We start from the raw sequence: 57,054 nt of genomic DNA on the forward strand, positions 1-57,054 counted from the left end.
TACTTCTTAGAATTAGTTGGACCATCAGGTAGGATTCCGACGCGTTAGCTAGTCCAGTGAATAGCTTCTTGTGCGTTACTTCTTCTGGGGAACCCTTGGGTGAGAATCCTGCTTCTTAGAAAAATGGTGACCCGTAGGGGATTCGAACCCCTGTTACCGCCGTGAAAGGGCGGTGTCTTAACCGCTTGACCAACGGGCATATAATAAACTGGAGCTTCCAACCGGGATTGAACCGATGACCTCTTCCTTACCATGGAAGCGCTCTACCGACTGAGCTATGGAAGCATGGCTCCACAGGTAGGACTCGAACCTACGACCGATCGGTTAACAGCCGATTGCTCTACCGACTGAGCTACTGTGGAATAAATCAATCTTCGTTAACTTACATCGTATATCTTGTCCACAAAGCTATTGACCTGTTCCTGAGGACAAGAATTAGTATACAATGTTTTTTTTTTTGCAACCCATTTTTGACGGTAATTTTTCCCCTCATTATAAACAGCTTATCTTCCATCTAGATAATGTTTATGGCTTGTTATTATAACGTAGAGATCTATAATTCCTTACACATGCTGTGATTTTTTTCTGATATATTTAGATAGCTCTCTTGGAGAAACAAATCGTCCATATAGTTTAAAGATAATTTTATACCGCTCCTCCATGGCACGCCTGACAAGACCATCAATTCTTTCATCAGATAAATCCAATAAAAGCTCCTCTAACTCCTTTTTCAATAAATATTCCAGCTCTAGTGTTTCCTTTTGATTAAGCATCATTCCAATCATCTGCCACACCTCATTTATTGATTTCCCATGTGTCATTGTTATTTCCCAAATTGAGGTATTTTATGACTATCCCCTCTAATTTTTTTAGGATCGAATCATTTTTTCTATGATGAGAGGCGTGACAAAACTTTCAATCATGGCAGCTACAAACAGTGTGCATATCATGATAATTAAGAGGGCTGAAACAGAATGAAGTCGTTCTTTAAAAATCTGTTTTCCCCTTTCCTCCCATAACGTTCTTACCCCAACATTGCGTTTTTCTCCAAAAGCGTGAGCAAAAAACCCTTCGCTGCCCCAAAACCATCTCAATAAGCGCCAGCCCAGAAACATGCCCAGTCCTCCAGCTACAATAATGACAGGAAGCTCTAAAATTCCATGAGGCATTAATCCATACAAAATAACGGCTAATGGTGCTACTCCTGCATTCGCTGACGTGTGTAATACATACCCAATCACCAAGCCATTAGCAAACAGAGTGAAGCCAGGGGCAAAAAAGAAGAAGATACCTAAGATCACCATCATCATGGCTGCTTTCGTATTATTCTGAAAGATATACCACGCCGTATACAGCGGACTGTCCTTTCCTTCAATATGCTCCACGATGTCTTTTAACTGATCCATCATAGCAGCGATGTGTTTATCAAAAACGTGACTGTACTGATACCCAAGCCAAGCACCTGCAAACATTAGTAGTCCCGCTAAAAAAATCGCTGACCAAGACTCTTTTATTAATTTTTTTACATCCCTCATGAAAAGCAACTCCTTTTTTTGGGCATAAATTTCGTTCTTGTACATACTTATTCTAATATAGACTTATTGGACAGGGGGTACCACCCAATGAATGTTTTCTGGGTTTTAAATGGTCAAAAAATAAAAAGATTACTGATCTTAACAATGGCTGCGCTTTTTACAGCGGGCATTATCTACGTAGAGAAAGATTCCATGTCTGTCTTCTCGAAAATGACAGTACAAAATACGGATGGGCCAGAAGCCATTTATAAAGTCGAAACAAACGAAAAAAAGCTTTCTCTCACCTTTGACATCTCTTGGGGAAGTGAACGACCTGGACCCATTCTGGATGTTCTAGAAGCTAAGGGTGTGAAAAAAGCCACTTTCTTTTTATCTGCTCCTTGGGCTGAACATCATCCAGAGATTGTCCAACGAATAAAGGAGATGGGCTTTGAAATTGGTTCCCACGGACACAAGCATATTAATTACAGCCGACTTAAAGACGATGAAATTCGTGAGCAAATTCTTAAAGCAGACAAGACCCTCAAATCCCTAACAGGAATGGACATTAAATTACTTCGTACTCCCAATGGCGACTTTGACAAGCGTGTTCTACGCATTTCACAAGAACTAGGCTACACCGTGATTCAATGGGATACAGATTCGAAGGATTGGATGAACCCAGGAGTCGATAACATTGTTCAAAATGTAGTGAGTCAAGCTCATCCAGGAGATATCATTTTACTTCATGCTAGTGATTCCAGTAAACAAACTCATGAAGCTCTTCCCAAAATCATTGACCAATTGAAGTCCAACGGCTATGATTTTGTCACTGTTTCTGAATTGATCTCTGGAGTCAATAGTAAGGTCAAACAACTAAATTAAACTCTTCCAAGTGCTATGAGTAAGCCTCAGGCACTTTTTTCTTTTGATTCCCCCAACAAACGGTGAAGTAGAAGCAACTGCCAGACATTACAGACAAACATAGGCACTAGCATAAGGATAATCCAATTCCAATCATTTTGAGTCAAAGCAGGCACAATTTCAATGGTTGTAACCACATACAGAAAGAAAACAGCGGGGATAAAGGTAAATTTTTGAGTTTCCTTCGCCTTAAAATACGCACCAAGCAAGGCAGCAAGCAGTAATATGACGGGCATAGCTACATAATGAAAAAATGACTCACCGGGCGTGTGAAAGGCATAGTACCGCAGATAGATGAGATCAAAAAAAGTAAAAGCGATCAAGACAATCTGGACACGATTCCATAACTTGTGAGATTTAAAAAGACCAAGTCCAAAACGATGAATAGTAAGATAAGCAAAAAAGCCCATCTGACTGATTACACTAAATAACAGCCCAACAATAAACAACCAAATCCCTACAGCAACAATATCTCCTAAGGTTTTTCCTTGAGCCCCTTCATACCCTAACGCCAAAGCAGTCGTAATGGCACTAAATCCCCCCAGCAGAGAGGTCGTTATAATGAGGTAAAATAATTTCTTTAGATTCAATGTTCGGTCACCACTTTCTCTCTATGTAAAAAAATATTACATTATTCTTGGATTCTTTAAACACCCTGCTTACGATTGTACCAAAAAGTATAAATTCATTCCACAGATGCATATTAAACATATAGATTTTTGAAAGGAGCTGTGTCATTTTATGAAACATTTTTTTCTAAAGAAGACAATGACCCTCTTACTTGCGTTCGTCTTTATTGTCCTTATGCTTTTCGTTAGTAGCTGTGCTCCTGAAGAACAAACAGCCAAGCCTGATTATAAAGAAACCAAGCAAATGGTCGTCGATATTCTACAAACCGATGAAGGGAAAAAAGCAGTTGAGGAGGTCATGCAGGAAGATAAGGTTAAACAAGAACTGCTGCTAGATGAACCTTTTGTCAAAAAAACCATTGAAACAACCATCCTGAACCCAGAGAATACGGAAAAATTAAAAGAAATTATGAGTGATCCCGAGTTTATGAAGGAATATGCGAAACAATTAGAGGATGAACATAAGAAACTAATTAAAGACCTGATGAAAGATCCGCAATATCGTGCTTCTTTAATCGAGGTCTTGAAGGATCCCGAAATGGAAAAGCAATTCTTAGAGATGGCCAAATCCAATGAGTTCAGACAGCAAACTATGAGCGTCATGAAAGATGCCATCCAAAGTCCTTACTTTCGCCTAGAACTTCTAGAGCTGCTAGGCAAGGTTGCTGAAAGCCCTCCTGAAGATGAGAAGAAAAAGAAAGAAGAAGGCGGCGGAGGAAGTGAAGGGGAAGAAAGCAGTTAATTGATAGAAAAAACGAATAAAACACAGGGCAGGACAGATCTCATGGATAGATCTTCCACAAACCCTGTGTTTTTCTATTTGTAAGCTTGCATTATGATGAAGGAATAACAACCTTCTGCATGACCTTCTTCGCTAATTGGCTATAGATATCTCCAATTAACGTTCCTTCCGTATATAAGGCGGTCGCTGTTTCATCCTGTTCTTTGACAGGCTGTCCTAAAGGAATTTGAGCAATAAGCTCTGTATCAAGTACATCCGCCAGCTTCTCTCCGCCCCCTTGACCAAAGATACAGTCCTTCGTTCCATCCGGCAACTGATAATAGGACATATTTTCAACTACTCCTAGAATCTCATGATTTGTTTTTAACGCCATTGAACCTGCTCTAGCGGCAACAAAGGCTGCTGTTGAATGGGGGGTTGTTACAATAATCTCCTTGCTTTCTGGTAACATTTGATGGACATCCAAGGCGACATCTCCCGTTCCTGGAGGCAGATCTAAAATCATATAATCAAGCTCCCCCCAATGAACTTCACTGAAGAAATTACGCAGCATTTTTCCGAGCATCGGTCCCCTCCAGATCACAGGCGCATTATCTTCCACGAAGAAGCCCATCGACATGACCTTAACTCCTTTTCTTTCCACAGGGTAGATCACTTCACCGACAACCTGAGGACGTGAGTCAATTCCCATCATATCCGGGACACTAAATCCGTAAATATCCGCATCAATGACTCCCACTCGTTTCCCTTGGCGTGCTAATGCAGTTGCGAGATTAACGGTTACTGTGGACTTCCCAACTCCGCCCTTCCCGCTCGTTACAGCAATAAATACCGTTTTCGAGTCCTTAGAAAGCAGGGCATCACCTGTTCCCTTAGCCGGAGACCCCTGTTGTTGATTCTCAGACGTCAATTCGGCAAAACGCAGCCCTACAGTTTCTGCTCCCGCTGCTTTGACAGCTTGAATAATTTGATTTTGCACCCCCACCTGCTCGGGAGTCCCTAGATTTGAAAGCGCTACCTTAAGACTGACATAAGAACCATTAATTTTTATCTCTTTAATCGCACCAACCTCGACAAGACTTTTATGTAGGCTTGGTTCTTGAATCGGACGTAATGCATCGACTATTTGTTGTTCTGATAACATGAATGAACACCTCTTTGGCTCTGTCTTATATTTTCTTCGTATTTTCTGCCCTTAGTATAGCATAGGTTGCGCACGAACCCAATTTTTAGTCCTGAATTGGGCTCGCTTTTTCTCCAGAATAAAAACGTAGAATCCCTTGGTAAATGGAACTGGCTACTTTCTTCTGATACTCTGCTGTTTCTAAAAGAATGGACTCCTCTGCATTGGACAAGAAGCCAACCTCTACTAAAGATCCAGGTATTTCAGCATGCCTGAGGATAAAAATATCTTGATTCTTTTTCGCCTTCCGATTCGTATTTTCTAGGTTTCGTATCAGCTCATCCTGAATAAAAAGGGAAACCTGATGGCTTTCTTCAAATTGAGGATGAAAGAAGCTTTGAGCCCCCCTCCATTTGGGAGAAGGGATGCTATTGAGATGGATACTAATAAATAAATCGGCATTATTTTCATTAATCATCTTTACCCTATTTTTTAGATCCTCTACTTTTCTTCTCCCTGCTCGTTTCGATTCTTCATCTGCCAAATCCGTATCAGTTTCCCGTGTCATTAAGACAAGTGCCCCTGACTGCTGCAATAAATCCCGCAGATAAATCGATATCGCTAAGGTGACTTCTTTTTCTATTAAACCTTGCTTACTGATGGCACCACCATCAGCACCACCATGCCCTGGGTCCAAAATAATCACCTTTCCCGTTAGAGGAAGGCTCCAAGCTGATCTTGAAAAATCGTAGGATTGATCTGTTGTAAAAATATAAATTAGCACAGCAAATGCGAAACCACCCATTATCATTTTTTTAAGATTCCATCTCATGGTCATCCCCCTTGTCCATCATCTATACATGTATACGATGGCTAGGGAAATTCTATGACAACCTCTAAGAAGGTCTGGGTAAAATTCCGAAACTTCTCTCTTGTTCTCTCGTATCTACATTACATAGAAGAAAGTATGGGAGGTAGGTGACGTAGATGAAGAAAGCAAGCATATCTTTATTGTTTTTCCTTGCTGTGCTGATATTATTCCCTAGTCAAGCTTGGGCTGTGGACTATTCTATTACGAATGTTCAAATCAATGCGTACCTGCAAGAAAACGGGAATGTACACGTAGAGGAAATACACACGTACGAATTTAGTGGAGAATTTAATGGGATCACTCGCGAGATCGTTCCAAAATCCGGAACGGAAATCACTCATTTTAGAGCAGCTGAAAAGGGGTATCCCCTACAAATTGAAAGGGAAAATGATCTATATAAAATACATCGTAAAGGTCAGGATGAAAGTGTGACAGTAACCCTTCAATATACCATCAAAAAGGGTATTGAAGTCTATCAGGATGTGGCACAATTCTATTGGCCATTCTTCGATAGCCGCAACCCATCTACCTATGAAAATCTGTCGATTGTCATATATCCACCCGAGTCAACGCATCCTGTCGTTGCCTTTGGTTATGATCAGGCGTTTGCAACAGAAACCATTCAAGTGGACGGCTCCATCCTTTTTCAATTGGGGGAAGTCCCCAGCGGTACAAATGGAGATATCCGTGTAGCCTATGACGCTAATCTGTTCACTGCTGCAAGCCCAACGATCCATCAGCGAATGAAAGACACCCTCATCCAAGAACAACACTCACTGATCGTTCAAGAGCAAGAAAGAGCCGAAAGAAAGGAAACCTTAGTCACAATCGCCAAAATAGGGCTTCCAACCTTTACACTTTTTGTTCTATTGCTTATGTTCAGAGCCTGGTTAGATCGACGAGCAAGATATAGGGCTATCGAGCAGAACGGCTCCTCAATTCAAGGAGTTCCTGAGCAGATCATTAGCTTGCCAGCAACAATCTATTATACGAACTCTAAGTATCTCCCACCTGAAGCGATGGCGGCTGCCTTGCTAGACCTTGTCCGTCAAGGCTATGTGAAGAAGACAGGAGAAGCTTCCTTTCAGGTCATTCATACACAAGGAGCTTTAGCCCATGAGCAAATAGTACTGAAATGGTTATTTGAGATTATCGGTCAGAACGGAGAGTTTAGCTTTGACGATTTAAAAGCCTATACAAAAAACAAAAAAAACCACAGTCAATACCATTCTTTTCTGTCACAATGGCAGCAAGCCATAAAACAAGAGCTACAAGAGCACTCTCTTTATGAGGAGAAAAAAGGCTACCGCCTGCTTGTCGGGTTGTCCAGCCTCCTTGTCTTGCCGTTCCTTATTTTGTTTCCCTTGCACGATCTCTTCGGAGCCTTTTTTGCCGCCCTGGCTCTATTTATAACGGTGACCGTCTATGCCTTCTCCTATCACCCCAAGACAGTGGAAGGGACGCAGCTATCCTATGAGTGGAAGCTATTTAAACAACAATTCACAGACATTTCTATCGCTCAGTGGGAGGCTTGGTCTGATGATGAACGCATGAGAGCTTATATCTATGGACTAGGGATCAATCAGAAGAAGTTGCACAAGAAAAATGAGGAACTCGTGGCTGCCTTCACTCCTCCTACAACTTCCGGAGTGAACCATCCTTATCCTACATCAGATGTCGCTTCCTTCGCCTATATTGGACCACTTGCTTCATCAAGCTTTCATGCAGCTAATCAATCAGCAGCTAGCTCCTCTCATGGAGGAGGATCAGGCGGTGGAACAGGAGGCGGAGGTGGGGGATCAGGTGCTTTTTAATTCAGTGTAATTAGTATAAGGTCGCTTTGAAGCCTAAACCCTTACTCCATCACAATTGCACCTTTCCAGTCAAGCATTCCTCCCTTGACATTGACCAGTTTTGTATAGCCCTGCTCCTGTAGCAATTGAACGGCCTCCATACTTCTTTTTCCACTCCGACAAATAATCACGATTTCTTGATCTTTAGGTAATTGTGCATAGGTTTCGGGTAAACTGCTTAAGGGCATATTGATCATTTCGGCAATATGTCCTTCTCTAAATTCATGCTCTTCACGAACATCCAGATAGAGAACTCCTTGGGAACTACCTTCCGCTGCCAGTCTTTCCTCAAGTTCTAGGGTAGATATTTGTTGGATTCCTGTACTCCCTAGAATTTGATATCCCACGAACCCAACCACAACGCACAGGAACAAGCCCATAATCCAATATTTCTTACTCAATTTAGATACCTCCCTTTTATACTCATTCATTACATACATATGTCTTCTACATTGTTTCTTTCATTATTTCTTTCATTGTTTCTTTCATTGTTTCTTTCATTGTTTAATTACTTTTTTCATTCTTACTTCTTCCATCGCTTCCTACATGGCTATTATAACAATTCGCTAGATGGGCTAATAGATGAGATTCTGTGAACATTCGTCTCAGAGGAGTCAGAGTTTCAAATACATTAAAAACAATAAAGGAACGCTGGGGAGATGAAATTGAATAATCACGAAGATGAATGGATGGTTAGATATCAAAGCGAACAAAGAACCCTTCTGAGAAATTGATAGTAACCTATAATGGCCTGTTGTTACTAAAAATTGCCCCAGTTTCGATCATGTTTATGTTAACTCTTTTACAGCTAATTGTGTTTGGATAGGAACGCCAAAAAAGGCTCTCAAGCAAAATAGCTTGAGAGCCTTTGAAACGTATATAATATTAACGTTTTGAGAACTGAGGTGCACGACGAGCTGCTTTAAGACCGTATTTTTTACGCTCTTTCATTCTTGGGTCACGAGTTAAGAAGCCAGCACGTTTAAGAGTTAAACGATACTCAGGATCTACTTTTAGTAATGCACGAGCAATACCATGACGGATTGCGCCTGCTTGACCAGTATATCCACCACCGCTTACATTAACAAGAACATCGTAGCTACCGATTGTTTCAGTTGCTTTAAGAGGTTGCTTAACGATAAGCTTTAAAGTTTCTAGATCAAAGTATTGATCAATTCCACGTTTGTTGATCACTATATTTCCATCGCCAGGTACTAAACGAACGCGAGCTACTGAGTGCTTACGGCGACCTGTACCATAATAAGTTACTTGTGCCAAAATGAATACCCTCCTATTCCAATTAACCGCGAAGTTCTAAAACTTCTGGTTTTTGTGCTTGATGCTTATGCTCGCTACCTGCATAAACGAATAACTTCATACCTTGCTTACGACCCAAAGTATTCTTTGGTAGCATTCCTTTTACTGCTTTTTCAATGACTTGCTCTGGACGCTTTTGAAGCATTTCGCCAGCTGTCGTCTGCTTTAATCCACCTGGATGTAAAGAGTGACGGTAGTAGATTTTATCTTGTAATTTCTTACCTGTTAAATGGATTTTTTCCGCATTGATTACAATAACGAAATCTCCTGTATCAACATGTGGTGTAAATTCTGGCTTGTTCTTCCCGCGAAGAATAGCAGCTACTTCACTCGCTAAGCGACCAAGTGTCTTTCCTTCTGCGTCAACAAGGTACCATTTACGTTCAACTTCTTGTGGCTTTGCCATATACGTGGTACGCATTTTTTTCCCTCCGTTTTTTGATCCTTCAATCTATATGATCGATATTTTATCATCTTTATTATATTCATTAACCCGGGGCTGTGGGGGCTGAGTTAAGTAAATATACCACTAGCAATCTTACTATAGAACGAGTATATAGTCAAGGTTATTTCCTTCACAGAGATAAAAGTTTTTTATCCTCAGGATAACTCACCTTCCACAAAAATAAGCCGTGTGGAGGCGCTGTTGGTCCTACCAAGGATCGATCTAAGGTTTCTAGCGCTTGCTTTACTTGGGCATAAGATAAACGCTTCCTACCGACCGCTATAAGGGTCCCTGTGATGATACGGACCATATTGAATAGAAAACCATTCCCTTCACAGATCAATACCAGCTTGTCACCGTGCTTTTCAAGATCCAAACGATAGATCGTTCTGATTCGGCTTCGTACCGTCGTTCTTTTAGAGCAGAAAGCCGTAAAATCGTGCTCCCCAAGAAAAAGACGAGCGGCTTCTAGCATCGCTGCAAAGTCCAAGTCGTAGGATACACGATATTGATACAATCTCTTGAATGGGTCCTCTGTCCTGCTAAGATGCAGAAAGTAGCGGTATTCCTTTTTTAAGACATCATGTCTAGCATGAAAATCTAGGTCCACCTTTTCGGTATGCTGAATCCTAATGTCAGGACTCAACAGAGCATTAATCGCTCTCGTCCAGTTAGACTCTTGAATAGCTAGCTCGCTTTCAAAGTGAAAGACCTGCCCCCTTGCGTGAACACCTGCATCTGTACGACCAGAACCAAAAATCTTCACAGGTGTCTGATGAAGCTTATACAGTGCTTTCTCGATTGCCTCTTGAATCGATAGAGCATTTTGTTGATGCTGAAATCCTGCATAATTCGTTCCATCATAAGCCACCGTACATTTGTATTTACGTTTTTCAGATGTCCCTTCTGTCACAATCAACCGGCTCCTTTGAAAAAGGCTAGCTACCCAAGAGTATATAATAGAAAAAAAACGTCAATCCAGCCACTTTAGATCGTGCAAAAAAAGGGCACGATCAGAATCTGGAGAGCCCAGACCCTGCCTCACCCTTTTTGGAGTTGAGATTATTTTACTAGCTCAAGATATACCATTGGTGCTCCGTCTCCACGGCGAGGTCCAAGCTTTAATATACGTGTATATCCACCTTGACGCTCAGCAAAACGAGGAGCTACATCACTAAATAACTTTTGGATTGCATCTTGACCAGTTGTTTCGTCAGCTGTTTCGTTACGAACAAATGCAGCTACTTGACGTCTGGCATGAAGATCTCCACGTTTAGCCAAGGTAATCATTTTTTCAGCGATAGAGCGAACTTCTTTCGCTTTCGCTTCTGTCGTTTCGATTCTTTCGTAAATGAATAGATCTGTTACTAGGTCACGAAACAACGCTTTTCTTGCTGAACTATTACGACCTAATTTTTGATACGCCATACTATTTCCCTCCTTTAAGCCGACTGGTTAATCCTCTTTACGCAGGCCTAACCCTAGTTCTTCTAATTTTTCTTGTACTTCTTCAAGCGATTTGCGACCTAGGTTACGGACTTTCATCATATCCTCTTCGCTCTTCGTCGCTAATTCTTGAACGGTATTAATGCCTGCACGTTTTAAACAGTTATACGATCGAACAGAAAGATCCAGTTCTTCAATTGTCATTTCCAGAACTTTTTCCTTCTTGTCTTCTTCTTTTTCAACCATGATTTCAGCCTCTTGGGCTTGGTCGGTTAATGTAACAAAGAGCATTAAGTGCTCGGTAAGAACCTTTGCACCTAAGCTTACCGCTTCTTCTGGACGTAAACTTCCGTCAGTCCATACTTCTAAAATCAGTTTGTCATAATTGGTTACTTGCCCTACACGAGTGTTCGTAACCTGATAGTTGACGCGAGAAACTGGAGTATAGATGGAATCAATCGCAATAACCCCAATTGGGTGATCATCACGTTTATTTCCCTCTGCGGTTATATAACCTCGTCCACGTCCTGCTGTAATCTTCATGTATAGTCTGGCACCCTCAGCAAGGGTTGCAATATGAAGGTCTGGGTTGAGTATTTCTACATCACTATCGTGACGAATATCTGCCGCTGTGACGACACCTTCTCCTTCGATATCAATTTCTAATGTTTTTTCTTCATCAGAATGAATCTTAAGAGCAAGTTTTTTCAGGTTTAAAATAATCTCAGTAGTATCTTCATAAACGCCCTCAATGGTTGAGAACTCATGAAGAACTCCATCAATTTGAACAGAGGTTGCAGCTGCACCCGGTAGAGAGGATAATAACACACGGCGTAGGGAGTTCCCTAGTGTGGTTCCATATCCTCTCTCCAAAGGTTCAACGACAAACTTTCCATATGTGCCATTCTCATTGACTTCTACGTTTTCAATCCTTGGCTTTTCAATTTCGATCATTACGACCCCTCCTTCAAAACGCCATACGCGCACACGAATCCTATTCTATCATTCTATTATGAACAAGATTTAGGAAATATATACCACTACATTCGAGTGTTATCTCTGTGCTGTCAGATTAGACACGACGACGCTTTGGTGGACGGCATCCGTTATGTGGAATTGGCGTTACATCCCTGATCATGTTTACTTCTAGACCTGCTGCTTGTAATGAACGGATAGCAGCTTCACGACCTGCACCAGGACCCTTAACAGTTACTTCAACTTCTTTTAGGCCATGATCCATAGCTGCTTTTGCTGCTGTTTCGGCAGCCATTTGAGCTGCGAATGGAGTGCTTTTACGAGAACCCTTGAAGCCAAGGTTTCCAGCACTTGCCCAAGATATTGCATTACCATGTGTATCTGTAATTGTAACGATCGTATTATTAAATGTTGATCTGATGTGAGCCACACCACTCTCAATATTTTTACGATCACGACGTTTTGTACGAACCTGTACTTTACGCTTTGCCATTCAATATGTCCCTCCTTTACTTTACTTATTTCTTTTTGTTCGCTACTGTACGACGAGGACCTTTACGTGTACGAGCATTTGTTTTTGAACGTTGTCCACGAACTGGTAGACCACGACGATGACGGATTCCACGATAGCTTCCAATTTCAATTAAACGTTTAATGTTAAGAGAAATTTCGCGACGAAGGTCACCTTCAACTTTAACTGTTTTATCGATTAATTCACGAACTTTATTTACTTCTTCTTCGGTCAAATCGCGTACGCGTGTATCTGGATTAATACCAGCTTCAGCAACTAGCTTCTGTGAAGTTGATTTACCGATCCCAAAAATATAAGTTAAGGCAATCTCAACTCGCTTTTCACGAGGTAAGTCAACACCTGAAATACGTGCCATATATAGTTAGCACCTCCTGTTTTATCTTAATCGGCTTCACTTTCTTTAGGAAAGTGAGGCTTATCCTTGCTTTTGTTTATGCTTTGGATTTTCGCAAATGACCATTACATTGCCTTTACGACGAATAACCTTACACTTTTCACAAATGGGTTTGACCGATGGTCTTACCTTCATCTTGTAAACCTCCTTGTCTTATGGCTCAAAAGCCTACTAAGAAGGCAATGAGCAAGCAGTACTTATTTAAAACGATACGTGATTCGACCACGAGTTAAATCATAAGGAGATAATTCCACTGTGACTTTGTCACCTGGTAAAATGCGAATGAAATGCATTCTGATTTTACCTGATACATGGGCAAGCACCTTATGACCATTCTCAAGTTCTACTCGAAACATTGCATTTGGTAGAGGCTCAATGACGGTTCCCTCTACTTCAATTACATCTTCTTTGGCCATGGATTCAGTCTCCTTCCTTGATCAAGGGCTCTTGAACTTCTTTAAACTTATTGATGGCAAAACGTATCTTGCCATTTGTCACTCGACCTGTCTGTGAAATACTATCTTGAACTTCAGATGAAATGAAATCGACACACTCGAGATGAAGAATGTTCTTCTTCTTGGAAGAATCAAACTTCCGTTTATCTCCGTCGGCAATTCGTACAAATCGCCCATCTTCAATGGCAACGACGATCGCTAGTTTGTCGGCATCTCTTCCTCTGAGAACCCGCACGATCTGACCGATCTGCGGTATAGCTTCAGGATCAACCACATTCATCACCTACATTTTAGGCTTTTGTAAAAATTTCATAACCAGTTTCAGTTATTGCAATGGTATGTTCATAATGAACGCAATTCTTTTTGTCTTGCGTCACAACGGTCCAGTTATCTGCCAGTGTCTTCACATAACGTGATCCTGCATTGACCATAGGCTCGATAGCTAATACCATGCCAGGCTTTAATCTCGGTCCTCTCTCTGGTGGACCAAAGTTAGGAATCTGAGGATCCTCGTGAAGAGATGATCCAATACCATGACCCACATATTCACGAACGATCGAAAAACCCGCCTCTTCTACATGCTTTTGTATGGCGTGAGATATGTTTGATAATCTTGCACCTGGTTGTGCTTGTTCTAGTCCGACATACAAGGACTTTTCAGTCACTTCCATTAATTTTTGGTCCAGTTCAGTAATAGTACCAACAGCATAGGTCCAGGCAGAGTCTCCATGATATCCTTTGAAGTTGGCACCAATATCAATACTGATGATGTCGCCATCTTTCAGAACTTTATCGCCTGGGATACCATGAACAAGCTCTTCATTTACAGAAGCACATATACTACCCGGAAATCCTCCATACCCTTTGAATGAAGGAGTTGCTCCATACTTTCGAATGATTTTTTCAGCAATTGCATCCAGTTCCCTTGTGGTCATACCTGGTTGAATCAGTTTCGCTAGCTCTTGATGAGTAAGGGCAACGATTCGTCCAGCCTCTCTCATGATTTCAAGTTCTGAGCTTGACTTGCATATAATCATTTTACAACTGCCCTCTTACGATATTGGATATATCCTCAAACACCTTATTGATATCTTGATCCCCGTTCACAGTTCTTAGGTAGCCGCGTTGTTCATAGAAGTCCAATAAAGGCTGTTGCTCTTTAATGTTCACATCTAAACGCTTGGCTACTGTTTCTGGGTTATCATCCGGTCTTTGGTAAAGATCTTCCCCGGTAATATCACATTTCCCTTCAACCTTTGGCGGGTTGAACTTCGCGTGATAAATCTTACCTGTACTCTTACTCAACCAACGACCACCTAAACGTTCAATTAATAACTCACGATCTACATGAATGTAAACCACATGATCAATCTTACGTTCAGACAAAGCCATTATATTTTCAAGCGCTTCTGCTTGAGCTACTGTACGAGGGAATCCATCTAATAGAAACCCTTCCTTACAGTCCTCTTTCGCTAATCGCTCATTGACAATTCCAATGGTTACTTCATCAGGAACAAGCTCTCCTCTATCCATATAGGACTTGGCTTCTATGCCCAGAGGTGTTCCTTCCGAAATCGCGCTTCGAAACATATCCCCTGTAGAAATATGCGGAAGCTGGAATGCTTCAACAATTTTTTCAGCCTGCGTTCCTTTACCTGCACCCGGTAGACCCATAAATACGATATTCATCTTACCCCTCCAATTCTATAAGGAATTAAGTTAGGCATAAGCCTTACTTAATGAACCCCTTATAGTGACGTTTAATCAATTGGCTGTTAATTTGTTTCATCGTATCTAAGGCAACCCCGACTACAATGAGTAATGCTGTACCACCAATTTGTACACTTGCTGGTAAAGTCGTTGTGAAAAACAGAGGTAAAATTGATATAGCAGCTAAGAATATAGCACCTGTTAAGGTGATACGGTTCAGGATACGAGTTAAATAGACAGCCGTCGTTTTCCCAGGACGAATTCCTGGAATATATCCACCATTCTTTTTCATATTATCAGCCATTTGAATTGGATTAATTTGTACAAAGGTATAGAAGTACGTAAATCCAATGATCAAAATAACATATAAGAACATCCCTAGTGGTGCTGTATAAGCAAGATTATCAACAATCCAATTAGCAACCACATTTCCCGACCAGAATTGAGCAATTGTAGTTGGGAATATAATTAAGGACATGGCGAAGATGACTGGGATAACCCCTGCAGCATTAACCTTTAAAGGAATGTGACTAGACTGACCACCATACATCTTTCTGCCAACCATTCTTTTTGCATATTGAACTGGGATCTTACGAATCCCGTTAAGCATGAAAATAACTCCGACTGTAATCACAATCAGCACGAGAATGACTAATAAGACTTTTAAGATGCTCATGAATAATGGTTCTGCACTGTCCACAAACCACAGCGCATATAACTGATTGACACCTGTAGGAATACCTGCAACGATACCTGCAAAAATCAGGATTGAAATCCCGTTCCCGATTCCTTTTTCGGTAATCTGCTCACCTAACCACATTAAGAAAGCCGTTCCTGCTGTTAAGACTATGGCAATGTATAAGTAAGTTCCAAAGCCAGGGTTAGGAATTAATCCAGGCACCATATTGTTAAATCCAATGGACATCCCAATTGCTTGAATAAATCCTAAAACAATCGTTCCGTAACGTGTAACCTGTGCTAGCTTTCTCTTTCCTGCTTCTCCTTCACGAGCCCACTGTACAAACTTAGGAACCACATCCATGGTTAGGAGCTGTACAATAATCGAAGCCGTGATATAAGGCATAATCCCCATAGCAAAAATAGAGAAGTTCTCTAAAGCTCCTCCACCAAAGGTGTTCAATAAAGCCATTGCATTTAAAGAATCTTGAAAGGAAAGCACATCAGAGTTAACATATGGTACAGGAATAAAGGCTCCTATACGAAAAACAACGAGCATGAGCAGGGTGAAGATGATTTTGCGTCTTAAATCTTCGACTTTCATAATGTTGGAGATTGTAGCAAACATTAAATCACCTCAGTTTTTCCGCCGGCAGCTTCAATTTTCTCTACAGCTGTTTGAGAAAATTTATTAGCTTGAACGCTTAATTTAACATTTAACTCACCGTTTCCTAAGATCTTAATTCCGTCACGAGCATTTTTGACAATACCTGTTTCGATTAGAAGTTCTGGAGTTACAGCTGTACCAGCTTCAAAACGATTTAATGTATCTAAATTAACAACTGCATATTCTTTACGAGTTGGATTCGTAAATCCACGCTTTGGTAAACGACGGTATAGTGGGTTTTGTCCTCCTTCAAATCCAGGGCGAACTCCTCCACCAGAACGAGCGTTTTGACCTTTGTGACCGCGTCCAGCCGTTTTACCATTACCTGAACCAATACCACGTCCTACACGATTACGTTCTTTGCGAGATCCTTCAGCAGGTTTCAATTCGTGTAATTTCATTGTTACACCTCCTCTTTACAATGAATGCAACTATGCTTCGATTTCTTTTACTTCTACTAGATGGCTTACTTTGTTTACCATACCACGGATTGCTTCGTTATCATTCTGCACAACCGTTTGATGGATTTTTCTTAAGCCTAAAGCTTCAACAGTCTTTTGTTGATCTTGTTTACGACCGATCAAACTACGCTTGAGGGTGATTTCCAATTTTTTTGCCATTGTGATTCCCTCCTTATCCTAACAGTTCTTCTACGGTCTTACCGCGTAATTTAGCAACATCTTCTGCACGTTTTAAACGTTTTAAACCGTCAAAAGTAGCAGCAATCATGTTGATTGAGTTAGATGAGCCGAGAGATTTAGTTAAAATGTCGCCCACTCCTGCTAATTCAAGAACAGCACGTACAGGTCCACCAGCGATAACTCCCGTACCCTCTGAAGCTGGCTTTAATAAAACTTTACCTGCACCGAATACTCCTGTAATTTGGTGTGGAATCGATGTCTTTACTAGAGGAACTTTGATTAAGTTCTTTTTCGCATCTTCAATACCTTTGCGAATCGCATCAGGTACCTCAGTTGCTTTTCCAAGACCGAAACCAACATGGCCATTACGATCTCCTACAACAACAAGTGCGCTAAAGCGGAAACGGCGTCCACCTTTTACTACTTTCGCAACACGGTTGATGTGTACTACTTTTTCTTCTAATTCTAACGTATTTGGATCGATTAGCATTCTCTTTTTCCCTCCTTTTTAGCTTAGAATTGTAATCCTTCTTCACGAGCTGCATCAGCTAATGCTTTGATGCGTCCATGATATAAATAACCACCACGGTCAAAGACGATTGATTCGTATCCTTTTTCTTTCGCACGTTTTGCTACTAATTGACCTACTTTTTGAGCTGCATCTACGTTACCACCACTTGTGATGGAAGCGCTGATCTCTTTATCTTGAGAAGATGCAGATACTAATGTAGTTCCAGCTACATCATCGATCAATTGAGCGTAGATATGCTTAGCAGAACGGAACACGTTCAAACGTGGACGAGTTGCTGTACCAGTTACTGTACGACGAACACGCGCATGTCTTTTCTTACGAGCTGCATTTTTATCGCTTTTTGTAATCATTGTCTATGATTCACTCCCTTCTTACTTAAAGAGCTTATTTTTTACCAGTTTTACCTTCTTTACGACGAACTCTTTCTCCCTCGTAACGAATTCCTTTTCCTTTATACGGTTCAGGTAGACGAACAGAACGAATATTAGCTGCAATGGCTCCTACTCTTTCTTTGTCAATTCCCTTTACTGTAATCTTGGTTTGAGCTGGAACTTCGATTTCAATACCTGCTTCTGGAATGATTTCCACTGGATGTGAGTATCCAACGTTAAGCACAAGGTTTGCGCCACTTTTAGAAGCACGGTATCCAACCCCAACTAATTCAAGGTTTCTTGTGTATCCGTTTGTTACTCCTTCTACCATATTAGCCACGATAGAACGAGTTGTACCATGTAGTGAACGATGTAATTTATTATCTGAAGGACGCTCAACTAGGATTGTATTCTCTTCAATCTTCACGATGATTTCAGAGTGAAGTTCACGAGATAATTCTCCTTTTGGTCCTTTAACTGTAATCTTATTTCCATCAAGTGTTACTGTGACTCCTTGAGGAATCTCGATTGGTTTTTTACCAATACGCGACATGTGTGACACCTCCGTTTCTCTCTAAACTTATTACCAAATGTAAGCTAGTACTTCTCCGCCTACTTTTTTCTGACGAGCTTCTTTATCTGTTACAACACCTTGTGACGTTGAAATTAATGCAACTCCTAGGCCACCAAGTACACGAGGTACTTCATTGTTTTTTGCATAAACGCGTAATCCTGGCTTACTAATACGTTTAAGACCAGTAATAACACGCTCGTTGTTTGAACCATATTTTAAGAAGATACGAATGATCCCCTGTTTGTTATCATCAATAAATTCAGCGTCACGGATAAATCCTTCTTGCTTTAAGATACCAGCAATTTCTTTCTTGATATTAGAAGCAGGAACCTCTAACTTCTCGTGACGAACTGCATTTGCATTACGGATACGTGTAAGCATATCTGCTATTGGATCTGTCATTACCATTTAATTAACCTCCTTCCTCTTGTCGGGATTACCAGCTTGCTTTTTTAACTCCAGGAATTTGTCCTTTATAGGCAAGTTCACGGAAACAGATACGGCATATTCCAAACTTACGCATGACTGAGTGCGGGCGACCACATCTTTCGCAGCGCGTATAAGCTTGAACTTTGAATTTAGGCTCACGCTTTTGCTTAGCGATCATTGATTTTTTTGCCACTAAGTTTCCCTCCTTTATTTTTGGAATGGCATTCCTAATTCAGTTAAGAGTTGTTTACACTCTTCATCAGTTTTAGCTGTTGTTACGATAACGATATCCATTCCGCGAACTTTATCGATTTTATCGTACTCAACCTCAGGGAAAATTAACTGTTCTTTCAAACCAAGTGTATAGTTTCCACGACCATCAAAAGCTTTCGCAGAAATACCGCGGAAGTCACGTACGCGAGGTAAGGAAATGTTAAATAATTTGTCTAGGAAGTGATACATTCTTTCACCACGAAGAGTTACTTTAACACCAATTGGCATACCTTCACGAAGCTTAAATCCAGCGATTGATTTCTTTGCTCTTGTAATAACAGGCTTTTGCCCTGTAATTAACTCGATATCAGCAACAGCTCCATCTAAAGCTTTTGCATTCGCTACTGCTTCACCAACACCCATGTTGATAACAACCTTCTCAACTTTAGGTACTTGCATGACAGTTGAATAGTTGAATTTTTCAGTTAAGGCTTTCACTGTTTCATTAAGATACTTTTCTTGTAATCTTGCTCCCATTTCGAAAACGGCCTCCTTTCTTCACCTGACTACTTATCTAAAGCTTCGCCAGATTTTTTTGCAATCCGAACTTTCTTACCGTTTACTTCTTTATAACCAACGCGAGTAGCATTTCCTGTTTTAGGATCTACTGGCATGACATTTGATACATGGATAGCAGCTTCTTGGTTAATGATGCCGCCTTGTGGGTTTGTTTGAGATGGTTTCGCATGTTTTTTCACCATGTTAACTCCCTCAACTAAGACACGGTTTGCTTTAGGAAACGCTGTGATAACGCGCCCTTTTTTCCCTTTGTCTTTCCCAGAAATAACGATGACTGTATCACCTTTTTTGACGTGCATGATTTGCACCTCCTTGTAGACCTAGTTAACTTACAATGTATAGCTTTCGTTTTGAAACATTATTGTCTTACATTAGATTACTTCTGGTGCTAAGGAAACGATCTTCATGAAATCTTTCTCACGAAGTTCGCGAGCAACTGGTCCAAAGATACGAGTTCCACGTGGGCTCTTGTCATCCTTTACGATAACCGCTGCATTCTCATCAAATTTGATATAAGAACCATCAGCACGACGTCTACCACTTGTAGAACGTACGATAACTGCTTTTACAACGTCACCCTTTTTGACAACGCCGCCTGGTGTAGCTTGTTTCACCGAACAAACAATAATATCACCAATGTTAGCATATTTACGACCAGATCCACCAAGAACTTTAATACATAGCAATTCTCTTGCCCCTGAATTGTCTGCTACTCTTAAACGGGATTCCGTTTGAATCATTTCAAGTACCTCCTCTCAGGTCTGAAGTTCATATGAGATAATAGTGAGGCTTCACACGATGAACACTCACCTGAATTGTTTAGATAACTACTGCCTCTTCCACGATTTCAACTAAGCGCCAGCGCTTATCTTTTGACAATGGACGAGTTTCCATGATTTTTACAACATCGCCGATTTTAGCTTGATTGTTCTCATCATGAGCTTTGAATTTTTTTGTATATTTTACGCGTTTTCCGTATAGTGTATGCTTTTTGTACGTTTCTACACTTACAGTAATGGTTTTATCCATTTTATCGCTAACTACTTTACCGACTTGGACTTTACGATTATTTCGTTCAGACATTGATCATTTGCCTCCTTTCTTAACCGTTATTAATTCCTAGTTCTCTTTCACGCAATACTGTTTTCGCACGAGCAATACCCTTACGAATGTCACGGATACGAACAGGGTTATCTAATTGACCGGTCGCTAATTGGAAACGGAGGTTAAAAAGTTCTTCTTTAAAAGAAGCAATTTTTTGTTCGATCTCGGCAGTGGTTAAGTTTCTAAGTTCATTAGTTTTCATTTGCTTCACCACCCACTTCTTCACGTTTCACAAACTTTGTTTTGATTGGTAACTTGTGAGCAGCAAGTCTCATTGCTTCACGAGCCACATCCTCAGGTACACCAGCAAGTTCAAACATCACTTTACCTGGTTTTACAACAGCTACCCATCCTTCTGGAGCTCCTTTACCGGATCCCATACGAACCTCTAGAGGTTTTGCTGTATATGGCTTAGATGGGAAGATCTTAATCCATACTTTACCACCACGTTTGATATAACGTGTCATGGCAATACGAGCAGCTTCAATTTGACGATTTGTGATCCAAGACGCTTCAAGCGCTTGAAGACCATATTCACCAAAAGCTACTTCCGTTCCACCTTTGGCTTTCCCTCTCATACTTCCACGATGTTCCTTACGGTGTTTTACGCGTTTAGGCATCAACATGATTATTTTCCTCCTTCCGCTTGCTTCGCTCTCTTACTCGCTGGAAGAACCTCACCACGATAGATCCAAATTTTTACCCCGATCTTACCGAAAGTTGTGTCTGCTTCTGCAGTGCCATAGTCGATATCAGCACGTAATGTGTGAAGAGGAACAGTACCCTCACTGTAACCTTCGCTACGAGCAATATCAGCTCCACCAAGACGTCCACTTACCATTGTCTTGATTCCTTGAGCACCTGTTCTCATAGTACGTTGAATCGCTTGTTTCATCGCACGACGGAATGACACACGGTTTTCTAATTGACGAGCAATATTTTCAGCTACTAGCTTCGCATCTAAATCTGGTTGTTTGATTTCATTGATGTTAATATGAACTCTTTTGTTGTCTGTTAACTCATTTAATGCTTTTCTAAGACTTTCTACTTCAGATCCACCTTTACCAATAACCATTCCAGGCTTAGCTGTGTGAATCGTTACATTTACGCGGTTTGCTGCACGCTCGATTTCAATAGTGGAAACAGCTGCATCTACTAAGCGCTTTTCAATATAGTTACGAATCTTGATGTCTTCGTGTAGTAATTGGGCATAATCTTTTCCTGCGTACCATTTTGATTCCCAATCACGAATGATACCAACTCGAAGACCTTTAGGATTTACTTTTTGACCCACGCATTATCCCTCCTTTTTTTCTGATACCACTACAGTAATGTGGCTCGTACGTTTGTTGATTCTGCTAGCGCGTCCCATTGCACGAGGACGGAATCTTTTTAATGTCGCTCCTTCGTCACAAGTGATTTGGCTTATGACAAGGCTATCTGGGTTCATTTCAAAGTTATGCTCTGCATTTGCAACAGCAGATAATAATACTTTTTCTACGATTGGTGAAGCTCCCTTAGGAGTGTGCTTCAAAATCGCGATGCTTCGCCTACTTTTTTGCCTCGAATTAAGTCTATTACTAGACGGACCTTACGAGGAGCAATACGAACGTGTCTGGCTACAGCTTTAGCTTGCATGAACTGTACCTCCTCTCTATATCAATTAACGTCTTGTTTTCTTATCATCATCAACATGCCCTTTGTACGTACGAGTTGGAGCAAATTCTCCTAACTTGTGACCTACCATATCTTCATTCACGAATACTGGAACATGCTTGCGTCCATCATATACTGCAATTGTGTGTCCAATGAAATCAGGGAAGATAGTTGAACGTCTAGACCAAGTTTTAATAACCTTCTTCTCGTTCTTCTCATTCATACCTTCGATTTTTTTCATTAAGTGATCATCTACGAATGGTCCCTTTTTAAGACTACGACCCATATTTGTACCTCCCTTCGCAATCGGCTATCGGCCACTTAGAAAGAACCGAAAGCCAAATGAATAATTATTTTTTACGACGACGTACAATGTACTTGTCAGATTGCTTATTCTTCTTACGAGTTTTGTACCCAAGAGTAGGTTTGCCCCAAGGAGACATTGGTGATTTACGTCCGATTGGTGCACGTCCTTCACCACCACCGTGTGGGTGATCAACAGGGTTCATTACAGATCCACGAACAGTTGGGCGGATACCCTTCCAACGATTACGTCCTGCTTTACCGATGTTAATTAACTCGTGATCTAGGTTACCAACTTGACCGATGGTTGCACGGCACTCTTTACGAATCATGCGCACTTCCCCAGATTTAAGACGGATGATAACCATCTCTCCATCACGACCTAGTAATTGTGCTTCTGATCCAGCTGCGCGTACTAATTGTCCACCTTTTCCTGGTTTCATTTCGATATTATGAATCGTTGTACCAACAGGAATGTTTTCAAGAGGCAAGGCGTTCCCTCTCTTGATATCTGCATTTGGTCCAGATTCGATAACATCTCCAACTTGTAAACCATGTGGGTGTAAGATATAACGCTTTTCACCATCTGCATAGTTAATTAGTGCGATATTAGCTGAACGGTTAGGATCATACTCGATTGTAGCAACGCGTCCAGGTATACCATCCTTATTACGCTTGAAATCGATAATACGGTATTTACGTTTGTGACCGCCACCTTGGTGACGAACAGTTAATTTACCTTGGTTATTACGTCCACCCTTGCTAGTTAATGGAGCTAAGAGTGATTTTTCCGGTTGATCTGTAGTAATTTCTTCGAATGTTGATACAGTCATACCACGGCGACCCGGTGTGGTCGGTTTATACTTCTTAATAGCCATTATTATTTCCTCCTTTCACCTAAATCTTATACACCTTCAAAGAAATCTAGAGGCTTGCTGTCAGCAGCTAGTTTTACGATGGCTTTCTTACGGCGAGCAGTAAAACCAGAATACTTACCAAAACGCTTAGGCTTCTTTCTAATGTTGATTGTATTTACACTTACTACATTCACATCAAAAATTTGCTCAATTGCCTTTTTGATCTCTGTTTTGTTTGTACGAACATCTACATCAAATACATATTTGTTATCAGCCATCATGTCTGTCGTACGTTCTGTAATGATAGGGCGCTTAATGATATCGCGTGGGTCCTTCATTATGCAAGCACCTCCTCTACCTTCGCTACAGCATCTTTCGTAATAATTAATTGATCATGCTTAAGCACGTCAAGAACATTAATACCTTCTGCGGTAACAAATTTTACTCCAGGAATATTACGAGTAGATAATGCTACATTATCATTGTAATCTCCTGTTACTACTAATGCTTTTCTTTCAACTTTTAGGTTAGATAGGATAGCCACCATTTCTTTTGTTTTCACTTGGTTTAATTCTAATCCTTCTAATACCTTAATTTCGTCGTTTAATACTTTTGATGACAAAGCAGATTTAATAGCTAAGCGACGAACTTTTTTAGGTAGCTTGTAAGCATAGCTACGAGGCGTCGGTCCGAACACGATTCCTCCACCAACATTGAGGGGAGCGAATAGAACCTTGACGAGCGCGACCTGTTCCTTTTTGTTTCCATGGTTTACGACCACCACCACGCACTTCAGAACGTCCTTTTGTATCGTGTGTTCCTTGACGTAAAGACGCTTGTTGCATCACGACTGCATCATGAAGAACATGTGGATTTGGTTCGATTCCAAATACTGACTCAGCTAATTCGATTTCTCCAACTGTTGAGCCACTCTGGTTAAATAATGCTACTTTAGGCATAGCGAATCCTCCTTTCCTGTTCCTTATTGAGTCTTAACAGATGATTTTACAGAAACGAAACTGTTTTTCGCACCTGGAATTGCACCTTTGATTAAGAGTAGATTGCGATCTGTATCTACTTTTACTACTTCAAGACGTTGGATTGTTACTTGCTCTCCACCCATACGACCTGGTAATGGTTTTCCTTTGAAAACACGAGCAGCATCTACAGCACCCATTGAACCAGGGCGACGGTGGTAACGAGAACCGTGTGACATTGGTCCGCGAGATTGTCCGTGGCGCTTAATGGAACCTGCAAATCCTTTTCCTTTTGTAGTACCTGTTACATCAACAAATTCTCCAGCAGCAAATAAGTCTGCTTTGACTTCTTGACCAACTTCATATCCGTTAAGTTCTACTCCACGGACTTCTTTTACGTAGCGCTTAGGCGCAGTGTTTGCTTTTTTGGCATGCCCTTGCTCAGGTTTGTTTGTACGTTGAACCTTTTTATCCGCATATCCGATTTGGATTGCTTCGTAGCCGTCAGTTTCAACAGTCTTCTTTTGAAGAACAACGTTAGAACCCACCTCTACTACAGTAACAGGAACAACAATACCGTTTTCCCCGAACACTTGTGTCATACCTAACTTTTTACCTAAGATTCCTTTGGTCATGAAAGTCACCTCCTATAAAATAATTGTTTTTTGCCATTTATCCATAAAATTGTTTTCTTCTATATAAATTAGAGCTTAATTTCGATATCTACGCCTGATGGTAAATCAAGTCTCATCAAAGCATCAACCGTTTGAGGCGTTGGATTCACAATATCGATTAAACGTTTGTGTGTTCTCATCTCGAATTGCTCACGAGAGTCTTTGTATTTGTGAACCGCACGTAGGATTGTGTAAACAGCCTTCTCCGTTGGTAACGGGATTGGACCAGATACATTAGCACCTGAACGCTTTGCTGTCTCAACAATTTTTTCTGCAGATTGGTCTAGGACTCTGTGATCATATGCCTTTAAACGGATACGAATCTTTTGCTTTGCCATAATAATTCCCTCCTTTTTCGCCTAATTTTCATAAATCAGACTTCTCCATGGAAATTTTCCGATCCCATGCCATGGCAAAGGGGCCTGGTGTATCGGTAACCTCCCATTTCATTGCAGCCAATGGCCAACAGACTATATTTTATCTAATTTAGCGTATAATTGCAAGTGATAAATATAGAAAGTTAAATAGGCACTAGAACATAATATACTATTTGAGCAGATTTTGCAAGCCAATCCTTGATTTAAAAAGAAAAGAAGCACTCATTTTCATGAGTACTTCCTTTTTCTATGTGTCGTTGTATAACTAGTATGATTAGTCAGCTAAGATTTTAGCTACTGCACCAGCACCAACTGTACGTCCACCTTCACGAATAGCGAAACGAGTTCCCTCTTCGATCGCGATTGGAGCGATAAGTTCAACTGTCATTTCGATGTTGTCCCCAGGCATAACCATTTCAACTCCCTCAGGAAGTTTGATGATTCCTGTTACGTCAGTTGTACGGAAGTAGAACTGTGGACGGTAGTTTGAGAAGAATGGAGTGTGACGTCCACCCTCTTCTTTACTTAATACGTAGATTTGGCAAGTAAAAGTTGTATGAGCTTTTACAGTACCTGGCTTGATTAGAACTTGACCACGTTGGATGTCTTCACGGTTAACTCCACGAAGAAGTGCACCAATGTTATCTCCAGCTTGAGCTTGGTCTAATAATTTACGGAACATTTCTACTCCAGTACACGTAGATTGTGCAGGCTCTTCAGTTAATCCTAAGATTTCGATAGGATCTCCAACTTTGATCACTCCACGCTCAACACGACCAGTAGCAACTGTACCACGACCAGTGATTGAGAATACGTCCTCAACTGGCATTAAGAAAGGTTTTTCAGTATCACGCTCTGGAGTTGGGATGTACTCATCAACTGCAGCCATTAATTCATGAATTCTTTGAGCCCACTCACCATTAGGATCTTCTAATGCTTTAAGAGCAGAACCTTTGATTACAGGAATGTCATCTCCAGGGAACTCATATTCAGATAATAGATCACGAACTTCCATTTCTACTAATTCTAGTAGCTCTTCGTCGTCTACCATGTCACATTTGTTTAAGAATACAACAATGTGAGGTACACCTACCTGACGAGATAAAAGGATGTGCTCACGAGTTTGTGGCATTGGACCGTCAGAAGCAGATACAACTAAGATCGCTCCGTCCATTTGAGCAGCACCAGTGATCATGTTTTTAACATAGTCAGCATGTCCTGGGCAGTCAACGTGTGCATAGTGACGGTTGTCAGTTTCATACTCAACGTGTGCAGTAGAGATTGTAATTCCACGCTCACGCTCTTCAGGAGCACCATCGATTTGATCGTATGCTCTTGCTTCTGCTTTACCTTGAGTTGCTAATACAGAAGTAATAGCAGCAGTTAAAGTTGTTTTACCGTGGTCAACGTGACCAATTGTTCCAATGTTAGCATGCGGCTTCGTACGTTCGAATTTAGCTTTAGCCATTATTCATTTCCTCCTTGAATATAAGAGAATTAATTTTTTTATTGATAAGTAAGGACCCTTTTTCCATATTTACATATATAAAAATGAATCCTTACTTAGCTTACAACATTCATGTACAAAAAACAATATATTGGAAACTAAGAACCTTGAGTTTGTTTGATAACCTCTTCAGTTACTGATTTAGGAGCTTCTTCGTAATGATCGAAGTGCATAGAGTAGTTACCACGCCCTTGAGTTCTAGAACGAAGAGAAGTAGCATATCCAAACATTTCTGAAAGTGGTACCATAGCACGGATAACTTGAGCATTACCACGCGCGTCCATACCTTCAATACGTCCACGTCTAGAGCTGACATCTCCCATAACGTCTCCCATATACTCTTCAGGTACAACAACCTCTACCTTCATGATTGGCTCTAGGAGTACAGGGTTACACTTGCCCTTAGCAGCTTTTAATGCCATAGATCCTGCAATTTTGAACGCCATTTCGTTAGAGTCAACATCATGGTAGCTTCCATCAACTAAAGTAGCTTTGATGTCAAGCACTGGGAATCCAGCTAACATACCATTTTGTAGTGACTCTTCGATCCCGTTTTGTACAGCTGGTACGTATTCACGAGGAACAACACCACCGACAATTTTGTTTTCGAAGATAAATCCTGTACCTGGCTCAAGTGGTGAGAATTCCACCCACACGTGACCATATTGTCCACGACCACCAGATTGACGTACAAATTTTCCTTCAACCTTCGCCGCTTGACGAATCGTTTCTTTGTAGGCAACCTGAGGTTTACCAACGTTGGCTTCTACTTTGAATTCACGACGTAAACGGTCAACAATGATGTCAAGGTGAAGCTCACCCATACCAGCAATTGTTGTTTGACCAGTTTCTTGGTCTGTTTCCGTACGGAATGTTGGATCTTCTTCAGCAAGCTTCGCTAAAGCTGTACCCATTTTTTCTTGGTCGGCCTTTGTTTTAGGCTCAATCGCAAGTTTAATTACTGGCTCTGGGAATTGCATAGATTCAAGGATAACAGGTTGTTTTTCATCACATAATGTGTCCCCTGTCGTCGTATCCTTAAGTCCAACCCCAGCTGCAATATCTCCAGCATATACAATTGAAATCTCTTCACGGCTGTTGGCATGCATCTGAAGGATACGTCCAACACGCTCACGTTTACCCTTTGTAGAGTTTAGAACGTAAGAACCAGAACTGATTGTTCCAGAGTATACGCGGAAGAATGTTAATTTACCAACATAAGGGTCCGTCATGATTTTGAACGCTAGAGCTGAGAATGGACCTTCATCGCTGGATTCACGAACCACTTCATCATCAGAATCAGGAAGAGTTCCTTTGATTGCTGGTACATCAATTGGAGATGGCAAGTAATCAATAACGGCATCTAGCATTAGCTGAACACCTTTATTCTTAAATGCAGAACCAACCAATACAGGGAAGAATTCAACGTTACAAGTTCCTTTACGGATTCCTGCTTTGATTTCTTCGACTGTTAATTCTTCTCCACCAAGGTATTTTTCCATCAGATCTTCATCTAACTCTGCTACCGCTTCAACTAATTTTTCACGGTATTCAGTCGCTAGATCCATATATTCTTCAGGAATTTCACGTTGCTCGATTTCTGTACCTAGGTCATTTCCGTAAAATGTAGCTTTCATTTCCACTAGATCGATGATTCCGTGGAACTGATCCTCTGCACCAATCGGAAGTTGAATAGGGTGTGCATTTGCTTGTAAACGATCATGGATCGTTTTTACAGAATATAAGAAATCGGCTCCTAATTTATCCATTTTGTTCACAAATACGACACGGGGTACACCGTACGTTGTTGCTTGACGCCAAACTGTTTCTGTTTGTGGTTCTACTCCAGATTGTGCATCAAGTACACCTACAGCGCCATCAAGGACACGTAGGGAACGTTCAACTTCTACAGTGAAGTCTACGTGACCAGGTGTATCGATAATGTTTACTCGGTGCCCTTTCCATTGAGCTGTTGTAGCAGCAGACGTGATCGTGATTCCACGCTCTTGCTCTTGCTCCATCCAGTCCATTTGAGAAGCACCTTCATGAGTTTCACCGATCTTGTGAATACGTCCTGTATAGTAAAGAATACGTTCAGTTGTTGTCGTTTTACCAGCATCAATGTGAGCCATGATACCAATATTACGAGTATTCTTCAAGGAGAACTCTCTAGCCATGGTCTTTCTCCTTCCTTTCAATCAAATATTTAGTCGATATAAGATTAGAATCCTACCAACGATAGTGAGCAAACGCTTTGTTCGCTTCTGCCATTTTGTGCATATCTTCGCGCTTCTTCACAGAAGCACCTGTGTTGTTAGAAGCATCAAGAATTTCAGCAGCTAAACGCTCTTCCATGGTTTTTTCACCACGAAGACGTGAGTAGTTTACTAACCAGCGTAAACCTAAAGTCGTTCTGCGATCAGGACGCACTTCAACTGGTACTTGATAGTTAGCTCCACCTACACGGCGCGCTCTTACTTCTAATACAGGCATAATATTCTTTAATGCTTGCTCAAACACTTCCATAGGGTCATTTCCTGTACGCTCTCTAATAATTTCAAAAGCATTGTATAGTAGTGTTTGTGCTACCCCTCTTTTACCATCAATCATAATGCGGTTGATAAGACGGGTCACTAATTTGCTATTATATACTGGATCAGGAAGAACATCACGGCGAGTTACCGGACCTTTACGAGGCATATGGTTCCCCTCCTTTTCTATAAAATAAATTCAATTGTCTTGCTTATTTCTTGGCTGGTTTCGGTCTCTTCGTACCGTATTTAGAACGAGCTTGCATACGGTTTTGTACACCGGCTGTATCTAAAGCACCACGAACAATGTGATAACGCACCCCTGGTAAGTCTTTTACACGTCCACCACGGATTAACACAACACTGTGTTCTTGTAGGTTATGTCCAATCCCTGGAATGTAAGCTGTTACCTCGATTTGGTTAGTTAAACGTACACGAGCATATTTACGAAGAGCCGAGTTCGGTTTCTTCGGTGTCATTGTACCAACACGAGTACATACTCCACGTTTTTGAGGTGAGCTTTGGTCTGTTTGTGCTTTCTTGAAGCTGTTATATCCCTTTTGTAAAGCAGGGGATGTTGACTTCTCAACCTTAGCTACACGACCTTTTCTTACTAACTGGTTAATTGTAGGCATTCCAAGCACCTCCTTCCTTCATTTCATGTTCACAGAGCCAGGTGGTTCTTTTTTGTACAAAAGTAATGTTTTTGTCCGAGCCTTTCGCCCAGACAAAAACATTTAGTTTACATTTTTAAAGCCACCGTCGCAGCTCCTACTTCAATCCCACAGGTCTTTCCTAGCTTCCGCTTAGAATCGACGTATGTTACGGGTATATTATTCTTGTGACAAATCTGAAGCACTGAGTTCACAATAGCAGGATCTGCATCCTTGGCAATAATGACTTCATCTGCTTCTCTTTGTTCAACAGATTTTATGGTTTGTTTTAAACCTACCCTACACAATGTCGCCTGTTTTACTTTTTCATAAGACATCTTTCATCCTCCAAAGTAGATAGGCATATAAGCACACTGAAACAGTTTACCATTGTGATTCACTGTTGTCAATAACCTTAAAATTAATTTACACAGTTTCTACTATCTTTACTCAGCAGCTACAGGAGCCTCTATTTTTACATCCTCATGCTCCATCATGTCGTCTTCCACAGTATGAAGCAATCGCACGTTTCGATAACGACTCATTCCCGTACCAGCAGGAATCAGTTTTCCGATAATAACATTCTCTTTTAATCCAAGAAGTTCATCTCGTTTACCCTTGATTGCAGCATCTGTTAGGACACGAGTTGTTTCCTGGAAGGATGCAGCGGACAAGAAGGAATCCGTTTCAAGTGAGGCTTTAGTGATACCGAGCAACACTGGACGGGCAGTTGCTGGAATTCCACCGTCAAGTAAGACTCCACGATTCGCTTCTTCGTATTCATGCATATCAATAAATGAACCTGGCAATAGTGCTGTGTTGCCATTATCGATGATACGGATTTTACGAAGCATTTGACGAACCATAACCTCCACGTGTTTGTCGCCGATTTCTACCCCTTGCATACGATATACCTTTTGAACTTCTTTTAGGATATAATCTTGAACTCCACGAACTCCGCGGATTTTCAGCAATTCTTTCGGATCAATAGAACCTTCTGTTAGCTCTTGCCCTGCTTCAACTTGATCCCCTACAGCTACACGTAGTCTTGAACCATATGGTACAGGGTAATTACGAGATTCTACTTCACCTTGAATAACAATCTCTCTGCGGTCTTTAATTTCATTAATTTCAGACACAACACCCTCTAGCTCAGAGATCACCGCTTGCCCCTTAGGATTTCTCGCTTCAAACAACTCTTGAATACGCGGTAAACCTTGAGTGATATCATCTCCAGCAACCCCTCCTGTATGGAAGGTACGCATCGTTAACTGAGTTCCAGGCTCACCAATGGATTGAGCTGCAATAATTCCTACAGCTTCTCCAATCTCTACTTGATGACCAGTAGCTAGATTACGTCCATAACACTTCTGACATGCACCATGACGTGTTCGGCAAGTGAATACACTGCGGATGCGAATGGTTTCTGGACCTACTTCAACGATTCTCGTAGCGATATCTTCCGTGATTTCTTCGTTAGGACGAACTAAGATTTCACCTGTTTCCTTATGACGAACCGTTTCATATGCCGTTCTACCTACAAGGCGATCGTAAAGATCTTCAATAACCTCTCGCCCTTCTTTAATAGCACTTACCTCTAGGCCTCTATCTGTTCCACAGTCATTTTCACGGATAATAACATCCTGCGCTACGTCAACCAGACGTCGAGTCAGGTATCCTGAGTCCGCTGTTTTCAGTGCTGTATCGGCAAGACCTTTACGCGCACCATGAGTAGAGATAAAGTATTCTAGAACCGTTAATCCCTCACGGAAACTTGATTTGATTGGTAGCTCAATAATACGTCCAGATGGGTTTGCCATTAGACCACGCATACCTGCAAGCTGGGTAAAGTTAGATGCATTACCACGCGCTCCAGAATGCTGCATCATGAAGATTGGGTTAAATGGATCTAACGTCTTCATAAGCTTTTCTTGAATGACGTCTTTGGCTTTACTCCAAATCGAAATCACTCGGTCATAACGCTCATCATCCGTAATCAGACCTCGACGGAATTGGCGGACAACGACCTCGACTTCTTTTTCTGCCTGCTCTAAGATTTCTTTCTTTTCTGCAAGAACCACAATATCAGCAACTCCAACTGTAATTCCTGCTTTTGTAGAGTAAGAGAAACCTAAATCCTTCATGCGGTCAAGCATCTTAGAAGTTTCACTGATCGCGAATCTCTTAAAGCATTCAGCAATGACATCTCCTAGGAATCCTTTTTTGAATGGAGAAAGGACCTCTAGAGCTTGAATTCTCTCTTTCACATTCGCTCCCTTGTCATAGATAAAGTACTTTTCTGGAGTAGCGTCCTCTAGATTTTCCTTTGTCGGTTCATTGATATAAGGGAATGTTTCGGGCAGAATTTCGTTGAATATAACTTTACCCACTGTTGTCATTAACAGTGCTTTTTCCTGCTCTGGTGTAAATGATTTTTTATTTAAAGAAGAAGCTTTTATAGCAATTCTTGTGTGTAAATGAACATATCCATTCTGATAAGCTGATATGGCTTCAGCCGGGTCATTGAAGACACTTCCTTCTCCAACATGATTTCCCTTTTCCATGGTAATGTAATAGTTCCCTAATACCATATCCTGTGAAGGTGTAACGACTGGCTTACCATCCTTAGGATTCAGAATGTTTTGTGCTGCTAGCATTAGGATTCTTGCTTCTGCTTGAGCTTCAGCTGATAACGGAACGTGAACAGCCATTTGGTCACCATCGAAGTCAGCATTATAAGCTGTACATACGAGTGGGTGAAGCTTGATCGCTCTTCCCTCAACAAGAGTCGCTCAAAGGCCTGAATTCCTAATCTGTGTAGTGTAGGAGCACGGTTTAACAGTACAGGGTGCTCTCTGATTACATCTTCTAAGACATCCCATACCTCTGGATTTACGCGTTCTACTTTGCGCTTCGCACTCTTAATATTGTGTGCAATCCCTTTTTGAACGAGTTCTTTCATCACAAAAGGCTTAAATAGCTCTAAAGCCATCTCTTTTGGTAGTCCACATTGATACATTTTCAAATGAGGACCTACTACGATTACAGAACGACCAGAATAGTCAACACGCTTTCCAAGTAGGTTCTGACGGAAACGACCTTGCTTTCCTTTAAGCATATGGCTTAATGATTTTAGAGGTCGGTTTCCTGGTCCTGTAACAGGACGTCCTCGACGACCATTATCAATTAAGGCATCCACAGCTTCTTGCAGCATACGTTTCTCATTCTGAACAATAATTTCTGGAGCTCCTAAATCTAATAATCTTTTCAAGCGATTGTTTCGGTTAATCACTCGACGATATAAATCATTAAGATCTGATGTCGCAAAACGACCACCATCCAATTGTACCATTGGGCGCAACTCAGGTGGGATCACCGGAAGTACATCAAGAATCATCCAAGAAGGCTCATTCCCTGAGTGACGGAATGCTTCTAGTACCTCAAGTCTTTTGATCGCTCTGTTACGTCTTTGACCTTGAGCTGTTTTTAGTTCTTCTTTTAATTGATCTACTTCTTTGGATGGGTCTAAATCAAGCAATAATGCTTTAATTGCCTCTGCACCCATTCCAGCCTTGAAAGTAGCACCGTATTTTTCACGATAGCTACGGTATTCTTTTTCCGACAGAAGCTGTTTTTTATCCAGCGGGGTTTCACCTGGGTCAACCACTACATAGGAAGCAAAATAGATCACTTCCTCTAGCGACCTCGGACTCATGTCTAAAGCCAATCCCATACGGCTAGGGATTCCTTTGAAGTACCAGATGTGTGAAACTGGGGCAGCAAGTTCAATGTGCCCCATTCTTTCACGCCTTACTTTTGCACGAGTTACCTCTACTCCGCATCGATCACAGACAACTCCCTTGTATCGAACGCGCTTATACTTTCCGCAATGACATTCCCAGTCTTTTGTTGGTCCAAATATTTTCTCACAAAAGAGACCTTCTTTTTCTGGGCGTAATGTACGGTAGTTAATTGTTTCTGGCTTCTTAACTTCTCCACGTGACCAAGAGCGGATCTTGTTCGGTGACGCTAATCCAATCTGCATGTACTCAAAATTATTGACATCTATCAAGGAGCATACCTCCCATTTATATTCACATTCAGCTTATTCATTCGCTTCTTCAAGTTCTAAGTTAAGATTCAGCTTTTCGCTTGATTGTTCTTCTTCGTCGTCGATTTCCTTCATCTCAATTTCTTCTTCATCTAAAGAAAGAATTTTGACATCCATACCCAAGCTTTGTAGTTCTTTAATTAATACTTTGAACGATTCAGGCACGCCAGGCTCTGGTACATTTTCGCCTTTAACGATTGCCTCGTAGGTTTTCACACGACCTACCACATCATCCGATTTTACTGTCAGAATTTCTTGAAGCGTATAAGCAGCACCATAAGCTTCGAGTGCCCATACCTCCATCTCTCCAAAACGTTGTCCACCGAACTGAGCTTTTCCTCCTAGTGGTTGCTGTGTTACAAGAGAGTACGGTCCAGTTGAACGAGCATGAATCTTATCATCAACCATGTGCGCTAGTTTGATCATATACATGATTCCAACGGATACACGATTATCGAATTTTTCACCTGTTCTACCGTCATATAATACGGTCTTTCCGTCTGGGTCCATTCCTGCTTCTTTTAATGTTTCCCAGATATCTTCTTCACGCGCTCCATCAAATACAGGAGAAGCCATGTGCTGGCCTAAACGTAAACCAGCCATCCCAAGATGTAATTCAAGTACCTGTCCGATGTTCATACGCGAAGGTACTCCCAGTGGATTTAACATGACATCCAAAGGCGTTCCATCTGGTAGGTGAGGCATATCTTCTTCAGGCATAATTCTGGCAATAACCCCTTTGTTTCCGTGGCGTCCTGCCATCTTATCCCCTTCTGAAATCTTTCTCTTTTGAGCGATATAGACACGAACGAGTTGATTCACTCCCGGAGGAAGCTCATCTCCATTAGCTCTCGTAAAGACCTTAACATCAAGAATAATCCCTGATCCACCATGCGGCACTCTAAGAGAGGTATCGCGTACTTCTCTCGCTTTTTCTCCGAAAATTGCGTGTAGCAAGCGCTCTTCTGCCGTTAACTCTGTAACCCCTTTCGGCGTTACTTTCCCCACTAGAATATCGCCATCATTAATCTCGGCTCCGATACGAATAATTCCTCGCTCATCAAGGTTACGTAGTGCATCTTCCCCGACATTCGGAATATCACGAGTAATCTCTTCTGGTCCTAGCTTCGTGTCACGCGCTTCAGACTCGTACTCTTCGATATGAATCGACGTATATACATCGTCTTTCACAAGACGCTCACTTAAGATAATCGCATCCTCAAAGTTATAGCCTTCCCAAGTCATGAAACCAACTAATACATTCTGTCCTAGGGCCATTTCTCCTATTTCCATGGACGGACCATCTGCTAAGATTTCGCCTTTTTCAATGACATCACCATGACGGACAATCGGTCTTTGGTTATAGGAAGTCCCTTGATTGGAGCGTTGGTACTTCAGCATTCTATATTTATCTAAGTTCCCTTTTACTTCTTTCCCATCAACGTTCTCTACTCTTCTAACCCATATCTCCTTGGCTGTAACTCTCTCAACCACACCTGCATGCTTAGCAACTACAGCTGCTCCAGAGTCCTTCGCTGCTTTGTACTCCATTCCCGTTCCTACAATCGGAGATCTTGGAATCAGTAATGGAACAGCTTGACGCTGCATGTTCGCTCCCATGAGCGCTCGGTTAGAGTCATCGTTCTCAAGGAACGGAATACAAGCTGTTGCTACAGATACAACCTGCTTCGGTGATACGTCCATATAGTCCACTCGGTCACGAGGAACCGTAACGATTTCATCCTTGGCTTTGTTATAACGAGCAATGATCTCATTATCAATGAAGTTTCCTTCTTCATCTAACAAGGCATTCGCCTGAGCAATGACATAGTTATCTTCTTCATCAGCCGTCAAATAGTCGATCTGAGAGGTGACTCGATTGGTTTCAGGATCTACCTTACGATAAGGAGTTTCGATAAATCCATACTCATTAATCCGAGCATAGGTAGATAAAGAGTTAATCAGACCAATGTTCGGTCCCTCAGGCGTTTCAATCGGACACATTCTACCATAGTGCGAATGGTGAACGTCACGGACTTCGAACCCTGCACGCTCACGTGTTAAACCACCTGGCCCTAAAGCAGAAAGACGGCGCTTATGAGTTAGCTCAGCCAACGGGTTGGTTTGGTCCATGAACTGTGACAATTGCGAGCTTCCAAAAAACTCTTTGATCGAAGCGATGACAGGTCGAATATTAATCAACGCCTGTGGTGTAATGGCATTCGCATCTTGAATAGACATTCTTTCACGAACAACGCGTTCCATACGGGATAAACCAATTCTGAACTGGTTCTGGAGTAACTCACCCACGGATCTTAAACGACGGTTTCCAAGATGATCGATATCATCTGTACTGCCGATGCCATGTAATAAATTAATAAAATAATTAATAGAGGCAATAATATCTGCAGGAGTTATATTTTTGACCTTTTTATCAATGCGTCCATTGGCGATAAGCTTAACAACTTCTCCACTTTCATTCTCAACTGGTGAAAATACATCAATAGTCTGAATCTCAACATCACCTTCAATGACTCCACCAACTGTATGAACGTTTTTAAAGCCTACCCCATTTTCTAGGTAAGGAAGAATCTTATCTAGTAAACGTCTGTCGATAAGCGCTCCTGCCTCAGCCACAATCTCACCGGTTTCAGCATCAATAAGTGTTTCAGCGATCTTCTGGTTAAATAGACGATTTTTGATATGTAGCTTCTTGTTGATTTTGTAGCGTCCAACATTGGCAAGGTCATAACGTTTTGGATCAAAAAACCTTGATTCAAGTAGACTCTTTGCATTTTCAATCGTTGGCGGCTCACCTGGACGTAGTCTCTCGTAAATCTCAATGAGTGCCTTTTCGGTTGAATCTGTATTGTCCTTCTCTAACGTATTGCGAATATAGAAATCTTCTCCTAGAAGATTAATAATTTCTTGATCTGTTCCAAATCCTAAGGCTCTAAGCAAAACGGTCACCGGCAATTTACGTGTGCGATCAATTCGAACGTAAATGACATCCTTTGCATCCGTTTCTAGCTCTAACCAAGCTCCACGGTTTGGAATAACTGTGGCAGTAAAGCCTACCTTACCATTTTTGTCAATTTTCCTACTATAATAAACACTAGGTGAGCGAACAAGCTGACTCACGATAACACGTTCTGCACCGTTAATAACAAAGGTGCCTGTGTCTGTCATAAGCGGGAAATCACCCATAAAAACTTCTTGCTCTTTGACTTCGCCTGTTTCCTTGTTAATTAAACGCACCTTTACCCTTAGTGGTGCAGCAAAAGTCACGTCTCTTTCTTTGGATTCTTCAACTGAGTATTTAGGTTCACCTAAACTGTAATCAATAAATTCAAGCACCAAGTTCCCCGTAAAATCTTGAATTGGTGAAATTTCTTGAAACATTTCACGCAATCCTTCGTCTAGAAACCACTGGTAAGATGACTTTTGAATTTCAATTAAGTTTGGTAGTTCTAATACCTCCTTAATCCTGGCGTAACTTCTTCTTTTGCGGTATCGTCCATACTGAACAAGTTGAGCTGTCAACTGTTTCACCCCTCGTACCTGAGTAATATATCCAAATGCAAAAAAGAAAAATGGGTTCAAATAAACCACATTTTTTTAATAAAATTGAACAAAACATCCTATTATTGTAGAGTTTCCATATATTATGTAGATTATACATCTACCTCCCAAGAATTACTCTTGACAAATATGCTACTCTTTGATCTATATGAAAAAACTATGTTGGCATTTTATAAGATTAACACAAATATAAGCAGCAGTCAATATTTTAGATTATGAACCTTTTATCGCTCGTATAATCCTATATCCTTTCTTTTTGGCGACTTCTTCTACAGTGTCAAATAAGGTTTCCAGTTTTTTTACCGCAGAATCCAGACCTTGCTTTTTTTGAATCACAATCCACAATTCTCCGCTTTTTTGAAGATGACGATGACTCTGTTCAAACAACTCATGAACCACTTTTTTACCTGCTCGAATGGGTGGATTAGAAACAATCACATCATAATCAACTTCATTGATTGCACCGAGGAGATCACTTTCAATAATCCTGATGTTCTGAACTCCGTTTAGGGCAGCATTTCGTTCGGCCAAAGCAAGAGCTCGTTGATTTACATCTAGAAGGGTACATTGAAGACCCGGTTCTGCTCGGGCTAAAGTAATTCCAATCGGTCCATAGCCACATCCTACATCGATCAGTTTCTGTTTTCCTACAAGATCAACAGTTTCAATCAATAATTGACTTCCAAAATCAATCTGACTCTTGGAAAAAACACCTCTGTCTGTGTCGAACTTCATGTTTAGTTTTCTAAGCTCAACTTCTATTCTCTGTTCCTCACTCTCTACTAGAGGCTTGGAAGAATAGTAATGCTCTGACATGGTTACATCACTCCTTTACTTCAGTCATCTTTATCATACCCAAAGAGAATTGAAGTAAAAAAATGAAATGATAAGATGGGAAAACCCGCTGTTCTCACAGCGGGTAATCTCTTCGATCCATCAAAAACTACTTAACGTCTACGTTAGCGCCAGCTTCTTCAAGCTTAGCTTTGATTGTTTCAGCTTCTTCTTTAGAAACTTTCTCTTTAAGAGGCTTTGGAGCTTCGTCAACAAGAGCTTTCGCTTCTTTTAATCCTAATCCAGTTACTTCACGAACCACTTTGATTACGTTGATTTTAGAAGCACCAGCGCTAGTTAAGATTACATCAAACTCAGTTTGCTCTTCAGCAGCAGCAGCTCCAGCTCCACCAACAACAGCAACAGGTGCTGCAGCAGTTACTCCAAACTCTTCTTCGATTGCTTTTACTAAGTCATTTAACTCAAGTACTGTCATTTCTTTTATTGCTTCAATGATTTGTTCTTTTGACATTTTATTTTCCTCCTAATAGTTGTAATTTAATTATTAATTGCCTTCTTTTTGGTCAGCAACAGCTTTTGTAGCAAGTGCAAAGTTACGGATAGGTGCTTGTAACACGCTAAGTACCATAGATAACAATCCTTCACGAGAAGGTAGATCTGCAAGAGCTTTGATCTCTGTTACATCCACTACTTTACCTTCAACGATCCCTGCTTTAATTTCAAGTGCTTCGTTCTTCTTGGCAAAATCAGCTAAGATTTTGGCAGGAGCAACGACATCCTCAGAACTAAATGCAATCGCTGTAGGACCTACTAAATACTGGTCTAGATCCGTCATTTCTGTTTCTTGAGTAGCACGTCTAGCTAAAGTGTTTTTGTATACTTTAAACTCTACGCCAGAGTCACGTAATTGTTTACGCAATTCAGTTACTTGTCCAACATCTAGTCCACGATAGTCTACTAATACGGTACTTTTGCTTTCGCGTAATTTCGTAGCAATCGTCGAAACCGTTTGTTGTTTTTCCTCACGTACGCTCATATTTACACCTCCTAGTAAAATCTCACATACCGACTGCCTTGGCCTTAAATAATAAAAGCCTTTATCTGTGTAGACAGATAAAGGCTTTAACTTCCAATACAAATGAAACTTGCTTTGGATTATTATAAAAACCTCGGAAGGATATTAAGCATGAGAGCACCTTCTGTCTACGGTATGACTATTCATTTTTACGACAAGATAAATATTATCACTTTTCAAATAGAAAAGTCAAGTAATTCTTATCTTCCACCAGTAAATTTAGCAGCATTTACTTTTACCCCAGGTCCCATAGTAGAGCTGATGGATACGTTACGTACGTAAGTACCTTTCGCCGCAGCTGGTTTCACCTTGATAAGAGTTTCAATGATCGTTTTGAAGTTGTCAGCAAGTTTATCATTTTCAAATGATACTTTACCAATTGGCACATGGATGTTCCCTTGCTTATCAACACGATATTCGATCTTACCTGCTTTGATTTCTTTTACTGCTTTTCCTACTTCAAAAGTAACTGTTCCTGTTTTAGGGTTTGGCATTAAACCTTTTGGTCCTAAGACACGTCCAAGTTTACCAACTTGAGCCATCATATCAGGAGTAGCAACAACAACATCAAACTCGAACCAGCCTTTGCTGATTTTGTTGACTAAGTCTTCATCTCCTACATAATCTGCTCCTGCAGCTTCAGCTTCCTTCGCTTTTTCACCCTTAGCAAATACAAGAACTCTTTGTGTTTTACCTGTACCGTGTGGCAAAACAACTGCTCCACGGATTTGTTGGTCAGCTTTCTTAGGATCTACTCCTAAACGAGCTGCTACCTCTACAGTTTCATCGAACTTAGCAGTAGCTGTTTTTTTCACTAATTCAATTGCATCTTGTACTTCATAAGCTGTTTCACGGTTTACAAGTTTCGCAGCTTCTTGATATTTTTTACCTTTTTTAGCCATTATAAGTTCCTCCTTTGTGGTTTTAACGGTTGATCCTCCCACACATATGAAAGGTTAGAGTAAGCTTACCCTAACCCCTGTTCATTATTAGTCTTCAATAATGATTCCCATACTACGAGCAGTACCTTCGACCATACGCATTGCTGACTCTACGTTAGCAGCGTTAAGATCAGGCATTTTTTCTTCAGCGATTTGACGTACTTTATCACGTTTCACTGTAGCAACCTTTTTCTTGTTTGGCTCTCCAGAACCAGACTCGATACCAGCTGCTTTCTTCAACAATACTGCTGCTGGTGGGGTTTTTGTGATGAAAGTAAATGAACGATCTTCATAAACTGTAATTTCTACAGGAATGATTAAACCTGCTTTATCAGCTGTAATCGCATTAAATTCTTTACAGAAACCCATGATATTAATACCGGCTTGACCTAATGCAGGACCAACTGGTGGAGCTGGATTTGCTTTAGCAGCTGGAATTTGTAGTTTCACGATTTTGATAACCTTCTTTGCCACGCGACACACCTCCTTAGTCCGTGATGTGGTTGACGGGTTTATACCCTCCCACTCATCCAATGTCCATTATTCTCTATGAATAAGGTTTCCCTCTACAGTCATTTGCGTGAGGTTTCAAACATATTAAAGTTATCATAAATCACGATAACTTTCAAATCTTTTTTTATTTTTTTCTTACAATCATGACGCATCTGCTATACTTTTTCAACTTTACCAAAATCAAGCTCTAGCGGAGTCTCACGTCCAAACATATTGACGCGCACTTTCACCTTCTGCTTGTCCTCTTGAATTTCTTCAATTGTTCCAATAAAGTTAGCAAATGGACCTTCTTTTACCTTCACATTTTCATGCAAGGTAAAGTCAACCTTGATTTTCGGTTCTTCGACACCCATTTGCTTCAGTAACACAGACACTTCCTCAGGCAATAGGGGAGTTGGTTTTGATCCGCCGCCATATGAACCAATAAAACCAGTAACCCCAGGCGTATTACGAACAACGTACCATGAGTCGTCGGTCATAATCATTTCGACTAAAACATAGCCGGGGAATTTCTTTTTCATAACAGTTTTCTTTTTTCCATCTTTGATCTCAGTTTCTTCTTCCTGAGGAACCATGACACGGAAAATCTTGTCTGTCATTTTCATCGATTCAACGCGCATCTCTAAATTGGTTTTCACTTTGTTTTCATACCCTGAATATGTATGAACAACATACCATCTTTTTTCCATCATATATAGGACAGGTTGTCCCTTCCCCCCTCAGGCTTATTTCGATAACACCATGCGCAATAGCTCTGAGATACCCCAGTCAGTGATCGTAAAGAAAATTGCTATAAAGATAACTGTTGATAAAACAACAATTGTATAGCTTGTCAACTCCTTACGGTTGGGCCAACGCACCTTTTTTAGCTCTTGCCAACCATCCTTGAAGAAGTTAGCAGAATTTCTAAAGCCATTGCCAATCTTCGATAAGAATCCCACAACGCCACCTCCACGAATTCCATGAATTCCATTTATTCACCTAAACAAACAACCCTCTTAAGCGTTTATTTTGTTTCGCGATGTAGTGTATGAGTGTTGCAGAATTTACAATGCTTTTTCATTTCAATACGCTCAGTGTTGGTACGCTTATTTTTTTCAGTAATATAGTTACGTTGTTTACACTCAGTGCAAGCTAGTGTTACGTTTACTCTCATATCTGGCCACCCCCTCTTAGTTGATTCTATATCCCCATCCGTTGTTATTCACTCTAGAAATAGAAGATAATAAAAAAACTATGCAAAAATCGCACGGCTACTCACATACTCTATCATAGATTAAAATAGCTGTCAATTCCTGCAACCAAGGGAAGCTTATTCGTTATTATTTCCTCAATGCTAGAAATAAATACCTTTCGATTCCATGAATAAAGGTTGTTGAAAAAGTGATCTCTTCCCCCATAAGAGCATCTCTTTTTCAACAACCTTCATACTTAAATGCTAATTTCTCGCACTTCTAGATACCGTTCCAGCTTTCGTTTCACTCGTTGCAGAGCGTTATCAATGGATTTAACATGTCGATCTAGGTCAACAGCAATCTCCTGATAAGAGCGACCATCTAGATAGAGCATTAATACCTGCCGTTCTAATTCACTTAGAATTTCACCCATTTTATCCTCAATATCATCAAACTCTTCTTGATTAATGATCAACTCTTCTGGATCTGTGACCCGATTTCCGCATATCACATCGAGTAGCGTACGGTCAGATTCTTCATCATAGATCGGCTTGTCCAGTGATACATAGGAGTTTAAAGGTATGTGCTTCTGCCTTGTAGCCGTCTTGATTGCTGTGATAATTTGTCTTGTGATGCACAGCTCTGCAAAAGCTTTAAAAGAAGATAACTTGTCCTCTCTAAAATCACGAATAGATTTATATAGCCCAATCATACCTTCTTGGACAATATCCTCACGGTCAGCCCCGATCAAAAAATAGGACCTTGCTTTCGCTCGAACAAAGTTTTTGTACTTGTTAATGAGGTATTCAAGTGCTTCCAAATCTCCTGCCTTGACTAATACTACAACTTCTTCATCCGGTAAATTTTCTAAATCTTGACGATGTGCCATATGGAAATCTAAACTCACCCTCATCCCTCCGAACTAGCCCACTTCATTACGTAAGGTTATTATACATGAAGTATAAAAAATCCGTCAACAAAGGGTTTATTTACCTCTTCGCCACTTTTCAAACATTTCCGAGATCTCAGGACTCAATGGAAATTTGGTTTTTGGCTTTTCCTGGTAGTTTTCTTTCAATGTGTTTTTAATGTTTTTATCTAAACTATTAAGCTCGATGATGAGCTCTCTCGCCGATTTTCTAAGCGCCCCTTGTCCAAAAACAACCCATTGCTCTGTATGATCTGAAGTTGCGACATAGATTCTACGCTGGACCCTTCTTAATTCCCCGACAAGCTTCTCAATATATTCATCGGCTGTTTCATTTTCTTTTGTATAGATCACATCGATTTTTTTTGTTTTATATTTCTTTCCAATTCCAGGAACCCGATGGGCGTCAAAGATAAGATACACCTTCGTGCCTGTAAAACCTTGGTACTCCGCTAATTTCTCAACAAGCCAATCTCGTGACTTTTCCAAGTCATCCTCTTCAATTAATTTTAGGTTTTGTGATGCTCCTATAATGTTATATCCATCCACAATGAGTACTTCTTCCAAAACCTAACCCCCTACTGCAAAGGGTTTCTTCGACGATACACTTCATACATGAGAATGGACGCCGCCACGGAAGCATTCAGCGAGGTGACATTGCCTAAAAGAGGTAATTTCACTGTAAAATCACACTTCTCTAAGATCAATCTGCCGATTCCCTTTCCCTCACTCCCAATCACAAGACCAAGGGGTAGTTGAAAGTTCGCTTGACGATAATCCTCTTTCGCTTTAGCATCTGTTCCCGCGATCCACACCCCTCGCTCCTTGAGCTCCTCGATGGTCTGCGCCAAATTGGTGACTCTGGCTACAGGAACATATTGCACCGCTCCCGCAGATGCTTTAGCCACCGTTGCCGTCAAACCTACCGCCCGTCTCTTTGGAATAATGACTCCATGAGCTCCTGCGGCATCTGCTGTTCGTAGAATGGAGCCCAGATTATGAGGGTCTTCTATTTCATCTAAAATTAAGAAGAAGGGGTCCTCGTTTTTTTGTGCGGCTCTTTCAAATAAACTGTCTAAATCAGCATATTCATAGGCTGCGATCGAGCTAAGACACCTTGATGTGAAACACCATCCGCCAGTTGATCCAGCTTTCTTTTAGGAACAAATTGTACGATAATCCCCTCTTCTTTGGCAAGTTGTAGAACTTCCTTCATGGAACCTCGCTGGGATTGCTCTGATACCCAAATCTTATTAATCGGATGCTTGGCTCTCAGCGCTTCTAGTATGGGATTCTTCCCTGCAATCCATTCATCATTCATTGATCTCCCTCGTTTCCTTCTATGATTTGAAACCCTTTATGTACAATGTCATCTAATCTTTCTGTCTGCTCGTCCAAATAGAGAAAACCAATGAGGCTCTCAAAAGCCGTCCCCATACGATAGATCGTTACATCCGTATTTTTGGGTACAGTAGCGCTTTTGGCATTGCGGCCTCTTTTCACAATTTCTAGCTCTTGCTCCAGCAAGTAGTCTTCGTCCATCAAGGCATATAATATCTTGGCTTGCGCTTTAGCTGAAACATACTTTGTTGCGGCTATATGCAGAAGATGCGGTTTTGTCCCACCTTTAGAGAGAAGGTGCCTCCGAACATAAATTTCGAAGACAGCATCCCCCATATAGGCTAATGCTAACCCATTATATTGATAAGGAGCTTGAGGTAGTTTTTCCTTATGAATCATTGAAACCCTCACTTTCTGCGCCAACGTACCCCTTGAGGCGTATCTTCTAGTAAAATCCCTTTCTCTGTCAAAAGATCACGAATCTGATCTGCCTTGGCAAAGTCTCTCGATTTTCTAGCCGCATTCCTTTCTTCTATCAGTTGATCGATTTCAGCATCTAACAAGTCGTTTTCTTCCTTCAAGCTTAAACCTATAATGTTCGCTAGTTTGGCAAGAGTCTCTGTATATAGATTAATATTTCCTTTTATGACCTCTTCATTACGCAAATATGTGTTGATTTCACGCGCCAGCTCGAACAGAATACTGATCGCTGCTGCTGTATTAAAATCGTCATCCATTGTTTCAATAAATTTTTTCTCCCACTCTTGCACACTTTTAGTCACTTCATGACTTGCTTCCCCCGAACAGGAAGTCTGATCACGGTGAATAAGGCTGGCATATACCGTTTTCAAACGTTCAAATCCCGTTTTTGCTTGATCTAATAATTCATCACTATAATTTAACACACTACGGTATTGTCCGCTAAGCATAAAAAAGCGAACTATTTGTGGATCATGAATACTTAGTACGTCGTTAATACGCACAAAATTCCCCACCGATTTAGACATTTTTTGATTGTTTATATTAAGCATGGCATTGTGCATCCAGTACTTAGCCAAAGGCTTCTCGGTTAAACCTTCTGTTTGCGCAATTTCATTCTCGTGATGCGGGAAGCTTAGATCAAGTCCCCCACCATGGATATCAATAGTATCACCTAAATATTTTTTGATCATGGCTGAGCACTCTATGTGCCAACCAGGCGCCCAGCTCCCCAAGGGCTTTCCCAAAATATCTCACCTGGCTTGCTGCTTTTCCACAGGGCAAAATCCAACGGAGATTCTTTCTTCTCCCCTACTTCGATTCTTACTCCCTCTAATAGTTCATCTACCTTCTGATGGGATAGCTTACCATATTCGGAGAATTGTCTTGTTCGGAAATAAACATCTCCTCCTGATTCATACGCCAAGCCTTTTTCAATCAGTTGTTTAATAAATTCTATAATCTCGGTCATGTTCTCGGTCACTCGAGGGTGGATATCCGCCTCTCGAACTCCAAGCTTTCCTACGTTTTCGTGATACGAGTTAATAAACATTTCCGATACTTCCTGAGCCGTTTTTCCCATTTCGACCCCTGCTTGAATAATGCGATCATCCACATCCGTAAAGTTTTGTACATACTTTACTTCGTAACCTCGAAACTCTAAGTATTTACGCACCGTATCAAAAAAAATCGCAGGTCTTGCATTTCCAATGTGAATATGATTATATACTGTCGGTCCGCATACATACATTTTTACTTTCCCCTTTTCAAGGGGAATAAACTCTTCTTTCTCACGAGTAAGAGTATTATATATTTTTATTGACATACTCCTTCGTTCCCTCCTTTAATTCTTTGATCTCCTGACGCAATTCCTCTAGCTCTTCTTGCATTTTACGCATCGATTCAGCAATCGGGTCAATTAAATTAGCATGATCCATATCATGACTGATTTTTTGTCCATCTTGAATAACAACCTTCGCCGGAATCCCCACAGCGGTAGAATTGGGAGGAACTTCTCGTAAGACCACCGATCCTGCCCCGATTCTCGAATTTTCCCCTATGGTGAAGGAGCCCAACACCTTTGCCCCCGAAGCAATAAGAACATTATCTTCAACTGTTGGATGTCTTTTCCCCTTTTCTTTTCCCGTTCCACCAAGTGTAACTCCTTGAAAAATGGTCACATTATCCCCTATTTCACAGGTTTCCCCGATCACCACACCCATTCCATGATCAATAAATAAGCCTTTGCCTATTTTAGCACCAGGATGGATTTCAATCCCTGTAATAAAACGACTAACCTGAGAGATAAAGCGTGCTAAGAAGTAGAATTTTCGTTTATACAAGCCATGAGCCAATCGATGAAACCAGATTGCATGAAGACCTGAATAGGTGAGAATAACTTCAAATACACTTCTTGCCGCAGGATCTCTCTCAAATACAACCTGTATATCTCTTTTTAATGCCTCCCACATTCTAACATCCCTCTCCTCTTGTCTCATCTGAACACCAAAAAACCGCCTCGTGCCAATAGGCACAGAGACGGTTATCCCGCGGTTCCACTCTGTTTGGAAGGAGTGCTTTAGACATTCCCTTCCCTCTTTACTAAAAGATAACGGCTTTTACCGGCATAAGCCTACTTTCTTCATTTCGGCTATGCACTCAGAGGGGCATTCCCAAATTTCCCTTGTAAGCTTCTCACACCCACCTGCGAACAGGAGGAAGCTCTCTCTGGACAAAGTAATAACTTGGTACTCATCCTCTTCAATGCTTTTACATATTATTTATTTCATATTGTACTCTTTTGTGACAGGATAAGCAAAGCAATTTTCGCACCATCTACTTGTTATTGAACAAGGGATTGATACTGTTCTAGAACATGGTCAATGCGCTTCATTAATTTATCTGCCCCTAATAAAAATAAGGTTTGAGGTAGATCTGGACCATGAATTTGACCTGTTGCCATGACACGAATAGGCATAAACAGAAGTTTCCCTTTTTGACCCGTTGTTTTTTGTACCGCCTTCACCGCAGCACTAATGGTTTCGGGTGAAAAACTCTCGATTTGTTGGAGCTCAGCTTTGAACACACGAGCGACTTCTTGGACCTGCTCTCCTCTGAGAACTTCCTTAGCCTCTTCGTCAAACTGTACTTCCTCTTGGAAAAATAAAGAGGAAACCTCGACAATGTCAGAAGCTGAAGTTAATTTCTCCTGTAGTAACGCAATCAAATGAGTAGCCCATTCTCTTTGCTCTGGACTTAACTCCTGAGGCAGCAACCCTTTTTTTTGTAAATGAGGCAGAGCTAGAGCCACTATTCTTTCCGTATCAGCTTTTTTGATGTAGTGATTATTCATCCAAGCAAGCTTCTCCGTATCAAATACAGCTGGGCTCTTAGAGAGACGTTCTGCCTTAAAGATGTTGATGAACTCTTCTTTAGAGTAAATCTCATTCTCACCCTCTGGGGACCACCCTAATAAAGCAATAAAGTTAAATAAGGCTTCTGGTAAATAGCCAAGCTGTTCATATTGTTCTATAAATTGAATAATCGACTCATCACGCTTACTTAGCTTCTTCTTCTGTTCATTGACGATCAGCGTCATATGCCCAAAAATAGGAGCTTCCCAGCCTAAAGCTTCATAAATCATGAGCTGTTTAGGTGTATTAGATATATGGTCATCTCCGCGCAAAACATGAGAAATTTTCATCAAATAATCGTCGACCACTACCGCAAAATTATACGTCGGAATGCCGTCTTTTTTGACAATGACGAAGTCACCAAAACCATTTGATTCAAAGGAAACCTGACCCTTAACCATATCATCAAAAGAAAATATTTTGTTTTCAGGAACCCTGATTCGAATACTTGGAATACGTCCCTCGGCTTCAAAAGCAAGGCACTCTTCTTCTGTTAGATGACGATGCTTCCCAGAGTATTGAGGCATCTCTCCCCGTGCCATTTGTTCTTCTCTTTCCTTTTCCAACTCTTCCTCTGTGCAATAGCATTTGTAGGCAAGCCCTTTATCTAATAGCTCTTGCCAATATTTCTTATAAATGTCTAAGCGTTCCGTCTGACGATAGGGACCATAGCCCCCGTCTTTATCAATGCTTTCGTCCCATTCGATTCCTAACCAGCGCAAATAGGTCAATTGATTTTCTTCCCCGCCAGCAATGTTTCTCTTCACATCAGTGTCTTCAATGCGGATAATAAATTGCCCATTATTGCTTTTGGCAAATAGGTAATTAAATAAAGCAGTTCGAGCATTCCCAATATGTAAATGTCCTGTCGGGCTTGGAGCATAGCGCACCCTTATTTGGCTTGTCATTATATTCACCTTCCGTTGTCTACTATGTATTGTATTGTAAAGTTCTCTATGTTATCGGTCAAGAGATTACGCCTCTCGTGTTACCAGAACAACTGCTTGAGCTGCGATTCCTTCCTCGCGCCCGGTAAATCCTAGCTTCTCCGTTGTCGTTGCTTTCAAATTGATTCTTTCCGTATCTACCTCAAGCGCACTGGCAATTCGTTCGATCATGCTTGGTAAATACGGCGCCATCTTAGGTTTCTGAGCAATAATGGTAGCGTCAATATTTCCAAGGGAATACCCTTTACGCTCCGCTAACCTCCAGACGTGCTGTAGAAGCTTATAAGAATCAGCATCTTTATATTCTGGATCAGTATCAGGAAAATGCTTCCCAATATCTCCTTCCCCTATAGCTCCTAAAATAGCATCACTAATGGTATGTAGAAGTACGTCCGCATCAGAGTGTCCCAATAAGCCCTTGTCATAAGGAATTGTCACACCTCCAATAATTAAGGGGCGGCCTTCTACTAGCTGGTGAACATCAAAGCCTTGTCCTATTCTAAATCCCATCCTTCTGTCTCCTCTTTTGTAAGATAAACTCCGCCAGATCAATATCCTCTGGAGTCGTTAGTTTGATATTATGATAGCTTCCTTGTACAATCCGAATTGGGTAGCCTAAGCGTTCAATCAATGCGGCATCATCAGTAGCTAGAATACCTTCTTCTTTGGCTTTCAAGTGCGCTTGCACAATATCCTTATAGAAAAAACTTTGCGGTGTTTGGATTGCCCATAGCTTTGACCTGTCTAATGTTTTTTCTATGATCAGAGATTTATCTGCTTGTTTAATCGTATCTTTCACCGGCGCGGCTAATAGAGCAGCCCGATCTCGCTCTGTGGCTAAGATCACTTGATCAATCTCCTCTGGATGAATAAAGGGTCTTGCTCCATCATGAATTAATACCATATCTGGCTGGGAATCAGGTGCGTAGCTAAGTAAACCATTGCAAACACTCTCCTGCCGTTCCGCTCCACCGATCACAAGTTTACACACCTTGGTGAGCTTAAATGTTTCTATCATGGCGGTTATTTGCTTTTGATCATCCTGACTCACAACAAGGACTATATTTCTTATCCTCTCATGTTTCTCCCATACTTTCAAGGTATGAACAAGCACAGGGATTCCTTCTAAAGCTAAAAACAATTTGTTATGCCCTAAACCCATTCGCTTCCCTTGACCTGCTGCACATATCAGAACATCAATTTGCATCTCTCTTCCCCCTACGAATTACAATAGAAAGACTGTTGATTCTCATCAACAGTCTCCTTTTTTATACATACCTAGCTGTAACATTCAAATAATAACATTATAATGCCTTCTCTAGAAGCTTAGGTTTGGCAAATATCATTCGACCTGCCGAAGTTTGTAACACACTGGTTACGAGCACTTCAATCTCAGCTCCAATATGTTCCCTGCCTCCTTCAACGACAATCATGGTTCCGTCATCAAGATATGCTACACCTTGACCATGCTCCTTACCGTCTTTAATGACTTGAACAGTCAATTCTTCTCCAGGCAATACTACAGGTTTCACTGCATTTGCTAAGTCATTTATATTTAGAACAGGAACTCCCTGCAATTCGCACACTTTATTTAGATTAAAGTCATTTGTAACAACCTTACCATTTAAGACTTTCGCTAGCTTCACTAGCTTACTATCCACTTCTTGAATTTCTTCAAAATCTCCTTCGTAAATATGAACCTTAATGGCCAGTTCCTTCTGAATTCGATTTAATATATCTAACCCTCGACGACCTCTATTTCGTTTCAATACATCGGATGAGTCCGCAATATGCTGTAATTCCTCTAACACAAAACCTGGAATCACCATGGTTCCTTCAATGAAACCTGTTTTACAAATATCAGCAATACGCCCATCAATAATCACACTTGTATCTAAAATCTTATGTTCCACATTTTGAACATACTCACTCTTTTTTTCTTTACCAAGACGCCCTAATGTAAATAATGATAAAATCTCATCGCGTTTTTTAAAGCCCACTTGAAAGCCTAAATATCCGAGAAAAAAGGAAATAAATACGGATAAAATTTGTCCTACAATAGAAAAAGAGCTAATTGGTGAAATTAGTAAAAAGGCAATAATAAGACCTGCTATTAATCCCATTGCTCCAAACAAAATATCCGTAACTGGGGTTTTGACGATCTGCTCTTCCCCCCACCTGATCAAACTGACCATATAATCGGCTAACCAAGATGTCGATAAAACAACTACAACAGCTACAACAATCGCATACACAAATGAATCTCCTGTAAATCTAGAAGACTCCAAGCCAACATTCATCATTTCATTCAATAGCGAAACAGCCTTGTCACCATATTGGTATCCAATCACCGCTCCGACTATAGCAAAGAAAAGCTGTATCATTCTTTTTAACACGATTATTCACCTCCCCTATCATTATTGACCGTTTTTCAAATTCAAAACCTTTTTCGTCAAAAAAAGGCGTCACATGGACGCATCTCTTTCTTTGATCAACCCATCTAGCAATGTGAAGACTTCTTTTGATTCTAGGTTTTGAACCAGAGCCATCTCACTGATTAAAATTTGTTTTGCTTGATCTAACATTTTCCGTTCGCCTGTTGATAAGCCCTTGGCTCGATCACGTATCATCAGACTGCGAACGACTCCTGCTACTTCGTATATATCGCCACTTTTAATTTTGTCCATATTGGCACGATAACGTTGATTCCAATTTGTTGCAAGATCCTGTTCTTGCTCACCCAGGATATCCATCACTCGATTGATGGCTTCATTCTCCACTACTTGACGTAGACCGATATGATTTACATTTTCCATAGGAATCATGACCTTCATGTCCCCTATAGGCATTCGCATGACAAAGTACTTTTTCTTCTGTCCTAAAATCTCTTTTTCCTCGATTCCTTCTATGACACCTGCACCATGCATGGGATAAACCACTTTATCTCCTATATCGAACATCATGTCACCCCCAAGTAAATATCCAATATCAGGATACCACAAACCTAGAAACAATGTCAAATTTAAAACTAAAATATTAGCACAAAAGGATTACTATCGTCAATACTTTTTTCCTAAATTATTCATTTTATTTTTGACTTTTTAGGTCTGCGAAGTCTGCGTCTTTTGACTAAACCATCGACACTTTTCTTCACCCCATATAAGGCATACAAGACTAACGGGACAAAAACAATCATTGGAAATTTTGAAGGGAAGACAAAGGCTACGACAGCTATCAGTCCCACAACTAAGGGTGTAATCCAAAAAGCAGCTCTAGGAACACCTACTTTTTTGAAATTTGGATATTGAATGTTACTTACCATGAGAAAGGATAGAGCCACCATCCCCATCGGTAAAAGTATTTCCACGAAAACCTCATGATAGAGAGCTAAAGTAGCTAATACTCCTCCCGCTGCTGTAATAGGGAGTCCCGTAAAAAATCCAGGAGCACTATCTTGTACACTAAAGCGTGCCAAACGCAAAGCACCACATATTGGAAATAAAGCTGTTATTATAATACCCCAAACTCCATAGCTTTGTAAAATAACAAGATACATGATAATGGCAGGGGCTACTCCAAAAGTAACAATATCTGATAAAGAATCCAGCTCTTTACCAAACTCACTTGCTGCATTTAGCATACGTGCCATGCGACCATCTAACCCATCTAATAACATACCTATGATAACTAAGATAGCGGCATAACTTAAAAATGTTGAATGTTGATCAACTGCGCCTTGAACAGCTAATATAATGGCCATAATTCCTAAAAATAAGTTTCCAACAGTAAACATACTAGGAATACTTTTAATAAACATGACTCCTCCACCTTCTATCCGTCTCACATCTATCTATATCATTCGCAGTAACGTCGGTTACTATTAGATGTGGCGATCAATAAACATCTGTTCCTGTATTCTCATTAACCCATCTTTTATCGCTCTTGCACGCACTTCTCCAATACCGTCAACTTCGTCTAACTCCTCTATGGTAGCCATCATCACTTGAGGTAAGTATTGAAACTGCTCCACTAAATTTCCAATAATCATCGAAGGTAGCCTTGGAATCTTATTTAAAATTCTATAGCCCCTTGGTGAAATGGTTTCCTCTTGGATATTGATGGTCCCACTATACCCTAATAGACGAACAACAGTATTATTTTCTAACAACTCATCGGCAGATAATTTCTTCAATTCAGCAAGCACACTGGCAGGGTCACAGCACTGGTCTTTGCAATAGTCTTTGATTAAGAGGTACGTTTCTTCCTCCACATTGGATACAAGCTCCTCTAATTGCATGCTAATTAAGCGCCCTTCCGATCCAAGCTCATTAATATAGCGATTAATTTCAGCCTTAATTCTTAGCACCATTTCTATTCGGTGAATCACCATGGATACTTCCTGTAAGGTAACAAGCTCTTCAAATTCCAAAGCCCCTAGGTTTGTCATTGCTTGATCTAATACTGACTTATACTTCTCTAAGGTTTGAATCGCTTGATTTGCTTTTGTTAGGATCACTCCAATGTCTTTCAAGGCATAACGAAACTGTCCTTGGTACAAGGTGATGACATTTCTTCTCTGCGAAATCGAAACCACAAGTTGGCCCGTTTGTTTGGCGACTCGTTCCGCTGTACGATGCCGAATTCCTGTTTCACCAGAAGGAATAGAGGAGTCAGGAATAAGCTGAGCGTTGGCAAATAAAATTCTTTTTCCATCGTCACTGAGAATAATGGCTCCATCCATCTTGGCTAGCTCATATAAGCTAGCTGGTGAAAAATCACTATCTATGGAAAAACCCCCATCTACAATATTCATGATTCCCTCACTATATCCAAATACAATAAGGCCTCCTGTTTTGGCCCTCAGAACATTTTCAAGTCCGTCTCGAATCGCTGTACCTGGAGCGACAAAACGTAAAACAGAACTCATGACATCTCTTTTTTTTATCTCTGACATTATTCCTTCCCTCCAAAAACAGCATCTAACGCCTCACTAACAGATTCGACTCCAATCACTTTCATTCCTTTAGGAGCTGTCCAACCAGTCGTATTTTTCATTGGAACGATGACTCTTTTAAACCCAAGCTTGTGAGCCTCTAAGACCCTCTGTTCTATTCGAGACACTCCCCTAACTTCTCCCGTTAAACCAATTTCTCCGATGACCACATCATATGGGCTTGTAGGTTTATCTCTGAAACTAGAGGCAATACTAACCGCGATCCCTAGATCTAGTGCAGGTTCATTCAGTTTCACACCACCCGCCACATTGACATAGGCATCTTGATTCTGTAGTAATAATCCCACTCTTTTCTCTAGAACAGCCATGATCAGCGAAACACGATGATGGTCCACACCTGTAGCCATTCGACGAGGTGTGCCAAAGCTAGTTGGGGATATTAATGCTTGTAATTCGACTAAGACAGGGCGAGTTCCTTCCATACTCGAAATAACAATGGAACCTGCCGCTCCATGAGCCCTTTCTTCTAGAAACATTTCAGATGGGTTAGAAACCTCATCCAAACCAAATTCTTTCATTTCAAATATCCCTATTTCATTCGTAGATCCAAAACGATTTTTGACAGACCTAAGGATACGATAGGTATGATGACGCTCTCCTTCAAAATATAAAACAGCATCCACCATATGCTCCAATAAACGTGGTCCAGCAATCGTACCTTCCTTCGTCACATGACCCACGATAAAAATAGCTACCCCTTTTGTTTTCGCTATTTTCATAAACGTAGCGGTACACTCTCTCACCTGTGCGACACTACCAGGGGCTGAGGTGATATCCTCTTGCGATACTGTCTGGATGGAATCAATAATGACGACCTTAGGCTGTACTTGCTCCATCTGCTCCGCTATTACATGAACATCTGTTTCCGCTAAAATATATAGCTCATCAGAATCAATTCCCAAACGATCCGCTCTCATTTTGGTTTGACGGATCGACTCTTCTCCCGATACATACAAAACTTTATGAGTTTGTTTACTCAATATCCCGGAGATTTGGAGCAGCAGTGTCGATTTTCCTATCCCTGGATCTCCTCCTACCAATACTAAAGAGCCTGGGACGATCCCGCCCCCTAAAACCCGATTCACTTCTTCCATCGAAGTCGAAATACGAGGTTCATCGCTAGACACAATCTGAGTGATCGGGATCGGCTTAGATTGAGTGCGAGCTCCTGTCTGGAATGTTCTATTTTTTGATCATGAATTATTTTTTCTTCTACCATGGAATTCCATTCTGCACACCCCGGACATTTTCCCATCCATTTGGGTGATTCGTATCCACAATGTTGACATACAAATACCGTTTTTTTCTTCGCCATTATGTATCACCTATGTTAAATGTACCATTTTCCTAGGCTAAATAAAAGAACCGAAGTCAGGTGACCAACTTCAGTTCTTTTTATCATGCTAAAGGATACGTATTTATTTTATTGTTTGATGGATTCTTTTTTTGTTACTTTTAATTCTCCATCTACTTCATCAATGACCACCGAATCTCCTTTTTTAATATTGCCAAGGAGTAATTCTTCAGATAGTCGATCTTCTACTTGGCGTTGGAGGGCTCGACGTAGTGGTCTGGCTCCATATTGAGGGTCAAAGCCTTCTTTGGCAATGTGACGAAGGGCGGCATCTGTCAGAGTGATTTCAATCTCTTGCTCTTTCAAGCGTTTTTCTAATTCTTTTGCCATAAGCCCTACAATTTCTTGGATGTGAGGCTCTTCTAGGGAATGGAACACAATAAGTTCATCCACCCTATTGAGAAACTCAGGTCTAAAGGTACGCTTTAATTCACCCATGACTTTATCCTTCATATTCCGATAATCCTGCTCTTGATTCCCTGCATTGAAGCCTAATGTAGAGTTTTTCTTAATCATATCCGCTCCCACATTGGAAGTCATGATAATAGCTGTATTTCTAAAGTCAACCGTTCTGCCCTTGGAGTCTGTGAGCCTTCCGTCTTCGAGCACCTGAAGTAAAATATTAAAGACATCTGGATGGGCTTTTTCAATCTCATCCAGTAAGACAACAGAATAAGGCTTACGTCTTACCTTTTCCGTTAATTGTCCTCCTTCTTCATAACCCACATAACCAGGAGGGGAGCCAACTAATCTTGACGTAGAATGCTTCTCCATATATTCTGACATATCAATTCGGATCGTTGCATTCTCATCTCCAAATAAACTCTCAGCTACAGCCCTCGCTAGCTCTGTTTTCCCTACCCCTGTAGGTCCAAGGAAAATAAATGAACCAATAGGACGTTTTGGATCCTTTAGCCCTGCACGCGCTCGACGAACCGCTCTGGAGATCGCCTTCACGGCTTCCTCTTGCCCTATCACTCTCTTATGCAGGATTTCCTCCATTTTGATCAAGCGTTCTGTTTCTTCTTCTGCCAGCTTACTCACTGGGATTCCAGTCCAGCTAGCGACGATTTGAGCAATATCTTCGCCTGTCACTTCGGAATCGGTTTGTCCTTGAATCTCTTTCCACTCGTTTTTGTTTTTCTCCAGCTCTTCACGAAGCTTTTGCTCCGTATCACGTAGGGATGCCGCCTTCTCAAACTCCTGGCTTTGTACGGCTGCGTCCTTTTCTTTCTTGATTCCCTCTAATTTTTGCTCCATTTCTTTTAAATTAGGAGGAGCTGTATATGATTTTAAGCGTACTTTGGATGCAGCTTCATCAATCAGGTCAATGGCTTTGTCTGGTAAGAAACGATCGGTAATATAGCGATCAGATAGCTTTACTGCTTGCTCAATGGCCTCATCTGTTATCTTCACACGGTGATGAGCTTCATAACGATCTCTTAGACCCTCTAAGATCTGAACTGCCTCATCGTTCGATGGCTGATCCACTGTAATCGGTTGAAAACGACGCTCCAAGGCTGCATCCTTCTCGATATATTTACGGTATTCATCTAATGTGGTGGCTCCGATACATTGTAATTCTCCACGTGCCAAGGAAGGCTTCAAAATATTAGAGGCGTCAATAGCTCCT

At 41.0% G+C, this 57,054-nt stretch carries 67 protein-coding genes, 2 tRNA genes, 6 pseudogenes and 2 other annotated features (1 of these 77 only partly in view); of the genes and pseudogenes, 3 read left to right on the plus strand and 72 right to left on the minus strand.

Going from position 1 to position 57,054, the window contains the following annotated elements; all coding sequences use genetic code 11:
• Positions 1–209: 209 nt before the first annotated feature.
• The 4 genes from JCM10596_RS16405 to JCM10596_RS28130 form a co-directional block, all read right to left on the minus strand.
• A tRNA-Thr gene (locus JCM10596_RS16405) sits at positions 210–285 on the minus strand.
• Between the two features lies 1 nt (position 286).
• Positions 287–362: transfer RNA gene (locus JCM10596_RS16410), tRNA-Asn, on the minus strand.
• Between the two features lie 201 nt (positions 363–563).
• Positions 564–785, minus strand: a complete 222-nt coding sequence (locus JCM10596_RS16415; RefSeq protein ID WP_025028067.1) for a hypothetical protein — start codon at positions 783–785, stop codon at positions 564–566.
• 84 nt (positions 786–869) lie between these two features.
• Positions 870–1,535, minus strand: a complete 666-nt coding sequence (locus JCM10596_RS28130; RefSeq protein WP_025028068.1) for a stage II sporulation protein M — start codon at positions 1,533–1,535, stop codon at positions 870–872.
• An 87-nt stretch (positions 1,536–1,622) separates the two neighbouring features.
• On the opposite strand from JCM10596_RS28130, the gene pdaB reads away from it, so the two are divergent.
• The gene (pdaB, locus tag JCM10596_RS16425) at positions 1,623–2,399 is read left to right on the plus strand and encodes a polysaccharide deacetylase family sporulation protein PdaB (protein WP_025028069.1); all 777 of its coding nucleotides are present in this window, start codon (positions 1,623–1,625) and stop codon (positions 2,397–2,399) included.
• Between the two features lie 26 nt (positions 2,400–2,425).
• Here pdaB and JCM10596_RS16430 read toward each other — a convergent pair whose 3' ends face one another.
• The gene (locus JCM10596_RS16430; RefSeq protein ID WP_025028070.1) at positions 2,426–3,028 is read right to left on the minus strand and encodes a KinB-signaling pathway activation protein; all 603 of its coding nucleotides are present in this window, start codon (positions 3,026–3,028) and stop codon (positions 2,426–2,428) included.
• A 151-nt stretch (positions 3,029–3,179) separates the two neighbouring features.
• On the opposite strand from JCM10596_RS16430, the gene gerD reads away from it, so the two are divergent.
• Positions 3,180–3,809: a spore germination lipoprotein GerD gene (gene gerD / locus JCM10596_RS16435; protein WP_025028071.1), complete on the plus strand. Its 630-nt coding sequence runs from the start codon at positions 3,180–3,182 to the stop codon at positions 3,807–3,809.
• A 91-nt stretch (positions 3,810–3,900) separates the two neighbouring features.
• Here gerD and salA read toward each other — a convergent pair whose 3' ends face one another.
• Positions 3,901–4,953 carry an iron-sulfur carrier protein/transcriptional regulator SalA gene (gene salA, locus JCM10596_RS16440; RefSeq protein ID WP_025028072.1) on the minus strand — a complete coding sequence of 351 codons (1,053 nt, stop codon included), beginning with the start codon at positions 4,951–4,953 and terminating at the stop codon, positions 3,901–3,903.
• Positions 4,954–5,038: 85 nt separating this feature from the next.
• Positions 5,039–5,764, minus strand: a complete 726-nt coding sequence (cwlD, locus tag JCM10596_RS16445) for an N-acetylmuramoyl-L-alanine amidase CwlD (protein ID WP_025028073.1) — start codon at positions 5,762–5,764, stop codon at positions 5,039–5,041.
• A 155-nt stretch (positions 5,765–5,919) separates the two neighbouring features.
• Here cwlD and JCM10596_RS16450 point away from each other — a divergent pair, with 155 nt between their 5' ends.
• Positions 5,920–7,617 carry a DUF2207 domain-containing protein gene (locus tag JCM10596_RS16450; RefSeq protein WP_025028074.1) on the plus strand — a complete coding sequence of 566 codons (1,698 nt, stop codon included), beginning with the start codon at positions 5,920–5,922 and terminating at the stop codon, positions 7,615–7,617.
• A gap of 41 nt (positions 7,618–7,658) precedes the next feature.
• Here the strand turns inward: JCM10596_RS16450 and JCM10596_RS16455 are convergent, their stop codons facing one another.
• From JCM10596_RS16455 to clpC, 65 genes and pseudogenes are all read right to left on the minus strand, one after another.
• A complete protein-coding gene (locus JCM10596_RS16455) occupies positions 7,659–8,057 on the minus strand; it encodes a rhodanese-like domain-containing protein (RefSeq protein WP_025028075.1) in 399 nt (132 codons plus the stop codon).
• 484 nt (positions 8,058–8,541) lie between these two features.
• The gene (rpsI, locus tag JCM10596_RS16460; protein WP_025028076.1) at positions 8,542–8,934 is read right to left on the minus strand and encodes a 30S ribosomal protein S9; all 393 of its coding nucleotides are present in this window, start codon (positions 8,932–8,934) and stop codon (positions 8,542–8,544) included.
• Between the two features lie 22 nt (positions 8,935–8,956).
• Positions 8,957–9,394: a 50S ribosomal protein L13 gene (rplM, locus tag JCM10596_RS16465; protein WP_025028077.1), complete on the minus strand. Its 438-nt coding sequence runs from the start codon at positions 9,392–9,394 to the stop codon at positions 8,957–8,959.
• A gap of 154 nt (positions 9,395–9,548) precedes the next feature.
• Positions 9,549–10,331 carry a tRNA pseudouridine(38-40) synthase TruA gene (gene truA / locus JCM10596_RS16470; RefSeq protein ID WP_025028078.1) on the minus strand — a complete coding sequence of 261 codons (783 nt, stop codon included), beginning with the start codon at positions 10,329–10,331 and terminating at the stop codon, positions 9,549–9,551.
• 149 nt (positions 10,332–10,480) lie between these two features.
• Positions 10,481–10,846, minus strand: a complete 366-nt coding sequence (gene rplQ / locus JCM10596_RS16475; protein WP_025028079.1) for a 50S ribosomal protein L17 — start codon at positions 10,844–10,846, stop codon at positions 10,481–10,483.
• A 27-nt stretch (positions 10,847–10,873) separates the two neighbouring features.
• The gene (locus JCM10596_RS16480; RefSeq protein ID WP_025028080.1) at positions 10,874–11,818 is read right to left on the minus strand and encodes a DNA-directed RNA polymerase subunit alpha; all 945 of its coding nucleotides are present in this window, start codon (positions 11,816–11,818) and stop codon (positions 10,874–10,876) included.
• 118 nt (positions 11,819–11,936) lie between these two features.
• Positions 11,937–12,332, minus strand: coding sequence for a 30S ribosomal protein S11 (gene rpsK / locus JCM10596_RS16485; RefSeq protein ID WP_025028081.1), 396 nt, complete (start codon positions 12,330–12,332; stop codon positions 11,937–11,939).
• A gap of 25 nt (positions 12,333–12,357) precedes the next feature.
• Positions 12,358–12,726 carry a 30S ribosomal protein S13 gene (gene rpsM, locus JCM10596_RS16490; RefSeq protein ID WP_025028082.1) on the minus strand — a complete coding sequence of 123 codons (369 nt, stop codon included), beginning with the start codon at positions 12,724–12,726 and terminating at the stop codon, positions 12,358–12,360.
• 60 nt (positions 12,727–12,786) lie between these two features.
• Positions 12,787–12,900, minus strand: coding sequence for a 50S ribosomal protein L36 (gene rpmJ / locus JCM10596_RS16495; RefSeq protein WP_003333770.1), 114 nt, complete (start codon positions 12,898–12,900; stop codon positions 12,787–12,789).
• Positions 12,901–12,962: 62 nt separating this feature from the next.
• A complete protein-coding gene (gene infA, locus JCM10596_RS16500; protein WP_025028083.1) occupies positions 12,963–13,181 on the minus strand; it encodes a translation initiation factor IF-1 in 219 nt (72 codons plus the stop codon).
• A 4-nt stretch (positions 13,182–13,185) separates the two neighbouring features.
• Entirely contained in the window at positions 13,186–13,500 is a 315-nt protein-coding gene (locus JCM10596_RS16505; RefSeq protein ID WP_025028084.1) for a KOW domain-containing RNA-binding protein, read from the minus strand.
• Positions 13,501–13,510: 10 nt separating this feature from the next.
• Positions 13,511–14,257: a type I methionyl aminopeptidase gene (gene map / locus JCM10596_RS16510; RefSeq protein WP_025028085.1), complete on the minus strand. Its 747-nt coding sequence runs from the start codon at positions 14,255–14,257 to the stop codon at positions 13,511–13,513.
• Between the two features lies 1 nt (position 14,258).
• Positions 14,259–14,909, minus strand: coding sequence for an adenylate kinase (locus JCM10596_RS16515; RefSeq protein WP_025028086.1), 651 nt, complete (start codon positions 14,907–14,909; stop codon positions 14,259–14,261).
• Positions 14,910–14,952: 43 nt separating this feature from the next.
• Positions 14,953–16,236 carry a preprotein translocase subunit SecY gene (gene secY / locus JCM10596_RS16520; protein ID WP_025028087.1) on the minus strand — a complete coding sequence of 428 codons (1,284 nt, stop codon included), beginning with the start codon at positions 16,234–16,236 and terminating at the stop codon, positions 14,953–14,955.
• Positions 16,236–16,676: a 50S ribosomal protein L15 gene (gene rplO / locus JCM10596_RS16525; protein WP_025028088.1), complete on the minus strand. Its 441-nt coding sequence runs from the start codon at positions 16,674–16,676 to the stop codon at positions 16,236–16,238. Before rplO ends, secY begins: the two co-directional genes overlap by 1 nt.
• A 30-nt stretch (positions 16,677–16,706) precedes the next feature.
• Positions 16,707–16,895, minus strand: coding sequence for a 50S ribosomal protein L30 (gene rpmD, locus JCM10596_RS16530; RefSeq protein ID WP_025028089.1), 189 nt, complete (start codon positions 16,893–16,895; stop codon positions 16,707–16,709).
• A 13-nt stretch (positions 16,896–16,908) separates the two neighbouring features.
• Positions 16,909–17,406, minus strand: a complete 498-nt coding sequence (gene rpsE / locus JCM10596_RS16535) for a 30S ribosomal protein S5 (protein ID WP_025028090.1) — start codon at positions 17,404–17,406, stop codon at positions 16,909–16,911.
• 23 nt (positions 17,407–17,429) lie between these two features.
• Positions 17,430–17,798, minus strand: coding sequence for a 50S ribosomal protein L18 (gene rplR, locus JCM10596_RS16540; RefSeq protein WP_025028091.1), 369 nt, complete (start codon positions 17,796–17,798; stop codon positions 17,430–17,432).
• 34 nt (positions 17,799–17,832) lie between these two features.
• Positions 17,833–18,372, minus strand: coding sequence for a 50S ribosomal protein L6 (gene rplF, locus JCM10596_RS16545; protein ID WP_025028092.1), 540 nt, complete (start codon positions 18,370–18,372; stop codon positions 17,833–17,835).
• A gap of 30 nt (positions 18,373–18,402) precedes the next feature.
• A complete protein-coding gene (rpsH, locus tag JCM10596_RS16550; RefSeq protein WP_025028093.1) occupies positions 18,403–18,801 on the minus strand; it encodes a 30S ribosomal protein S8 in 399 nt (132 codons plus the stop codon).
• Positions 18,802–18,829: 28 nt separating this feature from the next.
• Positions 18,830–19,015 carry a type Z 30S ribosomal protein S14 gene (locus tag JCM10596_RS16555; protein WP_025028094.1) on the minus strand — a complete coding sequence of 62 codons (186 nt, stop codon included), beginning with the start codon at positions 19,013–19,015 and terminating at the stop codon, positions 18,830–18,832.
• Positions 19,016–19,029: 14 nt separating this feature from the next.
• A complete protein-coding gene (rplE, locus tag JCM10596_RS16560) occupies positions 19,030–19,572 on the minus strand; it encodes a 50S ribosomal protein L5 (RefSeq protein ID WP_025028095.1) in 543 nt (180 codons plus the stop codon).
• A 29-nt stretch (positions 19,573–19,601) separates the two neighbouring features.
• Entirely contained in the window at positions 19,602–19,913 is a 312-nt protein-coding gene (gene rplX, locus JCM10596_RS16565) for a 50S ribosomal protein L24 (protein WP_025028096.1), read from the minus strand.
• 72 nt (positions 19,914–19,985) lie between these two features.
• The gene (gene rplN / locus JCM10596_RS16570) at positions 19,986–20,354 is read right to left on the minus strand and encodes a 50S ribosomal protein L14 (protein ID WP_025028097.1); all 369 of its coding nucleotides are present in this window, start codon (positions 20,352–20,354) and stop codon (positions 19,986–19,988) included.
• Positions 20,355–20,433: 79 nt separating this feature from the next.
• Entirely contained in the window at positions 20,434–20,697 is a 264-nt protein-coding gene (gene rpsQ / locus JCM10596_RS16575) for a 30S ribosomal protein S17 (RefSeq protein ID WP_025028098.1), read from the minus strand.
• Between the two features lie 19 nt (positions 20,698–20,716).
• A complete protein-coding gene (gene rpmC / locus JCM10596_RS16580) occupies positions 20,717–20,920 on the minus strand; it encodes a 50S ribosomal protein L29 (RefSeq protein ID WP_025028099.1) in 204 nt (67 codons plus the stop codon).
• Positions 20,910–21,344 (minus strand): 50S ribosomal protein L16, encoded by a 435-nt coding sequence (gene rplP, locus JCM10596_RS16585; protein WP_025028100.1) that lies wholly within the window; start codon positions 21,342–21,344, stop codon positions 20,910–20,912. Before rplP ends, rpmC begins: the two co-directional genes overlap by 11 nt.
• A gap of 2 nt (positions 21,345–21,346) precedes the next feature.
• A complete protein-coding gene (gene rpsC, locus JCM10596_RS16590) occupies positions 21,347–22,012 on the minus strand; it encodes a 30S ribosomal protein S3 (protein ID WP_025028101.1) in 666 nt (221 codons plus the stop codon).
• A gap of 3 nt (positions 22,013–22,015) precedes the next feature.
• Positions 22,016–22,356 (minus strand): annotated as a pseudogene (gene rplV, locus JCM10596_RS16595) (50S ribosomal protein L22).
• Between the two features lie 25 nt (positions 22,357–22,381).
• Entirely contained in the window at positions 22,382–22,660 is a 279-nt protein-coding gene (gene rpsS / locus JCM10596_RS16600) for a 30S ribosomal protein S19 (protein ID WP_025028103.1), read from the minus strand.
• A 64-nt stretch (positions 22,661–22,724) separates the two neighbouring features.
• Positions 22,725–23,555, minus strand: a complete 831-nt coding sequence (gene rplB, locus JCM10596_RS16605; protein WP_025028104.1) for a 50S ribosomal protein L2 — start codon at positions 23,553–23,555, stop codon at positions 22,725–22,727.
• A gap of 26 nt (positions 23,556–23,581) precedes the next feature.
• Positions 23,582–23,872 carry a 50S ribosomal protein L23 gene (rplW, locus tag JCM10596_RS16610; protein ID WP_025028105.1) on the minus strand — a complete coding sequence of 97 codons (291 nt, stop codon included), beginning with the start codon at positions 23,870–23,872 and terminating at the stop codon, positions 23,582–23,584.
• Positions 23,872–24,493 (minus strand): annotated as a pseudogene (gene rplD / locus JCM10596_RS26055) (50S ribosomal protein L4). The gene rplW and the pseudogene rplD overlap by 1 nt, the downstream one beginning before the upstream one ends.
• A gap of 23 nt (positions 24,494–24,516) precedes the next feature.
• A complete protein-coding gene (rplC, locus tag JCM10596_RS16620; protein ID WP_025028106.1) occupies positions 24,517–25,146 on the minus strand; it encodes a 50S ribosomal protein L3 in 630 nt (209 codons plus the stop codon).
• Between the two features lie 68 nt (positions 25,147–25,214).
• A complete protein-coding gene (rpsJ, locus tag JCM10596_RS16625; RefSeq protein ID WP_025028107.1) occupies positions 25,215–25,523 on the minus strand; it encodes a 30S ribosomal protein S10 in 309 nt (102 codons plus the stop codon).
• Positions 25,524–25,836: 313 nt separating this feature from the next.
• The gene (gene tuf, locus JCM10596_RS16630; RefSeq protein ID WP_025028108.1) at positions 25,837–27,030 is read right to left on the minus strand and encodes an elongation factor Tu; all 1,194 of its coding nucleotides are present in this window, start codon (positions 27,028–27,030) and stop codon (positions 25,837–25,839) included.
• Between the two features lie 137 nt (positions 27,031–27,167).
• Positions 27,168–29,246, minus strand: coding sequence for an elongation factor G (gene fusA, locus JCM10596_RS16635; protein WP_025028109.1), 2,079 nt, complete (start codon positions 29,244–29,246; stop codon positions 27,168–27,170).
• A 52-nt stretch (positions 29,247–29,298) separates the two neighbouring features.
• Positions 29,299–29,769, minus strand: a complete 471-nt coding sequence (gene rpsG, locus JCM10596_RS16640; RefSeq protein WP_025028110.1) for a 30S ribosomal protein S7 — start codon at positions 29,767–29,769, stop codon at positions 29,299–29,301.
• A gap of 43 nt (positions 29,770–29,812) precedes the next feature.
• Positions 29,813–30,235, minus strand: a complete 423-nt coding sequence (gene rpsL / locus JCM10596_RS16645; RefSeq protein ID WP_025028111.1) for a 30S ribosomal protein S12 — start codon at positions 30,233–30,235, stop codon at positions 29,813–29,815.
• Between the two features lie 107 nt (positions 30,236–30,342).
• Positions 30,343–30,591 (minus strand): 50S ribosomal protein L7ae-like protein, encoded by a 249-nt coding sequence (locus tag JCM10596_RS16650; RefSeq protein ID WP_025028112.1) that lies wholly within the window; start codon positions 30,589–30,591, stop codon positions 30,343–30,345.
• Positions 30,592–30,699: 108 nt separating this feature from the next.
• A pseudogene (rpoC, locus tag JCM10596_RS26060) lies at positions 30,700–34,325 on the minus strand (DNA-directed RNA polymerase subunit beta').
• 33 nt (positions 34,326–34,358) lie between these two features.
• Positions 34,359–37,907, minus strand: coding sequence for a DNA-directed RNA polymerase subunit beta (gene rpoB / locus JCM10596_RS16660; RefSeq protein ID WP_025028113.1), 3,549 nt, complete (start codon positions 37,905–37,907; stop codon positions 34,359–34,361).
• 252 nt (positions 37,908–38,159) lie between these two features.
• Complete coding sequence (locus JCM10596_RS16665; RefSeq protein ID WP_025028114.1) at positions 38,160–38,762, minus strand: class I SAM-dependent methyltransferase; 603 nt, start codon at positions 38,760–38,762, stop codon at positions 38,160–38,162.
• A 127-nt stretch (positions 38,763–38,889) separates the two neighbouring features.
• The gene (gene rplL, locus JCM10596_RS16670) at positions 38,890–39,252 is read right to left on the minus strand and encodes a 50S ribosomal protein L7/L12 (protein ID WP_025028115.1); all 363 of its coding nucleotides are present in this window, start codon (positions 39,250–39,252) and stop codon (positions 38,890–38,892) included.
• Positions 39,253–39,285: 33 nt separating this feature from the next.
• On the minus strand, positions 39,286–39,777 hold the full coding sequence (rplJ, locus tag JCM10596_RS16675; RefSeq protein WP_025028116.1) for a 50S ribosomal protein L10: 492 nt from the start codon (positions 39,775–39,777) through the stop codon (positions 39,286–39,288).
• A 42-nt stretch (positions 39,778–39,819) separates the two neighbouring features.
• Positions 39,820–39,968: a sequence feature (ribosomal protein L10 leader region), on the minus strand.
• 48 nt (positions 39,969–40,016) lie between these two features.
• On the minus strand, positions 40,017–40,718 hold the full coding sequence (rplA, locus tag JCM10596_RS16680; RefSeq protein WP_025028117.1) for a 50S ribosomal protein L1: 702 nt from the start codon (positions 40,716–40,718) through the stop codon (positions 40,017–40,019).
• An 87-nt stretch (positions 40,719–40,805) separates the two neighbouring features.
• On the minus strand, positions 40,806–41,231 hold the full coding sequence (rplK, locus tag JCM10596_RS16685) for a 50S ribosomal protein L11 (protein WP_025028118.1): 426 nt from the start codon (positions 41,229–41,231) through the stop codon (positions 40,806–40,808).
• Positions 41,232–41,425: 194 nt separating this feature from the next.
• Positions 41,426–41,959, minus strand: coding sequence for a transcription termination/antitermination protein NusG (gene nusG / locus JCM10596_RS16690; RefSeq protein ID WP_025028119.1), 534 nt, complete (start codon positions 41,957–41,959; stop codon positions 41,426–41,428).
• A 36-nt stretch (positions 41,960–41,995) separates the two neighbouring features.
• Positions 41,996–42,211 (minus strand): preprotein translocase subunit SecE, encoded by a 216-nt coding sequence (secE, locus tag JCM10596_RS16695; protein ID WP_025028120.1) that lies wholly within the window; start codon positions 42,209–42,211, stop codon positions 41,996–41,998.
• Positions 42,212–42,276: 65 nt separating this feature from the next.
• Positions 42,277–42,426, minus strand: a complete 150-nt coding sequence (rpmG, locus tag JCM10596_RS28865) for a 50S ribosomal protein L33 (RefSeq protein WP_081792083.1) — start codon at positions 42,424–42,426, stop codon at positions 42,277–42,279.
• A gap of 275 nt (positions 42,427–42,701) precedes the next feature.
• Positions 42,702–43,334, minus strand: coding sequence for an RNA polymerase sporulation sigma factor SigH (gene sigH / locus JCM10596_RS16700; RefSeq protein WP_034681579.1), 633 nt, complete (start codon positions 43,332–43,334; stop codon positions 42,702–42,704).
• 96 nt (positions 43,335–43,430) lie between these two features.
• Positions 43,431–43,940, minus strand: a complete 510-nt coding sequence (locus JCM10596_RS16705; protein ID WP_025028122.1) for an NYN domain-containing protein — start codon at positions 43,938–43,940, stop codon at positions 43,431–43,433.
• An 11-nt stretch (positions 43,941–43,951) separates the two neighbouring features.
• Positions 43,952–44,694 (minus strand): annotated as a pseudogene (gene rlmB, locus JCM10596_RS26065) (23S rRNA (guanosine(2251)-2'-O)-methyltransferase RlmB).
• The gene (locus JCM10596_RS16715; protein ID WP_025028123.1) at positions 44,691–45,113 is read right to left on the minus strand and encodes a Mini-ribonuclease 3; all 423 of its coding nucleotides are present in this window, start codon (positions 45,111–45,113) and stop codon (positions 44,691–44,693) included. Before JCM10596_RS16715 ends, rlmB begins: the two are co-directional and overlap by 4 nt.
• Positions 45,114–45,121: 8 nt before the next feature.
• Positions 45,122–46,518 (minus strand): annotated as a pseudogene (gene cysS / locus JCM10596_RS26070) (cysteine--tRNA ligase).
• The gene (gene epsC, locus JCM10596_RS16725; protein WP_267879709.1) at positions 46,499–47,191 is read right to left on the minus strand and encodes a serine O-acetyltransferase EpsC; all 693 of its coding nucleotides are present in this window, start codon (positions 47,189–47,191) and stop codon (positions 46,499–46,501) included. Before epsC ends, cysS begins: the two are co-directional and overlap by 20 nt.
• A 33-nt stretch (positions 47,192–47,224) precedes the next feature.
• Positions 47,225–47,466 (minus strand) — a binding site (T-box leader).
• Between the two features lie 69 nt (positions 47,467–47,535).
• Positions 47,536–49,014 (minus strand): glutamate--tRNA ligase, encoded by a 1,479-nt coding sequence (gene gltX, locus JCM10596_RS16730; RefSeq protein ID WP_025028125.1) that lies wholly within the window; start codon positions 49,012–49,014, stop codon positions 47,536–47,538.
• A gap of 66 nt (positions 49,015–49,080) precedes the next feature.
• Positions 49,081–49,563 (minus strand): 2-C-methyl-D-erythritol 2,4-cyclodiphosphate synthase, encoded by a 483-nt coding sequence (ispF, locus tag JCM10596_RS16735; RefSeq protein ID WP_025028126.1) that lies wholly within the window; start codon positions 49,561–49,563, stop codon positions 49,081–49,083.
• Complete coding sequence (gene ispD / locus JCM10596_RS16740; RefSeq protein WP_025028127.1) at positions 49,553–50,260, minus strand: 2-C-methyl-D-erythritol 4-phosphate cytidylyltransferase; 708 nt, start codon at positions 50,258–50,260, stop codon at positions 49,553–49,555. Before ispD ends, ispF begins: the two co-directional genes overlap by 11 nt.
• Before the next feature lie 97 nt (positions 50,261–50,357).
• Entirely contained in the window at positions 50,358–51,449 is a 1,092-nt protein-coding gene (locus JCM10596_RS16745; RefSeq protein ID WP_025028128.1) for a PIN/TRAM domain-containing protein, read from the minus strand.
• A gap of 69 nt (positions 51,450–51,518) precedes the next feature.
• A complete protein-coding gene (locus JCM10596_RS16750) occupies positions 51,519–52,016 on the minus strand; it encodes a CarD family transcriptional regulator (RefSeq protein WP_234410540.1) in 498 nt (165 codons plus the stop codon).
• Between the two features lie 119 nt (positions 52,017–52,135).
• Positions 52,136–52,870: a CDP-diacylglycerol--serine O-phosphatidyltransferase gene (gene pssA, locus JCM10596_RS16755; protein ID WP_025028130.1), complete on the minus strand. Its 735-nt coding sequence runs from the start codon at positions 52,868–52,870 to the stop codon at positions 52,136–52,138.
• 63 nt (positions 52,871–52,933) lie between these two features.
• Positions 52,934–54,007 carry a DNA integrity scanning diadenylate cyclase DisA gene (gene disA, locus JCM10596_RS16760; protein WP_025028131.1) on the minus strand — a complete coding sequence of 358 codons (1,074 nt, stop codon included), beginning with the start codon at positions 54,005–54,007 and terminating at the stop codon, positions 52,934–52,936.
• A pseudogene (radA, locus tag JCM10596_RS26075) lies at positions 54,007–55,382 on the minus strand (DNA repair protein RadA). Before radA ends, disA begins: the two are co-directional and overlap by 1 nt.
• Before the next feature lie 108 nt (positions 55,383–55,490).
• Positions 55,491–57,054, minus strand: partial view of an ATP-dependent protease ATP-binding subunit ClpC gene (clpC, locus tag JCM10596_RS16770; RefSeq protein ID WP_025028132.1) — the 3' portion only. It continues 878 nt past the right edge of the window; the window shows 1,564 of its 2,442 coding nt (coding positions 879–2,442); its start codon lies off the right edge, out of view; it ends in the stop codon at positions 55,491–55,493.

Source organism: Caldalkalibacillus mannanilyticus JCM 10596 (assembly GCF_000615945.1).
Taxonomy (GTDB): domain Bacteria; phylum Bacillota; class Bacilli; order Caldalkalibacillales; family JCM-10596; genus Bacillus_AT; species Bacillus_AT mannanilyticus.

Coding starts and splice junctions, on each gene's coding strand:
- JCM10596_RS16415 (WP_025028067.1), bottom strand. CDS start 785: ATGATTGGAATGATGCTTAATCAAAAGGAAACACTAGAGCTGGAATAT.
- JCM10596_RS28130 (WP_025028068.1), bottom strand. CDS start 1,535: ATGAGGGATGTAAAAAAATTAATAAAAGAGTCTTGGTCAGCGATTTTT.
- pdaB (WP_025028069.1), top strand. CDS start 1,623: ATGAATGTTTTCTGGGTTTTAAATGGTCAAAAAATAAAAAGATTACTG.
- gerD (WP_025028071.1), top strand. CDS start 3,180: ATGAAACATTTTTTTCTAAAGAAGACAATGACCCTCTTACTTGCGTTC.
- salA (WP_025028072.1), bottom strand. CDS start 4,953: ATGTTATCAGAACAACAAATAGTCGATGCATTACGTCCGATTCAAGAA.
- cwlD (WP_025028073.1), bottom strand. CDS start 5,764: ATGAGATGGAATCTTAAAAAAATGATAATGGGTGGTTTCGCATTTGCT.
- JCM10596_RS16450 (WP_025028074.1), top strand. CDS start 5,920: ATGAAGAAAGCAAGCATATCTTTATTGTTTTTCCTTGCTGTGCTGATA.
- rplM (WP_025028077.1), bottom strand. CDS start 9,394: ATGCGTACCACGTATATGGCAAAGCCACAAGAAGTTGAACGTAAATGG.
- rplQ (WP_025028079.1), bottom strand. CDS start 10,846: ATGGCGTATCAAAAATTAGGTCGTAATAGTTCAGCAAGAAAAGCGTTG.
- JCM10596_RS16480 (WP_025028080.1), bottom strand. CDS start 11,818: ATGATCGAAATTGAAAAGCCAAGGATTGAAAACGTAGAAGTCAATGAG.
- rpsK (WP_025028081.1), bottom strand. CDS start 12,332: ATGGCAAAGCGTAAAGTACAGGTTCGTACAAAACGTCGTGATCGTAAA.
- rpsM (WP_025028082.1), bottom strand. CDS start 12,726: ATGGCACGTATTTCAGGTGTTGACTTACCTCGTGAAAAGCGAGTTGAG.
- rpmJ (WP_003333770.1), bottom strand. CDS start 12,900: ATGAAGGTAAGACCATCGGTCAAACCCATTTGTGAAAAGTGTAAGGTT.
- infA (WP_025028083.1), bottom strand. CDS start 13,181: ATGGCCAAAGAAGATGTAATTGAAGTAGAGGGAACCGTCATTGAGCCT.
- JCM10596_RS16505 (WP_025028084.1), bottom strand. CDS start 13,500: ATGAATGTGGTTGATCCTGAAGCTATACCGCAGATCGGTCAGATCGTG.
- map (WP_025028085.1), bottom strand. CDS start 14,257: ATGATTATATGCAAGTCAAGCTCAGAACTTGAAATCATGAGAGAGGCT.
- JCM10596_RS16515 (WP_025028086.1), bottom strand. CDS start 14,909: ATGAATATCGTATTTATGGGTCTACCGGGTGCAGGTAAAGGAACGCAG.
- secY (WP_025028087.1), bottom strand. CDS start 16,236: ATGTTTGCTACAATCTCCAACATTATGAAAGTCGAAGATTTAAGACGC.
- rplO (WP_025028088.1), bottom strand. CDS start 16,676: ATGAAATTACACGAATTGAAACCTGCTGAAGGATCTCGCAAAGAACGT.
- rpmD (WP_025028089.1), bottom strand. CDS start 16,895: ATGGCAAAAAAATTGGAAATCACCCTCAAGCGTAGTTTGATCGGTCGT.
- rpsE (WP_025028090.1), bottom strand. CDS start 17,406: ATGCTAATCGATCCAAATACGTTAGAATTAGAAGAAAAAGTAGTACAC.
- rplR (WP_025028091.1), bottom strand. CDS start 17,798: ATGATTACAAAAAGCGATAAAAATGCAGCTCGTAAGAAAAGACATGCG.
- rplF (WP_025028092.1), bottom strand. CDS start 18,372: ATGTCGCGTATTGGTAAAAAACCAATCGAGATTCCTCAAGGAGTCACA.
- rpsH (WP_025028093.1), bottom strand. CDS start 18,801: ATGGTAATGACAGATCCAATAGCAGATATGCTTACACGTATCCGTAAT.
- rplE (WP_025028095.1), bottom strand. CDS start 19,572: ATGGGAGCAAGATTACAAGAAAAGTATCTTAATGAAACAGTGAAAGCC.
- rplX (WP_025028096.1), bottom strand. CDS start 19,913: ATGCACGTCAAAAAAGGTGATACAGTCATCGTTATTTCTGGGAAAGAC.
- rplN (WP_025028097.1), bottom strand. CDS start 20,354: ATGATTCAAACGGAATCCCGTTTAAGAGTAGCAGACAATTCAGGGGCA.
- rpsQ (WP_025028098.1), bottom strand. CDS start 20,697: ATGTCTGAACGAAATAATCGTAAAGTCCAAGTCGGTAAAGTAGTTAGC.
- rpmC (WP_025028099.1), bottom strand. CDS start 20,920: ATGAAAACTAATGAACTTAGAAACTTAACCACTGCCGAGATCGAACAA.
- rplP (WP_025028100.1), bottom strand. CDS start 21,344: ATGTTGATGCCTAAACGCGTAAAACACCGTAAGGAACATCGTGGAAGT.
- rpsS (WP_025028103.1), bottom strand. CDS start 22,660: ATGGGTCGTAGTCTTAAAAAGGGACCATTCGTAGATGATCACTTAATG.
- rplB (WP_025028104.1), bottom strand. CDS start 23,555: ATGGCTATTAAGAAGTATAAACCGACCACACCGGGTCGCCGTGGTATG.
- rplW (WP_025028105.1), bottom strand. CDS start 23,872: ATGAAGGACCCACGCGATATCATTAAGCGCCCTATCATTACAGAACGT.
- rplC (WP_025028106.1), bottom strand. CDS start 25,146: ATGACCAAAGGAATCTTAGGTAAAAAGTTAGGTATGACACAAGTGTTC.
- rpsJ (WP_025028107.1), bottom strand. CDS start 25,523: ATGGCAAAGCAAAAGATTCGTATCCGTTTAAAGGCATATGATCACAGA.
- tuf (WP_025028108.1), bottom strand. CDS start 27,030: ATGGCTAAAGCTAAATTCGAACGTACGAAGCCGCATGCTAACATTGGA.
- fusA (WP_025028109.1), bottom strand. CDS start 29,246: ATGGCTAGAGAGTTCTCCTTGAAGAATACTCGTAATATTGGTATCATG.
- rpsG (WP_025028110.1), bottom strand. CDS start 29,769: ATGCCTCGTAAAGGTCCGGTAACTCGCCGTGATGTTCTTCCTGATCCA.
- rpsL (WP_025028111.1), bottom strand. CDS start 30,235: ATGCCTACAATTAACCAGTTAGTAAGAAAAGGTCGTGTAGCTAAGGTT.
- JCM10596_RS16650 (WP_025028112.1), bottom strand. CDS start 30,591: ATGTCTTATGAAAAAGTAAAACAGGCGACATTGTGTAGGGTAGGTTTA.
- JCM10596_RS16665 (WP_025028114.1), bottom strand. CDS start 38,762: ATGTCAGAGCATTACTATTCTTCCAAGCCTCTAGTAGAGAGTGAGGAA.
- rplL (WP_025028115.1), bottom strand. CDS start 39,252: ATGTCAAAAGAACAAATCATTGAAGCAATAAAAGAAATGACAGTACTT.
- rplJ (WP_025028116.1), bottom strand. CDS start 39,777: ATGAGCGTACGTGAGGAAAAACAACAAACGGTTTCGACGATTGCTACG.
- rplA (WP_025028117.1), bottom strand. CDS start 40,718: ATGGCTAAAAAAGGTAAAAAATATCAAGAAGCTGCGAAACTTGTAAAC.
- nusG (WP_025028119.1), bottom strand. CDS start 41,959: ATGGAAAAAAGATGGTATGTTGTTCATACATATTCAGGGTATGAAAAC.
- rpmG (WP_081792083.1), bottom strand. CDS start 42,426: ATGAGAGTAAACGTAACACTAGCTTGCACTGAGTGTAAACAACGTAAC.
- sigH (WP_034681579.1), bottom strand. CDS start 43,334: ATGGCACATCGTCAAGATTTAGAAAATTTACCGGATGAAGAAGTTGTA.
- JCM10596_RS16715 (WP_025028123.1), bottom strand. CDS start 45,113: ATGATTCATAAGGAAAAACTACCTCAAGCTCCTTATCAATATAATGGG.
- epsC (WP_267879709.1), bottom strand. CDS start 47,191: ATGAGACAAGAGGAGAGGGATGTTAGAATGTGGGAGGCATTAAAAAGA.
- gltX (WP_025028125.1), bottom strand. CDS start 49,014: ATGACAAGCCAAATAAGGGTGCGCTATGCTCCAAGCCCGACAGGACAT.
- ispF (WP_025028126.1), bottom strand. CDS start 49,563: ATGGGATTTAGAATAGGACAAGGCTTTGATGTTCACCAGCTAGTAGAA.
- ispD (WP_025028127.1), bottom strand. CDS start 50,260: ATGCAAATTGATGTTCTGATATGTGCAGCAGGTCAAGGGAAGCGAATG.
- JCM10596_RS16750 (WP_234410540.1), bottom strand. CDS start 52,016: ATGATGTTCGATATAGGAGATAAAGTGGTTTATCCCATGCATGGTGCA.
- pssA (WP_025028130.1), bottom strand. CDS start 52,870: ATGTTTATTAAAAGTATTCCTAGTATGTTTACTGTTGGAAACTTATTT.
- disA (WP_025028131.1), bottom strand. CDS start 54,007: ATGTCAGAGATAAAAAAAAGAGATGTCATGAGTTCTGTTTTACGTTTT.